The organism is Pontibacter lucknowensis, assembly GCF_900156415.1.
Taxonomy (GTDB): Bacteria; Bacteroidota; Bacteroidia; order Cytophagales; family Hymenobacteraceae; genus Pontibacter; species Pontibacter lucknowensis.
In genome coordinates, this window is record NZ_FTNM01000003.1 from 113,777 (window position 1) to 171,447 (window position 57,671).

52 protein-coding genes (2 of these 52 running past the window's edge) are annotated in these 57,671 nt (G+C 47.6%); 34 read left to right on the plus strand and 18 right to left on the minus strand.

Annotation, left to right across the window (positions count from 1 at the left end; genetic code table 11):
• The 23 genes from murB to BW972_RS11440 form a co-directional block, all read left to right on the plus strand.
• On the plus strand, window positions 1–353 hold the end of the coding sequence (gene murB, locus BW972_RS11330) for a UDP-N-acetylmuramate dehydrogenase (protein ID WP_076422216.1). Its footprint begins 505 nt before the window's first position; the window shows 353 of its 858 coding nt (coding positions 506–858); its start codon lies off the left edge, out of view; the stop codon is at window positions 351–353.
• A gap of 7 nt (window positions 354–360) precedes the next feature.
• Entirely contained in the window at window positions 361–1,242 is an 882-nt protein-coding gene (locus tag BW972_RS11335; RefSeq protein ID WP_076422217.1) for a glycosyltransferase family 2 protein, read from the plus strand.
• 101 nt (window positions 1,243–1,343) lie between these two features.
• The gene (locus BW972_RS11340; protein WP_076422218.1) at window positions 1,344–2,222 is read left to right on the plus strand and encodes a glycosyltransferase family 2 protein; all 879 of its coding nucleotides are present in this window, start codon (window positions 1,344–1,346) and stop codon (window positions 2,220–2,222) included.
• A 59-nt stretch (window positions 2,223–2,281) separates the two neighbouring features.
• Window positions 2,282–3,178: a glycosyltransferase family 2 protein gene (locus tag BW972_RS11345; RefSeq protein WP_076422219.1), complete on the plus strand. Its 897-nt coding sequence runs from the start codon at window positions 2,282–2,284 to the stop codon at window positions 3,176–3,178.
• Window positions 3,179–3,250: 72 nt separating this feature from the next.
• Window positions 3,251–4,069 carry a glycosyltransferase family 2 protein gene (locus BW972_RS11350; RefSeq protein WP_076422220.1) on the plus strand — a complete coding sequence of 273 codons (819 nt, stop codon included), beginning with the start codon at window positions 3,251–3,253 and terminating at the stop codon, window positions 4,067–4,069.
• Complete coding sequence (locus BW972_RS11355) at window positions 4,066–4,983, plus strand: glycosyltransferase (protein WP_076422221.1); 918 nt, start codon at window positions 4,066–4,068, stop codon at window positions 4,981–4,983. The genes BW972_RS11350 and BW972_RS11355 overlap by 4 nt, the downstream gene beginning before the upstream one ends.
• Window positions 4,984–4,987: 4 nt before the next feature.
• Window positions 4,988–6,529: an aldolase catalytic domain-containing protein gene (locus BW972_RS11360; protein WP_076422222.1), complete on the plus strand. Its 1,542-nt coding sequence runs from the start codon at window positions 4,988–4,990 to the stop codon at window positions 6,527–6,529.
• Window positions 6,526–7,224 carry an acylneuraminate cytidylyltransferase family protein gene (locus BW972_RS11365; RefSeq protein ID WP_076422223.1) on the plus strand — a complete coding sequence of 233 codons (699 nt, stop codon included), beginning with the start codon at window positions 6,526–6,528 and terminating at the stop codon, window positions 7,222–7,224. The genes BW972_RS11360 and BW972_RS11365 overlap by 4 nt, the downstream gene beginning before the upstream one ends.
• Entirely contained in the window at window positions 7,211–7,837 is a 627-nt protein-coding gene (locus BW972_RS11370; protein ID WP_234986359.1) for an HAD family hydrolase, read from the plus strand. Before BW972_RS11365 ends, BW972_RS11370 begins: the two co-directional genes overlap by 14 nt.
• Window positions 7,838–7,859: 22 nt before the next feature.
• Window positions 7,860–8,606, plus strand: coding sequence for a glycosyltransferase family 29 protein (locus BW972_RS11375; RefSeq protein ID WP_076422225.1), 747 nt, complete (start codon window positions 7,860–7,862; stop codon window positions 8,604–8,606).
• A gap of 6 nt (window positions 8,607–8,612) precedes the next feature.
• Complete coding sequence (locus tag BW972_RS11380) at window positions 8,613–9,767, plus strand: glycosyltransferase family 4 protein (protein WP_076422226.1); 1,155 nt, start codon at window positions 8,613–8,615, stop codon at window positions 9,765–9,767.
• A gap of 8 nt (window positions 9,768–9,775) precedes the next feature.
• On the plus strand, window positions 9,776–10,975 hold the full coding sequence (locus BW972_RS11385) for a glycosyltransferase family 4 protein (protein ID WP_076422227.1): 1,200 nt from the start codon (window positions 9,776–9,778) through the stop codon (window positions 10,973–10,975).
• Entirely contained in the window at window positions 10,956–12,044 is a 1,089-nt protein-coding gene (locus BW972_RS11390) for a glycosyltransferase (protein WP_159439857.1), read from the plus strand. Before BW972_RS11385 ends, BW972_RS11390 begins: the two co-directional genes overlap by 20 nt.
• Window positions 12,045–12,127: 83 nt before the next feature.
• Window positions 12,128–13,327 carry a glycosyltransferase gene (locus tag BW972_RS11395; protein WP_234986360.1) on the plus strand — a complete coding sequence of 400 codons (1,200 nt, stop codon included), beginning with the start codon at window positions 12,128–12,130 and terminating at the stop codon, window positions 13,325–13,327.
• Between the two features lie 131 nt (window positions 13,328–13,458).
• Window positions 13,459–14,421: a GNAT family N-acetyltransferase gene (locus BW972_RS11400; protein WP_076422229.1), complete on the plus strand. Its 963-nt coding sequence runs from the start codon at window positions 13,459–13,461 to the stop codon at window positions 14,419–14,421.
• 8 nt (window positions 14,422–14,429) lie between these two features.
• Window positions 14,430–15,653: a hypothetical protein gene (locus BW972_RS11405; RefSeq protein ID WP_076422230.1), complete on the plus strand. Its 1,224-nt coding sequence runs from the start codon at window positions 14,430–14,432 to the stop codon at window positions 15,651–15,653.
• A 90-nt stretch (window positions 15,654–15,743) separates the two neighbouring features.
• Window positions 15,744–16,724 (plus strand): polysaccharide deacetylase family protein, encoded by a 981-nt coding sequence (locus tag BW972_RS11410; protein WP_076422231.1) that lies wholly within the window; start codon window positions 15,744–15,746, stop codon window positions 16,722–16,724.
• A gap of 136 nt (window positions 16,725–16,860) precedes the next feature.
• Window positions 16,861–18,021 carry a glycosyltransferase family 4 protein gene (locus BW972_RS11415; RefSeq protein ID WP_076422232.1) on the plus strand — a complete coding sequence of 387 codons (1,161 nt, stop codon included), beginning with the start codon at window positions 16,861–16,863 and terminating at the stop codon, window positions 18,019–18,021.
• 35 nt (window positions 18,022–18,056) lie between these two features.
• Window positions 18,057–19,409 carry a UDP-glucose dehydrogenase family protein gene (locus BW972_RS11420; protein WP_076422233.1) on the plus strand — a complete coding sequence of 451 codons (1,353 nt, stop codon included), beginning with the start codon at window positions 18,057–18,059 and terminating at the stop codon, window positions 19,407–19,409.
• 6 nt (window positions 19,410–19,415) lie between these two features.
• The gene (locus tag BW972_RS11425) at window positions 19,416–20,027 is read left to right on the plus strand and encodes a sugar transferase (RefSeq protein WP_076422234.1); all 612 of its coding nucleotides are present in this window, start codon (window positions 19,416–19,418) and stop codon (window positions 20,025–20,027) included.
• Window positions 20,028–20,302: 275 nt separating this feature from the next.
• On the plus strand, window positions 20,303–20,908 hold the full coding sequence (locus BW972_RS11430; protein WP_076422235.1) for an acetyltransferase: 606 nt from the start codon (window positions 20,303–20,305) through the stop codon (window positions 20,906–20,908).
• On the plus strand, window positions 20,905–22,038 hold the full coding sequence (locus tag BW972_RS11435; RefSeq protein WP_076422236.1) for a DegT/DnrJ/EryC1/StrS family aminotransferase: 1,134 nt from the start codon (window positions 20,905–20,907) through the stop codon (window positions 22,036–22,038). Before BW972_RS11430 ends, BW972_RS11435 begins: the two co-directional genes overlap by 4 nt.
• A gap of 352 nt (window positions 22,039–22,390) precedes the next feature.
• A complete protein-coding gene (locus BW972_RS11440; protein WP_076422237.1) occupies window positions 22,391–24,322 on the plus strand; it encodes a polysaccharide biosynthesis protein in 1,932 nt (643 codons plus the stop codon).
• A gap of 114 nt (window positions 24,323–24,436) precedes the next feature.
• Here the strand turns inward: BW972_RS11440 and BW972_RS11445 are convergent, their stop codons facing one another.
• From BW972_RS11445 to BW972_RS11460, 4 genes are all read right to left on the minus strand, one after another.
• Window positions 24,437–24,802 (minus strand): endonuclease domain-containing protein, encoded by a 366-nt coding sequence (locus BW972_RS11445; RefSeq protein ID WP_076422238.1) that lies wholly within the window; start codon window positions 24,800–24,802, stop codon window positions 24,437–24,439.
• 220 nt (window positions 24,803–25,022) lie between these two features.
• On the minus strand, window positions 25,023–26,294 hold the full coding sequence (gene fahA / locus BW972_RS11450) for a fumarylacetoacetase (RefSeq protein ID WP_200805480.1): 1,272 nt from the start codon (window positions 26,292–26,294) through the stop codon (window positions 25,023–25,025).
• A gap of 359 nt (window positions 26,295–26,653) precedes the next feature.
• Window positions 26,654–26,920 carry a NifU family protein gene (locus tag BW972_RS11455; RefSeq protein WP_076422239.1) on the minus strand — a complete coding sequence of 89 codons (267 nt, stop codon included), beginning with the start codon at window positions 26,918–26,920 and terminating at the stop codon, window positions 26,654–26,656.
• Between the two features lie 5 nt (window positions 26,921–26,925).
• A complete protein-coding gene (locus tag BW972_RS11460; RefSeq protein WP_076422240.1) occupies window positions 26,926–28,029 on the minus strand; it encodes an Mrp/NBP35 family ATP-binding protein in 1,104 nt (367 codons plus the stop codon).
• Between the two features lie 253 nt (window positions 28,030–28,282).
• Here BW972_RS11460 and dnaG point away from each other — a divergent pair, with 253 nt between their 5' ends.
• The 3 genes from dnaG (at window position 28,283) to BW972_RS11475 (ending at window position 32,480) form a co-directional block, all read left to right on the plus strand.
• Complete coding sequence (gene dnaG, locus BW972_RS11465; protein WP_076422241.1) at window positions 28,283–30,211, plus strand: DNA primase; 1,929 nt, start codon at window positions 28,283–28,285, stop codon at window positions 30,209–30,211.
• Window positions 30,212–30,351: 140 nt separating this feature from the next.
• Complete coding sequence (locus tag BW972_RS11470) at window positions 30,352–31,593, plus strand: bifunctional 3,4-dihydroxy-2-butanone-4-phosphate synthase/GTP cyclohydrolase II (RefSeq protein WP_076422242.1); 1,242 nt, start codon at window positions 30,352–30,354, stop codon at window positions 31,591–31,593.
• Window positions 31,594–31,802: 209 nt separating this feature from the next.
• Window positions 31,803–32,480, plus strand: coding sequence for a hypothetical protein (locus BW972_RS11475; protein WP_076422243.1), 678 nt, complete (start codon window positions 31,803–31,805; stop codon window positions 32,478–32,480).
• Between the two features lie 9 nt (window positions 32,481–32,489).
• Here the strand turns inward: BW972_RS11475 and BW972_RS11480 are convergent, their stop codons facing one another.
• The 3 genes from BW972_RS11480 to BW972_RS11490 form a co-directional block, all read right to left on the minus strand.
• Complete coding sequence (locus BW972_RS11480) at window positions 32,490–33,260, minus strand: ABC transporter permease (protein ID WP_076422244.1); 771 nt, start codon at window positions 33,258–33,260, stop codon at window positions 32,490–32,492.
• 7 nt (window positions 33,261–33,267) lie between these two features.
• A complete protein-coding gene (locus tag BW972_RS11485) occupies window positions 33,268–34,158 on the minus strand; it encodes an ABC transporter ATP-binding protein (protein WP_076422245.1) in 891 nt (296 codons plus the stop codon).
• A gap of 208 nt (window positions 34,159–34,366) precedes the next feature.
• Complete coding sequence (locus tag BW972_RS11490) at window positions 34,367–35,143, minus strand: DUF2490 domain-containing protein (protein WP_143732044.1); 777 nt, start codon at window positions 35,141–35,143, stop codon at window positions 34,367–34,369.
• A 62-nt stretch (window positions 35,144–35,205) separates the two neighbouring features.
• On the opposite strand from BW972_RS11490, the gene BW972_RS11495 reads away from it, so the two are divergent.
• Window positions 35,206–35,799, plus strand: a complete 594-nt coding sequence (locus BW972_RS11495) for a DUF3267 domain-containing protein (protein ID WP_076422246.1) — start codon at window positions 35,206–35,208, stop codon at window positions 35,797–35,799.
• Window positions 35,800–35,860: 61 nt separating this feature from the next.
• On the plus strand, window positions 35,861–37,060 hold the full coding sequence (locus BW972_RS11500) for a dipeptidase (RefSeq protein WP_007656763.1): 1,200 nt from the start codon (window positions 35,861–35,863) through the stop codon (window positions 37,058–37,060).
• Between the two features lie 252 nt (window positions 37,061–37,312).
• Here the strand turns inward: BW972_RS11500 and BW972_RS11505 are convergent, their stop codons facing one another.
• The 4 genes from BW972_RS11505 to BW972_RS11520 form a co-directional block, all read right to left on the minus strand.
• Window positions 37,313–38,791 carry a PQQ-dependent sugar dehydrogenase gene (locus BW972_RS11505; protein WP_076422247.1) on the minus strand — a complete coding sequence of 493 codons (1,479 nt, stop codon included), beginning with the start codon at window positions 38,789–38,791 and terminating at the stop codon, window positions 37,313–37,315.
• A 122-nt stretch (window positions 38,792–38,913) separates the two neighbouring features.
• Window positions 38,914–40,665: a M14 family zinc carboxypeptidase gene (locus BW972_RS11510; protein ID WP_076422248.1), complete on the minus strand. Its 1,752-nt coding sequence runs from the start codon at window positions 40,663–40,665 to the stop codon at window positions 38,914–38,916.
• A gap of 61 nt (window positions 40,666–40,726) precedes the next feature.
• Window positions 40,727–41,173 (minus strand): DoxX family protein, encoded by a 447-nt coding sequence (locus BW972_RS11515; RefSeq protein ID WP_076422249.1) that lies wholly within the window; start codon window positions 41,171–41,173, stop codon window positions 40,727–40,729.
• Window positions 41,174–41,213: 40 nt separating this feature from the next.
• On the minus strand, window positions 41,214–41,846 hold the full coding sequence (locus BW972_RS11520) for a mechanosensitive ion channel protein MscS (protein WP_076422250.1): 633 nt from the start codon (window positions 41,844–41,846) through the stop codon (window positions 41,214–41,216).
• A gap of 120 nt (window positions 41,847–41,966) precedes the next feature.
• Here BW972_RS11520 and surE point away from each other — a divergent pair, with 120 nt between their 5' ends.
• Complete coding sequence (surE, locus tag BW972_RS11525; protein ID WP_007656749.1) at window positions 41,967–42,740, plus strand: 5'/3'-nucleotidase SurE; 774 nt, start codon at window positions 41,967–41,969, stop codon at window positions 42,738–42,740.
• Between the two features lie 68 nt (window positions 42,741–42,808).
• Here surE and BW972_RS11530 read toward each other — a convergent pair whose 3' ends face one another.
• From BW972_RS11530 to BW972_RS11555, 6 genes are all read right to left on the minus strand, one after another.
• Complete coding sequence (locus BW972_RS11530; RefSeq protein ID WP_076422251.1) at window positions 42,809–44,071, minus strand: TonB family protein; 1,263 nt, start codon at window positions 44,069–44,071, stop codon at window positions 42,809–42,811.
• Window positions 44,072–44,173: 102 nt separating this feature from the next.
• Window positions 44,174–45,613, minus strand: coding sequence for a M56 family metallopeptidase (locus tag BW972_RS11535; RefSeq protein WP_076422252.1), 1,440 nt, complete (start codon window positions 45,611–45,613; stop codon window positions 44,174–44,176).
• Window positions 45,597–45,989 carry a BlaI/MecI/CopY family transcriptional regulator gene (locus BW972_RS11540; RefSeq protein WP_007656743.1) on the minus strand — a complete coding sequence of 131 codons (393 nt, stop codon included), beginning with the start codon at window positions 45,987–45,989 and terminating at the stop codon, window positions 45,597–45,599. Before BW972_RS11540 ends, BW972_RS11535 begins: the two co-directional genes overlap by 17 nt.
• 142 nt (window positions 45,990–46,131) lie before the next feature.
• Window positions 46,132–47,499: a RagB/SusD family nutrient uptake outer membrane protein gene (locus BW972_RS11545; protein WP_076422253.1), complete on the minus strand. Its 1,368-nt coding sequence runs from the start codon at window positions 47,497–47,499 to the stop codon at window positions 46,132–46,134.
• 20 nt (window positions 47,500–47,519) lie between these two features.
• On the minus strand, window positions 47,520–50,597 hold the full coding sequence (locus BW972_RS11550) for a SusC/RagA family TonB-linked outer membrane protein (RefSeq protein ID WP_076422254.1): 3,078 nt from the start codon (window positions 50,595–50,597) through the stop codon (window positions 47,520–47,522).
• 248 nt (window positions 50,598–50,845) lie between these two features.
• Entirely contained in the window at window positions 50,846–51,439 is a 594-nt protein-coding gene (locus tag BW972_RS11555; protein ID WP_076422255.1) for a histidine phosphatase family protein, read from the minus strand.
• Window positions 51,440–51,845: 406 nt separating this feature from the next.
• Here BW972_RS11555 and BW972_RS11560 point away from each other — a divergent pair, with 406 nt between their 5' ends.
• The 3 genes from BW972_RS11560 to BW972_RS11570 all read left to right on the plus strand — a co-directional run bounded on the left by BW972_RS11560 (window position 51,846) and on the right by BW972_RS11570 (window position 54,764).
• The gene (locus BW972_RS11560) at window positions 51,846–52,955 is read left to right on the plus strand and encodes a glycosyltransferase (RefSeq protein WP_234986361.1); all 1,110 of its coding nucleotides are present in this window, start codon (window positions 51,846–51,848) and stop codon (window positions 52,953–52,955) included.
• 40 nt (window positions 52,956–52,995) lie between these two features.
• Window positions 52,996–54,093, plus strand: a complete 1,098-nt coding sequence (locus BW972_RS11565) for a CgeB family protein (protein ID WP_076422256.1) — start codon at window positions 52,996–52,998, stop codon at window positions 54,091–54,093.
• 107 nt (window positions 54,094–54,200) lie between these two features.
• Window positions 54,201–54,764: an NUDIX hydrolase gene (locus BW972_RS11570; protein ID WP_234986362.1), complete on the plus strand. Its 564-nt coding sequence runs from the start codon at window positions 54,201–54,203 to the stop codon at window positions 54,762–54,764.
• A gap of 3 nt (window positions 54,765–54,767) precedes the next feature.
• Here BW972_RS11570 and hisC read toward each other — a convergent pair whose 3' ends face one another.
• A complete protein-coding gene (hisC, locus tag BW972_RS11575) occupies window positions 54,768–56,921 on the minus strand; it encodes a histidinol-phosphate transaminase (protein WP_234986363.1) in 2,154 nt (717 codons plus the stop codon).
• A 207-nt stretch (window positions 56,922–57,128) separates the two neighbouring features.
• Here hisC and BW972_RS11580 point away from each other — a divergent pair, with 207 nt between their 5' ends.
• Both BW972_RS11580 and BW972_RS11585 read left to right on the plus strand, forming a co-directional pair.
• Window positions 57,129–57,581, plus strand: a complete 453-nt coding sequence (locus BW972_RS11580; protein WP_040574369.1) for a MarR family winged helix-turn-helix transcriptional regulator — start codon at window positions 57,129–57,131, stop codon at window positions 57,579–57,581.
• 76 nt (window positions 57,582–57,657) lie between these two features.
• Window positions 57,658–57,671, plus strand: the start of a protein-coding gene (locus tag BW972_RS11585) for a TerB family tellurite resistance protein (protein ID WP_076422259.1). Its footprint extends 799 nt past the window's final position; only the first 14 of its 813 coding nucleotides appear in the window; the start codon lies at window positions 57,658–57,660; its stop codon lies off the right edge, out of view.

A 57,671-nucleotide genomic window follows, 5' to 3' on the forward strand; every position in this document is an offset into this window, starting at 1 on the left:
AACTGATAATTTTGGAGGCACAACTTAAACTGGCACCTGGAAACAAAGCATCGATAAAGGAGAAAATGACACAAATTTATGATGCACGACAGGCAAAGCAACCAAAGGAGTATCCTAATGCTGGGAGTGTATTCAAACGCCCCAAAGGAAAATTTGTTGGTCCAATGATTGAAGAACTGGGACTAAAAGGGTTTACGATAGGTGGTGCAAAAATTTCTGAGAAACATGCAGGTTTTATTGTTAATACAGGTAATGCTACTGGTAATGACATACTGTCAATCATTGAGTATGTGAAAAATAAAGTCAAAGCTGAGTTTAGTGTTGATTTAGAAGTAGAACAAAGAGTTATTTAGTCTATCAATGGAAAATAAGCCTTTAGTATCTATTGTTACAGGTTATTATAATAGGAAAGAAAATTTAATTTCTTCCATAGAAAGCATATTGAATCAGGATTACGAGCATTTTGAATATATAATCTTTGATGATTTCTCTGATGATGGTACCTACGAAATGCTGGCTGAATTTAAAGATCCTAGACTTAAATTAATCAGACATTCAGAAAATCTTGGTTTTACTAAGGGCATTATACAAGCTATTAGCAAATGTAACGGTGAGTACATTGCTATTCATGGTGCGGGAGATGTGTCATTGCCACGACGAATAACCCTTCAAGTCGAAATGCTTCAAAATAATCCCAGGTTAGGAATCGTAGGATGTTTAGTTGAAGATATTCATCAAGGTAAAAGTAAGATACACAGCCCTGTTATAAATGGTAAAAGTAATTTTTTTACTCAGGGTGAAGTTATGTATTTGAAATCTCTTTATTATAAAGTGGGTGGTTACAACTCTTTTTTCAAGTACGGGCAATTTACTCATCTAAAGACAGAATTTTGTAAAATAGCTGATACAGGATATGTAGATGAAGTACTATACAAAAGAATTCATTATAAAAACGGAGTTACAAATAATAATGATAAGCGCTTTGAACAAAAGTTTTATATAGTCAGTGGTATTTACCTGTCAACAAATGACAATTCTTTATATAAACTTAACATTAATGATTTATTGCTTAAAACATACTTAAACGTCAATGTTAAAGGTAAACGAGTAAACTCTACTATATTCTTTAAATACTATTCGGGAAGTCGTTTAATTAAGTATTTACTGAAATTGCATTTCAATCAAAAGATTTCAGATTTATTTTTAAAGCGATTTCTACGTTTGTTCAAAAGGATCAGTTAGCGTTGTAAAAATAAATAACAGAGGACAGTTGCTAAATTGGGCGGATTAAGTGATATCTGAATTCAATTACTCTGATTATAATTTGATTAAGTAGATCTATTATGAGTTTAGTAAGCATTATAATTCCTGTATATAATAGAATTGACTTACTTGAAGAGACTTTAACTTCAATTGAAAGCCAAACATACTTACAGTGGGAGTGTATACTTGTAGATGATCACTCTACTGATGGGAGTTTTGAATTCTTAGAAAATTATACCCAAAATGATAAGAGGTACAAGTTATATAAGAGACCAAAGGATCTAGTTAAAGGTGCTCCTTCATGTCGAAATTTTGGCTTTAGTAAATCTAGTGGTCAATATATTCAATGGTTTGATTCAGATGATATTATGCACCCTGAAATGTTAGAGAAAAAAGTCAGTGCATTAACAAAATATAACTATGACTTCGTAATATGTCTGTTAAATGAATTTGAAGGTAATGAATATAGAGAAGTAAGGTACAAAACCCATTCAAATACCCCAGCTTTATCATATATAAAAGCTGGCATCTACTTTTTTACACCTGGGCCACTTTTTAATAGAATTTTTCTAGAATCTAAATTAAATCAATTATTTAATCTAAAACTTAAGAAACATCAGGAATGGGAATTTTACTTCAGAGTTTTAGTTAATTCAACAAATTATGCTACTATAAATGATGTTTTAATTCATAGAAGAATTCATGAAAACTCATTAGCTAAAACAATAAAGGTTGAAAAAAAAGCTGATTATTATTTGCATTCGAGGATATGTGCTATTAAGTATTTGATAAGTAAAAAAATTAAAATTTCTAATTCTTACGCATATTTGATTAGAGATGCTAAGTCAAATATAATAAAGTCTTTTAAAAGTTCAAATTTCAACGCGCTTAATCTATCCCTTATATATCTTAGCCTAATAAACTTTAACTATATAACGTCTAGAAAAAAAATCATTTAAATCATTAAAAGTACCATAAGCGAAATGAGCTTAATTGCTACTGCTAAAATATTTAAATAATGGTTATCGAAACTACTATTATCATACCGCATTATCAGAGAGCTAAGCTATTAATAGATACTATCGAAAGTATTAAGCTTCAGAATTATAATAAATGGGAGTGTATAATAGTGGATGATGGATCAGATGAAGCTAATGTAAAAGCAATTATCGGTTATATTAGTGGTGATTCCAGATTCACATTTGTTTCTAGACCAGATGAAGAAATTAAAGGCGCTAATTCTTGTAGGCGTTATGGTCTTACCTTAGCAAAAGGTGATTTCATAAAATGGTTTGACTCTGACGATATTATGGAGCAGGATTTTCTATCAACCCAGGTTAAGTTTATTAAAGACGGGTTTGATGGTATCCTTTGTAATTGTAAAGTTTACAATGATAATTTGACAGTGTTAAAAAGTGAATCGTGGAGAGAGTTGAATTATTCAAACAATATTTTAGGAGATTATCTATCAGAAAAGTTAGCGTGGCAAACAGGCTCTGGTTTATGGAGAAAATCTATTTTTAAAAGCTACGAACCATTTAGTTATGACTTAAATAATGCACAAGAGTGGCTATTCCATTTCGATATTCTCACATTAGGAATCAAAGTAGGAGTTATAGATAAGGCATTATATAAGATAAGAAGCCATAAAAGCTCTATATCCTATAATAGAAATCTAAAATATAATTATCATAGACTTTTATCTAGATTGATTGCGTTAGAGAAGTTTTCAGAGGCTGATATTTCAGGTAAGAAATTCTTAACTCTACCAATAGTTAAAGATTTAAAACGAAATAGAGGGAAATACTTGTTTTTCGGGGCTTTAAAAACACTGCAAACCTTGATTACATATAGTTTGAGGTCCATATTAATTAAGAAAAAATTAAGGCAATCTGACTTTTCTTTAATACGATAATGATAATACTGTGAATTTCGCAGAATTTATAAAGCGATTTAATTACTTAACCTATACATATTATATAGTCATATGGAGTTCATAGTCTCAGTGATTATACCTGTATACAACGCTGAGAAGTACGTGCAAAAGGCTGTTGAATCTGCTGTCACTTTAAGTGAAGTAGGTGAAGTGATTCTTATAGAGGATCACTCTCCTGATAACGCATTACAAGTATGCCAGGATTTAGCCAATAAACATGCAAATGTAAGATTATATAGACACCCAAATGGAGAAAACAAGGGGGCAGCTGCAAGCAGGAATTTAGGTATTCAAAAAGCTAAATACGATTATATTGCATTTTTAGACGCAGATGATTTTTACTTACCAAATCGTTTTAAAGCTGACAAAGAAATCTTTAGGGATTTATCTATTGATGGTGTCTACAGTGCAGCATTAAATGTACGAATCGATGATCCTCATTTTAAGCATGTACATACTATTAAACGTAAAATTAGACCTGACAAGCTTCTTCATTACTTAATAAGAGGCACTTATGGACACTTTTGTACAAATGGTATTACTTTAAAAAAAAGTCTATTATTGAAAACCGGCGGGTTCAATGAAACTTTAAGGTTACATCAGGACACTGAACTATGGGTTAGGTGTGCTTCTAAGGGAACATTAGTAGCCGGAAGTATTAATGAGCCTACATCAATTATTGTGAGTCATGGACAGAATAGAGTTACTTCTAGCTCTAAAAAGTCAAGACTAAAATACTTACTCTCTTTGATTAACAGATTTTCAATAGTGGAAATTGGTCTAATAAATTATGCATTATTATTAAGAAAAGCAGCGAAGAATACAGAGACAGTAAAAGATTATTTAAAAATCATCACTCGTTTAAAATGATGAATTCAAAATTTGCTGCTTTTATCATGACTTATGAAAGACCAGCTGTACTGAGTAATACTATAGCGAAATTATTGAATCAAACTTATGCACCATGTAAAATTCTTATAGTTGATAACAGTTTAACTTCGACTACAAGAAGATTAGTAGCAAAACTTAATAATAGTAGAATAGAATATATAAATGTAGGATATAATTCAGGACCAGCAGGTGCAGCTAGTATTGGCCTGCAAATACTTACTGAACAAGGGTATGACTGGATTTATTGGGGAGATGATGATGATCCTCCAAAGAAGGATGATACATTTGAGCTTATGTTTACAAGCATTGATAGTTTACAAAAGAAAACCCCAGATATAAGACTTGGTATTTTTGGACAGATAGGAGGTTATTTTAACGGTTACACAGCTAGAATGAGAAACCTCTATAATAAGGAACTTGGAGGAATACAAGAAGTGGATCAGATACCCGGCAATAAAACTATGATTATAAATAGTAAGGTTGTAAAAGCAGGTGTATTACCAAATGCAAAGTTGTTCTTTGGCTTTGAAGAACTTGATTTTTGTCTGAGAGTAAAAAAAGCTGGTTATGTGATCATGTTAGATGGTGATGCTTGGTTAAAATCGCGAATAGAGTTGGGGAAAGTGAATGCTAACTATAAGTGGAAAGGCTCTCATAGCGGTAGAGTGGACCTTATTTGGAGACAATACTATAGTGGCAGGAACATGTTAGATATTCTTTTTAAGAATAAATATTACATTGGACTTTTGTTTTTTTTAATTAAACTGATGGCAAAGTCGGTTTATGGCTTTAAGTTTGGATCTACTTATGGTTTGAAAAACTTCAAAGTACAGTGGTTAGCTATTAGAGACTTTTTAGTAGGAAAATTTCATAAAGTGGATTTGGAGTTATAAAAATATGATTAAGATTCTTGACTGCACCCTCCGAGATGGAGGCTATTATACAAACTGGGATTTCAGTAAGGAGCTTGTTAGCACATACCTGGAGTCCATGAATATGCTCCCGGTAGATTATCTGGAGATAGGGTACCGTAACAACCCAATGAAAGACTACCTGGGAGAGTATTTCTATTGCCCTTCATACCTTCTGGAGCAAGTAAAGGAGGCTTCAGATAAAAAGCTGGTGATCATTCTGGATGAGAAGAATGTGCTGCCCGTGCATGTTGATAATCTGCTGAAGCCTTGCGTTGGTATAATCGACATGGTGCGTATTGCCTTGGACCCGCAGCAGTTTGGACGGGCCCTCAAGCTGGCTGAAAGAATCAAGGCAATGGGTTTTGAGGTGGGCTTCAACACCATGTACATGTCTAGGTGGCGCGAATTTCCAGCTTTCTTAGAGGATCTCAGATTTGTAGATCAGGTAGCAGACTATTTTTACATGGTGGATTCATTCGGAGGGGTATACCCGCAGGACGTAATTGAGACCATAAATCTAATTCGGGAGAAGACAAACATCAAGCTGGGCTTTCATGGGCACAACAATCTGGAACTGGGCCTTATCAATACGCTGACAGCGATAGAGCACGGCGTGGAGATCGTCGATGCGACGATCACCGGCATGGGCAGAGGTGCAGGCAATTTAAAAACAGAATTGTTGTTGACTGCCATGAATGCTAAAGACGGACTCGAGGTGGATTTCAATGCGCTGAGCAAAACGGTGGATGGGTTTTCCCAGTTGCAGCAGTCCTATGGGTGGGGCACTAACCTTCCTTATATGGTGTCGGGGGCCAATTCGCTTCCGCAGAAAAATGTAATGGAGTGGGTAACGCAACGTTTTTACTCCTTCAACAGCATTATCAGAGCGTTGAACAACCAAAAGCAGAAAGTAAAAGACAATTACAAGCTGCCAGTATTCAAACCTTCCAAAAAATATGACAATGTTGTCATAATAGGAGGGGGAGCGAACGCAGTGAATCATGCCCAGGGCTTAAGAGAATTCATAGCTGGTTTGGGGAATGTTTGTATTATTCATGCCAGCTCGAAGAATGCAAACACTTATGAGGATTTGGAAATTGACCAGGTTTTTTGCCTTGTTGGTAACGAAGGGCACCGATTAGAGAAAGTGTTCCATAGTTTTAAAAATTTCAGTGGTAGTTGTGTCCTGCCTCCTTATCCTAGGGAGATGGGTACCTACATTCCTGAAGCAGTGGTAGAGAATAGCTTTGAACTGGAGCGCATCGAGTTTAGTAACAGACTCAATGATACACATACTGCACTTGCCTTGCAGGCGGCTCTGGAGCTAGGGGATGAGAACGTATTTATAGCGGGTTATGATGGCTACATACAGGCAAGTATTTCACAAAAAGAAAAGAGCCTGACAGATGAGAATGAGTTTCTATTCAGCTCATTTGCGCAGCATACCGGCAAACCTTTAGTTTCTCTGACTCCTACGAATTACAAATCTGTTGCAGTTAAGTCAGTATACTCGCTGCTCGCATGAAAAGGGATATCTGTTTCTTTCTGCCCACCAGAAAAGGCAGCCAGCGGGTCAAGTCAAAGAATACGCGCAGGTTCTCCAATATAGAGGGAGGAATACTGGAGCTGAAGCTTAGGCAACTGCTTTCCTGTAAGTCGTTGACTTATGTTATCCTGTCCACCAACGACGAACTATCGGTGGAAATAGCGCAAAGTATTGACCCATCCGGGGATAGGATACGGGTAATCTTAAGACCAGAGGAGTTGTGCCTAGACACAACTCCTCTGTCGGCACTTATTAGCTATGTGCCCGGGATTGTACTTGAGAGCCACATCATCTGGGGTCATACAACTACTCCATTTGTAGACGCTGACGAATATGACAAGGCAATTGGAGAGTACTTCGGAAAGCTAGAGGAAGGATATGACTCCTTGGTTTCAGTAAGTGCATTGCAGAACTTCATACTAGACGGTGAAGGACAAGGCGTCAATTTTGACACCAGTCGTAACCACTGGCCGCGCACTCAGGACCTACCCATGCTCTATGAAATTAACCACGCCATGTTCATCACCTCCAGAGAGGTATATCTTAACCAAAAGAACCGGGTCGGAGCAAAGCCTTATTTTTTTCTACAGGACAAAATTAGGTCTTTTGACATTGACTGGGAAGATGATTTTATAATTGCTGAGGCTATTTATGATAAGCTTGTCAAAGTATAAGGCAGTACTCTGGGATTTCGATGGTGTCATCATGGACTCCATGGCTATCAGAGACAAGGGATTTGAAGTTACACTGGCTAACTTTCCAAAGGAGCAAGTTGAGCAACTGCTAGATTATCATAGGTTAAACGGAGGCTTGTCGCGCTATGTAAAATTTCGCTACTTCTATGAAGAAATTCTGAAAGAGCCAATTACGGATGATATGGTAAAGGCTTATGCCGCACGATTCTCGGAAGTAATGATGGAGTTATTAATAGACGAGAAACTTTTGATTGAAGACTCTTTAGACTTCATCAGAAAGTATCACAGGCACGTGCCCATGCACATCGTATCAGGGTCCGATGGTAAAGAGCTGAATGTAATTTGCGAGCAGTTAAATATCGCAGAATATTTTGTGTCAATACAGGGTTCTCCAACACCCAAGAAGACTTTAGTTGAGAATCTGTTGGTGGAAAATAACTATCTCCCGGAACATGTTGTCCTGGTAGGCGACTCAATCAATGATCAGGAAGCAGCAGAAGCTAACCAGTTAGATTTTCTTGCCTATAATAATAGTAAACTGTTGAGTAGGGGCTGGGCTTATATAGATACTTTTGCAAGAGTTTCTATATGATTACTTGGAAAGCGTTTAAAGTATGATAATAACCTGGAATAAAGTTGTAGCTGCAGCAAAAGGGTTACTTCTCCTAAAGAGCAACCTATCTGTATTTGATACCTCAATATTATCGAATAAACGCGTTGCTATTGTTGGTCCTGCAAGTTCTGCTTTTGAAGCGGATAATGGAGAATATATTGATGGTTTTGATTTCGTTGTACGCGTTAATAAGTCAGGGCTGATTGTTGATACGCATCAATTCGACAATAAAATAGGCAGCAGAACTGATATTTTGTTTCACAGTTTTTTCGAAAATGAATTAACCGGAGGGGGAAAGTTAGATACAGATCTTTTTGACAGACAACAAGTAAAGTATCTTATCAATCCCAGGAGTACGTTTGGAAGTATTAGGAATTCATTCAATTTCTATAAGAAGTATTTAAAAAACTATAAAACCTATACCCTTCCAGTTAACTTCTATCAAAAGATATGCGCTTTCACGCCAGGTTATGCCCCAACAATAGGTTTCACGGCTTTGGCTACACTTATGCAGGCTCGATTTAAAGAACTATACATAACAGGGTTCACTTTTTACAGAACCCCTTTTGGTGAAGGGTATCGGGATGAGTTGAAAACGCCGGAAAAAATAATTCAGAGTATAAAAGATGCAGGTAGGCACGATATAGAACTTGAATTTAAAGGATTTAAAAAGCTTCTTGAATTGAATAAAAATAAGAATATAGTAGTTGACATACAGCTAAAGCACATTCTGCAAAACACCCAATAAATATTCATGCAAGATATCACCATTGCTTATACTGTGCCTTCTTATAATGAGAAGCGATCGATTATCAATAAGATTGAGGAAGCAAATTACACCTATGCTCCGGTAAGTAGGTACCTGGCTCGCTATTCGAACAAATATAATAAGCTTGAAAAATTAAACGCTCTATTTTATCCGAGAGTAGACATTTTCCATTACTTCAACCATGTCAGCTTCGGTGATAAGCCATGGGTTACTACTTTTGAGACACTAGTGCCGCGCTATAACCAGTGTTTGAATGGGCATCACGGAGAAGCCCCCACTTACAGGCATTTACAGAATGATATAGATGTTCTAAGAGCATTAGGAGCACTTGCTGGTGAAGCATGCAAAAAAGTCATAGCACTATCAGAATGTAATTATAAGATTCAAGAATTCTTTCTAAGCCATTTCGATAGCAAATTTTCGGAAAGAATTTTACCAAAGATGGTCATTCTGCCTCCTCCACAAAAGCTATATGTAACTAATTGGGCAGAGAAAGGTGTAAGTTTGGATGAACCCATTACATTCACTTTCGTAGGCAGAGATATAGCACGTAAAGGTGGACTTAATATATTAGAGGCTTTTACTAAACTAAAAGCTAAGTATGCCATTCATTTGAATATTATCAGTTCTTTAAGCCCCTCTAAATATGCGGCAACTGATTCAGCGGAAACCTTGAATAGTGCAAGAAGTATAATTGAATCTAATTCTTCTTGGATAACGCACTATGAAAATCTTCCTAATGAGAAAGTATTAGAGATAATGAAGAAAACTCATGTTGGTTTGCTACCAACATGGGCTGATACCTATGGGTATTCAGTGCTTGAGTTTCAGGCTCATGGCTGTCCTGTTGTAACTACTGACATAAGAGCACTGCCAGAAATTAATAATAACGAAAAGGGGTGGCTGATTCAAGTTCCTAAAAATAAATTGGGGGAAGCAATTTATACGTCTGTAGAATATAGTGAGCGCTTAAATGCTGCCATTAATGAAGGATTGACTCGTGTTTTGGATGAGATTTTTACATCTTTGGAGACAATTAAAATTAAATCTGAAAAATGCATCGAAGATTTAAAAACGAACCATTGTGAGGAAAAATTCGCTCATAGTCTGCGCGGTATATATCAGGATGCTTTAAAATAATACCTTTAGTGAGTCTCAAATTACTATATTACTCTACTGCTTATAGCGCCTCTCACGGGGGAAGTAACCATTCAAAGGCATTTGTAAAATTTGCTGGAGAGCACTCTGATGTATCTGAAATTCGTGTCTATCCTCAGGCTACTCCTTTCTCAAAGACAAATATTTCCAAGTCTAAGGTTTCTTTATCTGAAAGAGTTGCGGGTCTTAGGGTTTTGTTACCTCTTAGACTGTATAAACGGAATCGTCAGAATATAGAGGGCTTGTATGAATTATTGGCAACATTTCAGCCTGATGTACTGGTTGTGAGATTGGATAATAATTTTCTTCAGCTTAATGATATCAGGAGAAGATTTCCTAAACTAATTTTAGTGACAGAAGTTAACTCATCTCCTTTTGACGAGTCATTCAAGCAGATTTACTTAAAGAGTTATTTTCAGAAGAAAGAAAGAGAAGCATTGAGCAAATGTGATCTGAATTTTTTCGTTTCTTCTTTTTTAAGGGATCAAATAATGGGGGACCAAGTTTCAGTTAATAGGGATCTTGTTAACCACAATGGATATGATGAGACACTTTTTAATGCTGATGCAGATCAAACTGTTAAAGAGACTGTTCTCCAGATTCCTGCGAATAGCAGCGTTATTGGTTATGTAGGCACACTGGATTTTCATAAAAAAATGCCCCTTTTTATAGACGCTATTGCTTCCGTAAAAAAAACTTTTGGGAATATAGTTGCTGTAATCGTTGGCGGAGGACCTGCGTTAGAAGATTTAAAGGCGTATGTTGCGGCCAAAGATTTGAGCGATTGCTTTTATTTCACGGGCCATGTTGCTCACAACGAGGTGCATCATTATCTAAAGGCCTTTGATATAGCAGTACATCATGCAGCAAATGACTACATGAGCCCTTTGAAAGTATTTGAGTACTTGGGTGTTAAATTGCCTGTTATTGCCCCGGATATACCAGCAGTTCGTGAAATTTTCGTCGATGGGAAGTATCTCTTGCTTACAGCACCAAACTCAAAGGATATTGAACATAAGTTAACTCTACTTCTCGAAAACCCGGAATTTGCCGCTGAAATTGCCGCAGAAGGTTATGCGTATGTTAACCAAAATTTCACTTGGAGAAATAACGTTGACAATATTATACAGGCGGTACTAAAAATTAAACGAATTGAGAGTCATACAACTAGTGCAGAAGCCTCAGCTTAGAGGGGCCGAGATATTTGCTTCCCAACTTTCGAACCACTTACAGAAATCAGGTGTAGATGTACACCTGATTTCTGTATTTACTGGTGCTTCTGAATTGCCTTTTCATGGTAAAACAAGTCATTTAAACAGACCAATAGGTAAAAGACTTTGGGATCTAAAGGGGTGGAAGACTTTTGCCAAGATAGTAGAAAGCGAACGTCCAGATATAATACAAGCTAACGCTGGAGACACGCTGAAATTTGCCATCCTTAGCAAACTGATTTATAAATGGGATACTCCTGTTGTATTTAGGAACGCTAACAAGATGGGTGATTTCATAGATACAAAACCTAAATTTTTATTGAATAGTCTTTTTGTGAATCGTGTAGAGGCTGTCGTTTCAGTTAGCCAGCTTTGTGAGCAGGATTTTGTAAATACTTTTAACTTCCATGCATCTAAGATAAAGACAATTCCTATTGGTGTGGAAGATCAAAAAGTACCTTCATTGCCACCGGATGATCTCCGGGCGATTTTTGAGCAATATAAAGTGCTGGTGAATATTGGTAGTTTGGTGCCGGAGAAGAACCACGCAGCACTTCTTAACATCTTTGAAGCCATTGCCCAAAAGGATCCAGCTGTCTTCCTGATTATAATAGGAGATGGCCCATTGCGAACAGAATTGGAAAATGAAGTTTCCAGGCTATCTTGTAAAAATAGAATATTGTTTGCAGGCTATCGAAATGATGTGTTACAAACTCTGAAACACTCTACCGCTTTCCTGATGCCAAGTTTAATTGAAGGTTTACCAGGTGTTATCTTAGAAGCTATGTACTGTGAAACCCCGGTTATAGCGAATAATGTGGGAGGGATCAGCGAAGTAGTAAATAGTCAAACAGGCTGGTTAATCGATAAAGGTAATACCTCTGCTTTTATTAACGCGGTTATGGAGGTATTGGATGGTGGAGAAAAAGTCAGCTATAAAATTGTCAATGCGCATCAGTTAGTTATCAGCGAGTACATGAATTCTAAAATAGCAATGCGGTTTAAAGAAGCCTATGAACATATAATTGCTGGGAAAAGTCTTTCATAATATTTATCTCAACCCTAATATTCCTTTTGTATAAGGCCATTGCTCAAGGGGAAAACTTGTGAGAATTTTAACTAGAATACTTCGTGCCGAATAACAAAATTAAAGTCCTTCACTTAATCAAGTCGCTTGGTAGAGGCGGTGCCGAAATGCTCCTGCCAGAAACGCTTAAAGTGCATGATCGGGAGCAGTTCGATTTCCATTTTGCTTATTTCCTCCCTTGGAAAGACCAGATGGTGCCAGCCATTGAGGCGCTGGGAGCAAGGGCTGTTTGCTTTGAGGCTAATAATAACCTACAAATGTTTCAACGGGTAGGGGAGATCTGTCGCTTTGTGCAGGAACACCAAATCGAGGTGATCCATAGCCACCTGCCCTGGGCAGGAATAATTGCCAGATTGGTGGGGAAGAAAACGGGCTTACCTGTTGTTTACACGGAGCATAACAAATGGGAGCGCTATAACAAGATTACCTATTGGTTGAACAAGCTCAGTTTTGGCTGGCAAGACGCAGCCGTGGCGGTATCGGATGACGTACAACAGTCAATCCGAATAAACACCAATATTAATTTTGGTCAGCTTGATATAGCAGCACTTCCGCAGTCTGATAAATTTAATGGGTCAGCAAAAACACCATACTTGCTCAATATTCTGAACGGGGTAAATACAGCGCATTTTGTACGTGATCAAGCAGCGGGCCTGCAGGTGCGTCAGGAATTAGGTATACCTGCTGGTGTGCCTGTGGTAGGCACTGTGTCAGTATTCCGCTTCCAAAAACGCCTAGATCTTTGGATGGAGATTGCAGCAGAAATACTTCGGCAAATACCTGATGCCCATTTCATTCTGGTAGGTGATGGCCCGTTGAAAGAAGAACTGCTAGCAAAAAGAAAAACAGTGGGTCTTGAAGAACGCCTACACATGCCGGGCCTTAAAACAAATGTACAACCCTACTTCAGCGCCATGGACATTTATATGATGTCTTCTGTCTTCGAAGGACTACCAATCGCCTTATTAGAAGCAATGAGTTGCTCCTGTGCCGTGATCAGCACTAAAGCAGGTGGTGTAGGCGAAGTGATAGAGGACGGTAAAAGCGGTTTGCTTTGCGAAGTGAATGACTATATGAAACTGGCTGATTACGGCGTGCAGCTACTGCAAAACCAGGAGCAGCGTAAAGCCCTCGCAGCAGGAGCCCGCCAGCGGGTGCAGTCCGACTTCAGCATAAATAAAATGGCAAAGCAGCTGGAAGAGTTATATTTGTTTTTGAAAGAGGAAAGGGAGAACTCAAAATAACACACCCTACTCCCAGGGAGGGGATTCTGGGAACGATTGTCATCCCCCTGCCCCCTTCAAAGGGAGACTCACTTGAACACGAATTCCCCTCTTGAGAGGGGCAGGGGTGTGTTTACTATTGAAAAATAACCATGCAAATAAGAAAAGGAATAGAAACGGATATACCAGCCATTGTAGAGCTTCTAAAATCTTCTTTAGGAGAAGAGATGATTCAGAAATCTGAATCTCTATGGAACTGGAAGCATGTGGAAAACCCACATGGTGCATCGCCGGTACTCGTGGCTGAGGCTGATGGGCAGATAGTGGGTGTAAGGGCTTTTCTACGTTGGCAATGGAAGTACCAAGGGCAGGTGCTACAGGCTATCAGGGCTGTGGATACCGCCACTCACCCAGATTATCAAGGAAAAGGCATTTTTAAAAAGCTTACCTTACAAGGTTTAGCTGATGCTAAAGAAGCAGGGATCCACTTAGTATATAATACACCCAATAAAAGCAGTAAACCTGGTTATCTGAAAATGGGCTGGGTTGAGATGGGCCGGATGGCATTGAAGTTGAAAGTGAACCCGCTTGCATATAAAAAACAAGTAGAGCCCAAAGCGCCGGTACAGGATTGGGGAAAGCTGCAGGAGTTATTACATAACCTTAGCAATCCCTTAAGGAATGAAAAACAGGTACATACTTTAGTTAGTCCAGAGTATATAACATGGCGCTACCAATACAATCCATTGTTCAATTACTTTTTCCTCTCCGATTTTACTTCTTACGCACTTTTTTATAGAATAAAGCCCCACAGCTTTGGCAATGAAATGCGGATAGTAGATGTATTGACCGATAAAGCTACTTTTACCAAGTACTCGCAACAGCACCTTCAGGATGCTTTTAAACAATTAAATAAGCGTTGCTTCCTAACTTCTGCCTCTGGACGGCACTTTGAACTTGTGCGTGGTGTTTATCCGGGTATGGGTTTCCTCCCGACTTTGGGAAAAGGCCCAATTGTTACCTTGAAGAATGTGTCACTTGCGGGTAATCAGTTTGAAGAATTGCAGCAGCAGCAGCAATGGGGTTACTCCCTAGGAGACATGGAATTATTTTGACTACACAGATGATAGGTGCTTTAGTTTTAATTTTTATACTACTCATAATTAATCAGGCTATCCTCAAGAACTATCAAAGAAAATTTTCTTTCTTTTCAGTTCCTTTGATGAATAAACTATTCTTCTATCATACATTCTTCTGGTTAATATATTATGTATATAGTTTAGATAATAGGAGTGATTCCGCACTTTACTATAGGAAGACCTCGCTATATGCAGAAGATTGGGTAACGCTTTTTCAATCAGGAACAAAATTCTTAGAATTTTCTGCATATCCCTTTACGAATACATTAGGCTTTTCCTATGAAATGACAATGCTGGCTTTTGCCTGGTTTGGATACATTGGGTTTGTTCACTTTTATATTTTTTTCGGGGAAAATATTAAGAGTAAGTTACAAATCTGGGGATACGATGTACTGGTTATTCTTTTATTCCTACCCAATATGCATTTTTGGACCTCATCCTTAGGAAAAGGATCGCTAATTTTTATGGGTTTAGGGCTTTTTGCTTATGGTATGCGCTTCCCTCAGAAACGAATGTTTGGGCTGGTGCTAGGGTCCTTCATTGTATACATGATCAGGCCACATATGTTCATGTTTTTAGGTGTTGGGGCTGTAATTGGTTACTTCACGGGCCGCGATAAAGTCCCAGTGTATCAAAAAATACTGGTTTATATTGCTTTTGTGGGTGCTATTATTCTGATGTATGATAAGATACTAGCTATGGCCAATATAAATGAAGAGGATGTACTAGGCAGTTTTCAGGATTTTTCACAAGTGCAGGCAGGCCGCCTAAGTAGTAGTGCTGGATCAGCTGTGAACATTACTAGTTATCCTTTACCTCTTAAACTCTTCACCTTCTGGTTCCGTCCCCTCTTTGTAGATGCACCTGGAGCACTTGGCCTATTCGTCTCTTTTGAAAACCTACTGTACGTAATTCTTGCCTGGAAGCTGGTTGACAAAGACTTTATTCCATTCCTGAAGAAATCAACCTCTTTGGTGAAGATGAGCTTAGTGATTTTTGTTTCATCTTCTATAGCACTATCCTTTGTGATGTCAAACCTAGGGATTGCGATGCGGCAGAAGAGCATGGTAATGTATTTCCTGTTTTTTGTCATCATCTCCTTCCTGGAATATAAGAAACAAAAAAAGATTACATTATTTCAGTTGAAGAAGAAAAAGATGGAGGAGCAGGAGCGGTTAAGTGGGTATCCTACTCCGGCCATATCATAAAAGCTATAACCCGCCCCTGCCCCTCCGAGGAGGAGATTCCAACCACCCCTAACCCTTCCTTAGCTAAGGCGGGGAATTTTAGTAAAAGTTATGAATAACAATATACCCGTCTTCACAATCTCCCTGGACTTTGAACTGTACTGGGGGATTTTTGATAAAGTACCTTTAACAGATCGGAGGCAGTATTTTAAAAATACCCGCCAAGTAATACCGGAAATGCTCTCGCTTTTCGAAAAACATCAGGTGCAGGTGACTTGGGCTACGGTGGGGATGCTCTTTGCTAATGACTGGAATGATTGGACTAACGCTATACCTTCACTCCGTCCTACGTATCATAATGACCAACTCTCTGCTTACAGGCTGAAGGAGGAGTTTGGTCGTGATGGCAGCCTGAAAAATTTCTTTTTTGCTCCTGAACTGGTTGCGCACATTCACAACACTCCCTACCAAGAGATTGCTACCCATACTTTTGCGCATTATTACTGCCAGGAAGCCGGACAAACGGTGGAGCAGTTTAGGCAAGACTTGCAGGCCGCGCAAGGTATAGCGGCTCGGAAAGGTATGACATTGGAATCACTTGTCTTCCCTCGTAACCAGTTCAATGAGCATTACCTACGGGTCTGTCGTGAAGAGGGTATTAAAACAGTCCGCTCTAACCCCAGCGACTGGTTCTGGGAACAGACTGTAGAAGATAAACTTTCGAAGCGGATCTTCCGAACAGGTGATGCTTACCTGCCGCTGGGAAAACGTACCTCCTTCCCGCTTTCTTCGCTTAGACTTGAGGCAGATCTGCCCCTGGCTATACCTGCCAGCAGATTCCTGCGGCCAGTAGATGGTAAAAGAGACATCATGAACAATCTCCGATTGAAACGTATCTTAAACGAAATGACAGAGGCCGCTAAAAGAAAGGAATGCTACCACCTTTGGTGGCATCCGCATAATTTCGGCAGCTATCCTGAACGCAGTATGGCTGACCTGAAGATCATCATTGATCATTACAGAAGTCTAGAGAAGGAATACCGCATGCAAAGCCTGAGTATGCGGAGTATTTATCAGTATATGACTGCTTAAGCACTATGTTGTCATATCGACGATAGGAGAAACCTGGATTTACTTATGGCTATGGCATTCTTTTAGATTTCTAATTGCATTCGAAATGACAAATTGAGATTTGTTACCTTTGCACCCGAAAACAAATTATACCCCAATGCCCCCAGTACTCATCCGCATCACCACAGTACCTCTCTCCCTGCAGAAGCTGATCACCGGACAGTTGCCCTATATGCGATCCAAAGGTTTTCAGCCGTTGATGGTGTCGGCTGCTGGGCCGGAGTCTGAGGAGGTGATGCAGGAACAGGCCTCGCCTTTGATTCAGATTGGGATGACCCGCAAGATTACTCCGGTGCAGGACCTGAAAGCACTTTGGCAATTTTACCGCCTCTGCAAAAAGCATAAGCCAGCGATTGTGCACTCACATACGCCTAAAGCCGGCATCATTGGCATGCTGGGGGCTAAACTGGCTGGTGTACCTGTGCGCCTGCATACTGTCGCTGGTCTGCCGCTGATGGAAACAAACGGAAAGACCCGCCAGGTGCTGGAGGCTGTAGAGAAACTTACCTATGCTTGTGCAACCAAGGTATATCCCAATTCGACGGTACTCAAAGACTTTATCCTGCAAAGCAGATTCTGCGGACCCGATAAAGTAAAAGTTATCGGAAATGGGAGCAGCAATGGCATCAATACAGCCTTCTTCAGCAGGGAACAGTTAGACGCCGTTAAACTGGAGGAGTTGAAAGCGCAGCTGAGCATCAAGCCTGATGACTTTGTATTTGTGTTCATTGGTCGCCTGGTAAAAGATAAAGGTATACAGGAGCTTGTCACCGCCTTTAAGAAACTTCAGGCACAACATTCGCAGGTGAAGCTCCTACTGGTTGGACCCTTTGAGCAGGATCTGGATCCCATTGATAATAGTATACTTAAAGAGATTGAGCATAACCAGGGTATTCTCTCTGTCGGGTTTCAAAATGATGTACGGCCATACCTGGCTATCAGTCAGGCACTAGCATTCCCTTCTTACCGAGAGGGTTTTCCCAATGTGCCCATGCAGGCGGGGTGTTTTGATTTACCGAGTATTGTGACAGATATCAATGGCTGCAACGAGATCATACAACATGGTGAAAATGGTTTAATCGTGCCGCCCAAGTCGATGGAGAAACTCTATATCGCCATGCAGACTTTTATAAACAATAAAGAAAGCTTTACCTATATGCAGTCCCAAGCACGGCGTATGATTGTGGAGCGCTACGAGCAGACCCACTTCTGGGAGCTATTGATACAGGAATACCAAGACCATTTAAAACAAAAATAAGTACTAAGTTTGTACTTCATTAATAATATTTACCTATGAGAATAGCTGTAGTTGGCACCGGTTACGTGGGGCTTGTGACGGGCACCTGCTTTGCCGAGGTGGGCATTGACGTGACCTGCATCGACATCGACTCCAAGAAGATAGACAACCTCAAGCAGGGTATCCTGCCCATATACGAGCCGGGCCTCGAGGAGATGGTGCTGCGCAACGCCCAGAAGGAGCGCCTCTCCTTCTCCACCAGCCTTGCGGCGAGCGTGCAGGGCTGCCAGGTGGCCTTTATCGCCGTGGGCACGCCTCCGGGCGAGGACGGCTCGGCCGACCTGAAGTACGTGCTGGCCGTGGCCCGCGAGATCGGCCGCTCCATGAACGACTACCTGGTGGTGGTGACCAAGAGCACTGTGCCGGTGGGCACGGCCGCCAAGGTGCGCCAGGCCATCGCCGAGGAGCTCGAGGCGCGCGGCGCCGACATCGCCTTCGACGTGGCCTCCAACCCGGAGTTTTTGAAGGAGGGTGCCGCCATCGACGACTTCCTCAAGCCGGACCGCATCGTGGTGGGCGTGGACTCCGACAGGGCCGAGCAGGTGATGGGCAAGCTCTACAAGCCCTTCCTGATGAACGGTCACCCCTTGATCTTCATGGACATCCCCTCCGCTGAGATGACCAAGTACGCGGCCAACGCCATGCTGGCCACCAAGATCTCGTTCATGAACGACATCGCCAACCTGTGCGAGATCATGGGCGCCGACGTGAACATGGTGCGCAAGGGCATCGGCTCTGACGCCCGTATCGGCAACAAGTTCATCTACCCGGGCATCGGCTACGGGGGAAGCTGCTTCCCCAAGGACGTGAAGGCCCTGATCAAGACGGCCTCCGAGAACGGATACTCCATGGAGGTGCTAAAGTCCGTGGAGACGGTCAACGAAAAGCAGAAGTCGGTGCTCTTCAACAAGGTGATGAACTACTTCTCGGGCGACCTGGAAGGCAAGACCTTCGCTGTGTGGGGCCTCTCCTTCAAGCCCAAGACCGACGACATGCGCGAGGCGCCCTCGCTGGTGATCATCGAGAAGCTGCTCGAGCAGGGGGCCAAGGTAAAAGCCTATGACCCAGTGGCCATGAAGGAGGCCAGGCACTCTTTGGGCGACCGCATCGAGTATGGCAAGGACGAGTACGAGACCCTGATCGACGCCGACGCGCTGCTGCTGGTGACCGAGTGGCCAGAGTTCCGCTCGCCTAACTTCGCCGTGGTGAGCAAGCTGATGAAGGAGAAGGTCGTCTTCGACGGCAGAAACATCTACGACTGCAGGGAGATGGAGGAGAAGGGCTTCACCTACTTCGGCATCGGCGTCAAGCAGGCCAAGGTGTCGCAGGAAACGAAGGAGAGTATTTAACACAACATGAAGGTATACAGCCGTTTCTTTAAACGACCGATCGATCTTGTGCTGAGCCTAATGGCTTTTGTTGTGCTACTGCCGGTTTTTCTGGTCGTCACGCTGCTGCTGGCAATCGCCAACGACGGCAAGCCTTTCTTCCTGCAGCCCCGTCCGGGCAAGAATGGACGCATCTTCCGGGTGATCAAGTACAAGACTATGAATGATCGCCGGGACGCACAAGGTGAGCTTCTGCCCGATGCCGAGCGCCTGACCCCAATTGGAGCTTTTGTCCGCAAGACTTCCCTTGATGAAATACCCCAGCTGCTGAATGTGATCAAAGGAGAAATGTCCCTGATCGGCCCCCGCCCTTTGTTGGTGGAGTACCTGCCGCTCTACAACGAAACGCAGCGCCGTCGCCATGAAGTGCGCCCCGGCATCACCGGCTGGGCACAGGTAAACGGCCGTAATGCCATCAGTTGGGAAGAGAAGTTCCGTTATGATGTGTGGTATGTGGATAACATCTCTTTTATGCTGGATGTGAAGATCATCTTCATGACCATCGGGAAAGTGTTTAAGTCGGAGGGGATCAGTGCAGAGGGAGTGGCTACGATGGAGCGGTTTAGGGGAAGTAACTAAGGGAAAGATTAACCGCCCCCTCCGCGGAGGGGAATTGTGCACGATTGTCATCCCCCAGCCCCCTTCTTTGTCGAGGGCCCCTTCCCCCAAGGGAGACTTCTCTGCACGAGTATTCCCCTCTTAGGAGGGGCAGGGGTGGGTTAATCGTGCACGAAAATCCTGTAAATCTTTAAATCCTGTAAATCCTGATTCAGACAGATTTCTCACTAGCATCCAAAATGACAAATTGAGAATTCTTACATTTGCACTTTCACCACTAACAATACCAACCTACCATGTACCTATACGGCGCGAGCGGACATGCGAAAGTGATCATTGATATCCTGCGGGATATGGGTATGCCTATCATGGGAGCCTTTGATAAGAACCCAGCGATAACAGAAGTCGGTGGTATACCTGTACTTGGTGCTGAAATAGAGGAGAAACTGAAAGAACCCGTAATCATCAGCATTGGCGATAATGCCATTCGCCGTAGGGTCGCTGAAAAGCTGGATGTGGCATTTGGCAAAGCCGTTCACCCCACCGCGATCATTTCCCCATCGGCTACTATCGCTGAAGGCACTGTCGTCATGCAGGGAGCGATTATACAGGCCGATGCTACGATTGGGAAACATGCCATCATTAACACAGGTGCCAGCATCGACCACGATTGCAAGATAGGGGACTATGCCCATATCTCACCTGGTGCGGTGCTGAGCGGGAATGTGCTGGTGGGTGAGGGGACGCATATTGGTGCCGGTGCCGTTGTGATCCCCAACCTGAAAATAGGTAAGTGGTGCAAAATAGGCGCGGGTGCTGTGGTGATACGAGATCTGCCGGATGGCGTAACCGCTGTTGGTAATCCCGCCCGAATCATAAAAGAACATCAGACAAACATATGAATACAAAGATCTGGCTCTCTTCCCCGCACATGGGAACAAACGAGTTTAAAAATGTTAAAGAAGCCTTTGACACCAACTGGATCGCGCCACTTGGTCCGCATGTAGATGGCTTTGAGCGTGACCTGGCAGAATTTTTGGGTGAAGGCGTGCACGTGGCGGCCCTTAGTTCTGGTACGGCAGCGCTGCACCTTGCGCTGATCATGCTGGGTGTGCAGGCGGGTGACGAGGTGATCTGCCAGAGCATGACCTTCTCGGCTTCAGCCAACCCGATCGCTTACCAGGGAGCGACGCCGGTATTTGTAGACAGCGAAGACCGCACCTGGAACATGTCGCCTGATCTGCTGGAAACTGCCATCGAAGACCGCATTCGCCTGGGCAAAAAACCGAAGGCGATTATCGTGGTGCACCTCTACGGCATGCCGGCTGAGATGGACCGTATCATGGCGATTGCTGACAGCTACGCTATACCTGTGATGGAGGATGCTGCCGAGGCCCTGGGTTCTACTTACAAAGGACGCAAACTGGGTACCTTCGGGGCAATGAGTATTCTGTCCTTCAACGGCAACAAAATCATCACGACTTCTGGCGGTGGTGCGCTGGTTTCAAATAACGAAGCACATATTAAGCAGGCCCGTTTCCTGGCTACGCAGGCTCGTGATGCGGCTCCGCACTATCAGCACTCGCACATCGGGTATAACTACCGCATGAGCAACGTGTGTGCCGCTATTGGTCGCGGACAAATGGACGTGTTGTTGGATCGCGTGCAGCAGCGCCGAGCCAACTTTACTTTCTATCAAACAGGACTGGCTGCTATACCTGCTATTCAGTTTGCGGAGGAGCCGAATGGAGAATTCTACTCTAACCGCTGGCTTAGCACCGTGCTGGTGGATGATAGCCAGGGCGTGAGTCGGGAAGATATCCGACTGGCGCTGGAGCGGGAGAATATTGAGACGCGCCCGCTCTGGAAGCCGATGCAGCTGCAGCCTGTGTTTGCTGATGCGCCTTATTACGGCGACGGCACCAGCGAGCGTCTGTTTGACAAGGGGCTCTGCCTGCCTTCCGGATCCAACATGACCGACGAAGAAAGGGAGCGGGTGCTTCAGGCCATCAAAGCCTGCTTTGCTAAATAGCCGCGACATTTAGAAAATAAAACAAAATCCACCTGCACCCCGATAACATTCGAAAAGCACAGGTGGATTTTTTTCGTATATGCTATTAGCTGTGCTACTTGAGGAACAGCAAGTTAAAAGCTGAACTTTTCAGATTTTTTGTGTAATTTTGGACGGCATCTATGTCTTTTTTATTGTGAAAGATATAAGTATGTTGGTGAAGTGTCGTTATGAACTAGTTAATGTGTAAACCGTTGAGTGAGTCCTAACGTAAGCTGGAAATTTGACTGGACAAAACAGGTATTAATTTAAATTAAAACGAAGACCAGCCTAACGCCGTAATCTAAGCTCTTCTCTACCCTGAGACTACCGTATGAAAACATTTTTACAGAACAAGGCTTTACCGAAATGGATCATTCTGATCATCGATCAAATCATCTCCACCTGGTCTTTCGCTTTGTCCTTCTTCATCATCCGCCAGTTTGATTTCGAAACGATCCTGCGCGGTCACTTCTTTGTGTACAGTGGTATCTACCTGGTGGTCTCCGTGATGGTGTTTTACGCCATGCGCATCCATACCGGCCTGATCCGCTACTCCAGCACTGACGATATTTACCGCATCTTTACCGCTGTGCTGATGGCCAGTCTGGTGTATGGCGCCATCGTAGGTTTGTGGGTCTCTCCAGCCTTTCACATCGATTCTGTGAACATCTATGTGGTGCTCCTGGTCAACTTCTTTATCAGTTCTTCGGTGCTGATCATGATGCGTCTGGGCGCCAAAGCCTTGTTTTACTACATCAAGCGCGGCAGTAGCGGCGACAAAGAAACAGTGCTGATCTATGGTGCTGATAGCTTTGCCATCCTGGTGAAGCAGGCACTCGAGGTGAGCAATGCCGGCCGCCTGACCATCGCCGGTTTTGTGGACGACAATCCGAACAAGATCGACAAACACATCCAGCAGAAGCGGGTATACCACATCAACGATATCGAAAAACTACAGAGCAAACTGCACATTGATAAACTGGTGATCCTGAGCGAAGACCTGAAATCAGAGGCCCGCAAGAACGCGATCGAAACCTGTGTGGAGCTCGGTATTAAAGTAGTGACTGTGCCACCAACCGAGCAGTGGATGTCTGGTCAGCTGCGCATGAACCAAATACAAGATCTGCGCATCGAGGACCTACTGCAGCGTCCGCCAATCGTAATAGAGAATGACAAAATATCAGCTGACCTTGCCGGCAAGCGTATCCTGATCACAGGCGGTGCCGGTTCTATTGGTTCAGAAATTGTGCGCCAGGTGCTTTCTTACAAACCAGAAATGGTGATCATTTGCGACCAGGCCGAGTCGCCGCTTCATGACCTGCAGCTGGAAATGGAAGAGCACTACCCGGAGGCAAACCTGAAAATCTGCATTGCGGATATTCAGAACTTCAACCGCATGTATGCCCTCTTCAAGGAATATAATCCGCAGATGGTATACCATGCCGCTGCCTATAAGCATGTGCCGATGATGGAGAGCAACCCATCAGAGGCCATTCTGACAAACGTATTGGGCACTAAAAACCTGGCAGATCTCTCCATGACCTTTGATGTGGAGAAGTTTGTGATGATTTCGACAGACAAAGCTGTAAACCCAACCAATGTGATGGGTGCTTCGAAGCGCATCGCAGAGATTTACATCCAGTCGCTCAATAACATCAGTGCACAGCCTAAGCTACAGGATAATGTACAAGGTACAGCCCTGCAACAAACTCGCTTCATTACAACCCGCTTTGGCAACGTGCTGGGCTCCAATGGCTCGGTGATACCACGCTTCCGCTCCCAGATCGAAAAAGGCGGTCCGATCACTGTGACTCATCCCGATATCACCCGCTACTTCATGACCATACCGGAAGCGGTGCAGCTGGTGCTTGAAGCGGGTACGATGGGCAGAGGCGGCGAGATCTTCATCTTCGACATGGGCCAGCCCGTGAAGATCGTAGACCTGGCCCGCAAGATGATCAAGCTGGCTGGTCTGACAGCCAACGACATCGAAATCGTCTTCTCAGGCCTTCGACCGGGCGAAAAGCTCTACGAAGAACTCCTGAACCAGGAAGAGCTCACCATACCGACTCACCACGAAAAGATCAAAGTATCGAAAGTGCGCGAGTACACCTACAATAAGGTGCTTGCCAGCATCAACGAACTCCTCAACCTCAACAAGGAAGGCGACGAACTGGATACTGTCAAGCAAATGAAAAAGATCGTCCCCGAGTTCAAGAGCAAAAACTCCAGGTTCGAGGAGCTGGACTCAATGGTACAGTAAAACGTCTAGATCGGTAAAACAGGAGAAGGCCCGGATTCAATCCGGGCCTTCTCCTGTTTGGTGGTTTTAGGCTTCAGTGAGAAAGTCCCCCTTTGAAGGGGGCAGGGGGATGACCTACTTCTGTTGATCCTCAATAAAGGCCTCAATAACACGCTGAACATTAGGCAAATTCTTCAACACCTCTTCATCATGAAAGCGAAGTACAGAGTAACCTAGCTCATTTAATACCATATCTCGCTCTTCATCCTCCTTCGCTTTAAAGTTATGAGAATAGCCGTCAACCTCAATGATCAGCTTTAATTCTTTGCACATAAAGTCAGCAATATATTTTCCTACTGGTCGCTGTCTTAAAAAGGTATATCCGGTTTTGCCTTTGCTCAACACTTCACACCACAGCCTAACCTCTGCCTTTGTTGATTCCTTGCGGAGTGCTTTGGCAAGTGGCTTCAGCTGGTGGTTGTAGTGGTTATTGTGTGGCATGGTCTACGTCTCTAAAAATGTGTCATCCCCCTGCCCCCTTCAAAGGGGGACTTGTACTCAGCAACGCATAAATCAATTTTGAGTTCCCCGCCTTAGACAAGGAGGGGTTAGGGGTGGTTGGACCCGGTACAGACTGGTATTGAGAATACTCGTTCAAATCAAAAAAGCCCTTAGGTATACGTTATGTTACCTAAGGGCTTCCTGCTGATATAAACAGAACCTACAACGCCGGCAATACCTTCGCCTTCACTTCCCCAAATCCAACTCTAATCCCATTCCGCTCCGCGAAGCCACGCATGATCACGGTATCATAATCGTTGATAAACTTGCGCTCTGAACCGTCGGAGAGCTCGATAGGCTGGGTGCCGCGCCAGGTGAGTTCGAGCATGGAGCCGTAGGAGGTCTTGTCGGGGCCGCTGATGGTGCCGGAGGCGTACATGTCGCCTACCTGTATGTTGCAGCCGTTGCTGCTCTGGTGGGCCAGCTGCTGGTTCATGTTCCAGTACATGTGCTTGAAGTTGGAGCGGCAGATGCTGTTTTCCTGTCCATCCTCTGGCTGTAGCAATACCTCCAGGTTAATGTCGTAGTTATGATCGCCATGGAAATCGAGGTATGGCAGCGGCTTTGGATCCTGTACAGGGCCTTTCACACGGAATGGCTCCAGGGCATCCAGCGTCACAACCCAGGGTGAGATAGAAGAGGCAAAGCTCTTAGCCAGGAAGGGCCCCAAAGGGACATACTCCCAGGTTTGCATGTCGCGGGCGGACCAGTCGTTAAACAACACCAGGCCGAAGATGTAGTCGTCTGCTTCGTCCGGGCTGATCATGTCACCAAGCCTTGTCTCGCGGCCGGTGATAAAAGCTACTTCCAGCTCAAAATCGAGCAGGCGGGATGGACCGAAGGTAGGGGCAGCGGCATCAGGTGCTTTGGTTTGCCCGTTGGGGCGGCGGATGTCTGTACCTGATACGATGATAGAAGAGGCGCGACCATGGTAACCGATCGGGATGTGTTTCCAGTTGGGCAGCAGCGCATTTTTCGGGTCCCGGAACATGGTGCCTACGTTGGTGGCGTGCTCGATGCTGGAATAAAAGTCGGTGTAGTTACCCACTTTTACGGGCATCAGCATACGCACATCACTTTGCTTGATCAGGCATTCCTGCATCAGTCTGCTGTTACCACTGATTTCGTCATTGTCGTTGCGGAGAAGCTCCGACACACGGTTGCGCACAGCCCGCCACATCGGTTTTCCCAGCGCGATAAAGTCGTTCAGGTATGGACGGTGGAATACGGTTGGGTCAACATCAAGGAGCTCGAACAGATTATGCTGGGCGACAGCACAAAGATCGAGCACGTAGTCGCCGATGGCTACACCTACACGCGGGTCTTTTGTAGCTGACTCGAATATACCGAATGGAAGGTTCTGTATCGGGAAGTCGCTCTCAGGAGATATTTCGATCCAGGAATGCAAGGCGGGGTCGTTCGCTTTTATCATAGTGCAAGAAAATCTGGGTTGTTAGACAAATATAGGGATTTTGAGGGGTATGGGAAAGGTGGTAATAAGATATGCTGTAGGTTTAGAGAAAATGTAATTTATACCTACCCTGTTTGAACACACTCGCTCGCGTCCCGCGAGTGTGAGCTATACTGCGGACTCCGGCCACTTTTTAATGTACTTTCACACAAGTGGCGGGACGCCACCAGATAACTCACACTCGCGGGACGCGAGCGAGGGCACAGGATTCTTAGTTTAATGTACCACTTCGCAGCACCATACAAAAAAAGCAGGTACTGATTTCTCAGCACCTGCTTTAAGTAAATACTCTTTATTAGAAAATTTTATCTCTACATAGCCTAAGCCAGCGGCGTCACATTCACAGCCTCTACAGCTCTGATTTCTGGTACAGCTTTGAGTACCGACTGCTCTACACCTGCTTTAAGTGTCATGGTAGACATCGGGCAGGTGCCACAGGCGCCAAGTAGCTCCAGTTTCAGGGTCATATCATCGGTTACTTCAAGCACCTTCACGTTGCCGCCGTCAGCTTCCAGGTAGGGCCTGATCTGGTCGAGGGCACTTTCGATGCGAAGTAAAAAATCGTTGTCAACGTTAATGGTTGCCATCTGTCTTAGCTTTTAATTTCTACTGGTTGTGTTTTGGCCAAAGTCGCATTTCGAACAGATACCTGCTGGGCAACAGCCTGGGCCAACTCTCTGAAAACACCGGAAGCCGGAGAATCGTTCTGCAAGGCCACCGGAGTTCCTTCATCGCCGCACTCGCGTATGCCTTGCACCAGTGGTACCTGGCCTAATACCGGCACATCAAATTTCCTGGCCAGGTTCTGTCCGCCCTCCTGTCCGAAGATGTAGTACTTGTTCTCCGGAAGTTCAGCAGGCGTAAAGTAGGCCATGTTCTCGACTACACCCAGCACCGGCACATTGATCTGCGGCTGGCGGAACATCTGCAAGCCTTTCTGCGCGTCAGCAATGGCTACTTTTTGAGGCGTCGTTACAATCACAGCACCCGTTACCGGCAGCACCTGCACCATGGTCAGATGGATGTCGGAAGTGCCCGGAGGAAGGTCGAGTAGCAGGTAGTCCAGTTCACCCCATTCTACTTCGCTGATAAATTGTTTCAGGGCAGAGCTCGCCATAGGGCCTCTCCAGATCACGGCATGATCAGGAGGCGTCAGGAAACCGATCGACATCAGCTTCACGCCATATTTCTCAACCGGAATGATGTAGTTTTTGCCATGGTCGCCTTGCACCATGCTCGGGCGCTGGTCTTCTACACCAAACATAGTAGGTATAGACGGACCAAAAATGTCGGCATCGATCAAACCAACCTTTGCGCCTGACTGCGCCAGGGCAATGGCCAGGTTGCTCGTCACAGTAGACTTGCCAACACCGCCTTTACCGGAGGCAATGGCGATGATGTTTTTTACGCCGGTAAGTACCTCGCTACTGCCTGCACGGCCGGAAGTGACGCGGGAAGTCATGTTCACGGTCACTTCTGCCTCCTTGTCTACCATGGTATGGATAGCGCGGATGCAGGCATTGCGGATCAGGTCTTTAAGTGGGCAGGCTGGTGTAGTGAGGATCACGGTAAAGCTCACGTTCTTTCCATCCACCTGCACATCCTCGATCATGTTGAGTGTCACCAGGTCCTTGCCCAGGTCCGGTTCCTCGACATAGCTGAGGGCTTTTAGTATATCTTCTTTTGTAATTGCCATAGTATTAACAGCTTTTGTAAAGCCTTACAAAGATACAAACAAAAAAACTTTAAACATGATTTAGGGATGCTTATTGCGCTCGTTAACAGCACTGCTTATACCGCAAGTTTAGCGCAAGTGCAACTTGCGGGTTATAAAGGGGGCGGAGAGGTAGAACGCTCTATCTCCTGCTTAATCCTGAAAATCTTTTAATCCTGAAAATCCTGATTCTGACAATAAACTTTATCTTTGTCATCCCATATTCCTTTACCCCATGTCCCTGATCCCAAAAGAAGTAGTTGACCAGATCCTTGCCCAGGCCGATATAGCGGAAGTGGTGGGGGATTTTGTCTCGCTCAAGAAGAAGGGGCAGAATCTGTGGGCCTGTTGTCCTTTCCATCACGAGAAGTCACCGTCTTTCTCAGTTTCACCTGCTAAAGGCATTTACAAGTGCTTTGGCTGCGGCAAGGCGGGCAACTCAGTGCAGTTTATCATGGATGTGGAAGGCACCAGCTTTCCGGAGGCGCTCAAGTACCTGGCCAAAAAGTATGGCATTGAAGTGCCGGAAGACCAGCCGAACCCCGAGTACGCCAAAGAACAGAGTGAGCGGGATAGCCTGTACATCGTTTCTGATTTTGCCAGCAAACATTACCAGCAGCTGTTGCACAGCCATGATGAAGGCTCCATTGGGCAGTCTTACCTGAAGGAGCGGGGGTTGAGCGGTAACACTATTCGGAAGTTCGAGCTGGGGTATAGCCTTGATGCCTGGTCTGACCTGACCGATGCTGCCCTAAAGGCAGGGTATAAGCAAAAGTACCTGGAGGCAACGGGACTGACCATCGCAAAAGAGGACGGCAAAAAGTACGATCGTTTCCGGGGACGTGTCATGTTCCCGATCCATAATATATCGGGGCGTGTCATCGGTTTTGGTGCCCGTACGCTCAAAAGCAACGACAAGAAGAGCCCGAAGTACCTCAATTCCCCTGAGTCGGAGATTTACCACAAGAGCAACGTGCTCTATGGCATGTACCAGGCCCGGCAGGCGATTCGCATGCAGGACATGTGTTACATGGTGGAGGGCTACCTCGATGTGCTGTCGCTGCACCAGGGCGGCATTGAGAACGTGGTGGCCTCTTCGGGTACTTCACTCACCGAGGGACAGATCAAGCTCATTGCCCGCTATACCCAGAACATCACGGTACTGTACGACGGCGACGCCGCAGGTATAAAAGCTTCACTGCGCGGCATTGACCTGATCCTGGAGAATGGCCTGAATGTGAACGTGGTCACTTTTCCGGCTGGTGAAGACCCGGATTCCTATATCCACAAGGTAGGAGACGAGAAGTTCAAAGCCTATGTGGCGGAGCATGCGCAGGATTTCATCTCGTTCAAGACCAGTCTGTATGCCGAAGAGTCCAAAGGCAATCCGGTGAAAAAGGCAGAGGCGATACGCGAGATCGTGACTTCTATTTCCAAGATCCCGGACCCCATCAAGCGGACGGTGTTCTTCCGTAGTTGCAGCCTGATCTTCGATATTGATGAGCAATTGCTGATATCGGAGTACAACAAGATGCACCTGCAGGAGCGCCAGCAAAAGCAGCAGCGCACAGGTAGTCCGGAAGATCTGGCAGAGGCGGAAGCCTACGAGGCAGAGCAGATGGAGGCTGAAAAGCCAGCCACGGAAGCCGATAGCCTGAAACGCTACGAACGGGAAATTGTGCGGATGCTGCTGAACTACCCTGACAAAGTGCTGGTGGATGGACAGAACACCTGCCAGTATATGCTGGAGCAGCTGGAGGATGTAGAATTCAGGACGCCGCTGTACGCCCGCCTGATCGAGGTGGTAAAAGAGAAGTTGCAACAAAGTGTTATACCTTCGGCAGAGGACTTTATCAACTATCCAGACCAGGAAATACGAACCGAAGCAACCAACCTGCTATCGGACCCCTACGAGCTTTCCCACAACTGGGAAACACACCAGATTTACGTTCCTCACGAGTCAGATCTGCTGCCCTACGGCGCAGAGCGGGCCGTGCTACGCCTGAAGTGGCGCAACGTGCAACTGCTTATGAAAACTGAAATGGAAAAGCTCCGCCTCGTTACCGACCCAACCGAGCAGGACCGCGTACTCCAGGTCATCTTCCAGCTCAAATCCTTCGAGAAGCAAATTGGAGATCTTTTGGGGATTGTGGTTAATAAGTAGAAAGGAATACTTAGTAGAGAGATTGTGTTATGAAATAAGAAGGCAATGCGGTATAAACTTTTTACCTTTGCAGCGCATTTCATAGTATAGACAATCACCTTGCTGATAACCACAGGTATAGCAGGTATATGGAGTAACACATGGAAACTAATTCACTTGAGCCAATTAAGCTCGATTTAATAGAAGATGCGATTGAGGACATCCGCCAGGGTAAGATCATTATTGTGGTGGATGACGACGACCGTGAAAACGAAGGTGACTTTATCTGCGCGGCAGAAATGGTGACACCGGAGATCATCAACTTCATGGCGACACACGGCCGTGGTCTGGTCTGTGCGCCTCTTACAGAGGAGCGCTGCGATGAACTGGGGCTGGAATTGATGGTGGGCCGAAACACGGCTTTGCATGCCACACCGTTTACAGTATCCGTTGACCTGATCGGGCACGGCTGTACCACCGGTATATCCGCCTCTGACCGTGCCAAAACCATTCAGGCCCTGGTCGACCCCAACACAGATCCAAATGCGCTTGGCAAACCAGGACACATTTTCCCGCTTAAAGCGAAGAAAGAAGGTGTGCTGCGTCGTCCGGGCCACACAGAGGCTGCCGTTGACCTGGCCCGCCTGGCTGGACTTGCACCAGCTGGCGTGCTGATAGAGATCATGAACGAAGACGGCACCATGGCCCGCCTGCCGGATCTGGTGAAAGTAGCGGAGCGTTTCAACCTGAAGCTTATCTCAATTAAAGACCTGGTAGAGTACCGCCTGAAGAAGGAAAGCCTGATCGACCGCGAGATTGCAGTGGAACTGCCTACCGATTTCGGTAACTTTGACCTGTATGCCTTCACACAGCGCAGCAACGGTGCCAAGCACCTGGCCCTGGTGAAAGGAGACTGGAAAGATGACGAGCCTGTACTGGTGCGCGTACACTCTTCCTGCGTGACGGGTGATATCTTCGGATCATGCCGTTGCGACTGCGGTCCGCAGCTGCACGAAGCCATGCGCATGGTAGAGCGCGAAGGCAAAGGCGTAATCGTGTACATGAACCAGGAAGGTCGTGGCATCGGGCTGATCAACAAACTGAAGGCCTACAAACTGCAGGAGCAGGGCCGTGATACCGTGGAGGCTAACCTGGAGCTTGGCTTCGGCATGGACGACCGCGACTATGGCGTAGGTGCCCAGATTTTACGTGACTTGGGTGTAACAAAAATGCGCCTGATCACAAACAACCCGAAGAAGCGCGTTGGCCTGATCGGTTATGGACTGGAGGTAGTGGAAAATGTGCCGATAGAAATCGCGCCGAATCCGCATAACCAGAGCTACCTGACCACCAAGCGCGACAAATTGGGGCACGAGATCCTGAAAAATACGGTTGTGCGCTAAGCAGCCTTAAATAACTGAACAGAGAGCCCGTACCGCCAGGTACGGGCTTTTTTTGTACAAGCCGCTGGAGCGTAGGTTAATAATTATTTCGTGAAAGGTCTATCCCGCTTCTGTTTTCTTACGTTATGAATTGTATGTAATCTTTTGTGAAACAATAGGTTAGGTAGGTGGTTTTATAATAGGTTGTTCACAATTTTAACGTTTTGCTAATGAAAAGACTGAGTACCAAATATTTGTTTTTTGCATTATTAGTGGCATTTGCCTGCGAAAGTAGATGGGGTTGGGCACAAATGCGGGAAGGATTTGACACAGAGCGATGGCTGTATGGAAAAGTTGTACTGACCAGCGGAGACAGTTTGCAGGGGGCAGTGATTTATCATCCGGCAAAAGATGTTGTGCAAATAGCATCAGAAGACGGCACTATCAATTCTCTTTCAGCTGTCAATGTCAGCCATTTTATGATCAGCGGTGTTTATGATGGCAAGCCACAGATCTTTCGCTCACTGCCCTGGAACAGAGGGAGCTTTCAGAGTGATTTTAGGGTACCGGTATTCTTCGAGCAGATAAATCAGGGGGAACTCATGCTCATGAAAAGATATGTGGGCGTGACAGCTGCGAAAGGTGAACAGCATCAGCAACAGGCAACAGCATCGCTGCAAACACATTATTTCCCGCACTTTGCCACAGCCGGAGACGAACTACAGGAAATTCTGTATGTGATGCTGCCGGACGGGGAGATAGTACAACTGCGCAAGCACAAAAAAGACCTGCTTAAGCTTTGCGGTACGCAAGCAGGAAAAGTGAAGCAGTATGTAAAAGCTAATAAGCTTGACTACAATAATTCCAAAGACTTACTCAGTATCGTAGACTATTATAATTCACTCTAGAACAAAGACTTAGAGGTCACGTAGCCGCACCAGCAGTACAGACGCCAAAACAAGCACTGCGATATAAAATAGTGCAGGCAGCACAGCCCAGGCCGGACTAAGTGCCATCATGGGGCTGGTGAGGCCATCTATAATCTCCTGCCCCGGCGTAGGAGTAAGGCTTCCAAACACCTTCATAGGCATAAAACGATCGATATGGTCATCGATCTGGTAATGTATGATGGGCTCCACTATTTTAGACCAGGCCAGAAAGGCGATGATGGCCAGCCCGCTCTTACGGATCAGAAAGGCAAAGAACATGGCCAGACACATATATCCCACAGCCTGCACAAAGAAGTAGGAGAGATGATCGATCTTACCAAGTATGGCTCCCATACTGGTGTCGGAGCTGTAAATTAATCCGAAAAACAGGCCCATCACCAGAAGAAACACAGTGGCCAATGCTGCCAGACCCAGCGAGACGTAAAATTTAGCCAGAACGGCCTCTGTGCGGGAACGCCCGTCTATGACCTGTTGCCTGAGCGTACGATAGCTGTACTCATCCGTGATCAGCACGATCACCAATATACCCAGGAGCAAATTGAAAAAGTAGGCGACATAAGTGAAGCGCATCCAAAGGTTAGGGAAATCATACAGCGATTTGCCCAGCGACTGCCCGCCTACCATCATGTTGCTGCTGAAGTAAATCAGCAGTACCTGCAGTAGCACATAGATGGCCATAATTACCCAGAAAGTAAGGTATTGGAGTATCTTCCTGAGCTCAGTTCTGATCAGATTCATGCGGGGCTTATTTTTGGGTGATTTCAAGAAACTGCGCCTCCAGGCTTTTGCGGCGCACCAGGAGCTGGGATAGCACGATGCCCTGTGCGAACATATCGCGGTTGAGGTCGGTGCTGGTATAGCCTTCAGAGAGTGTGAGGCTGACATAATTCTTTTCCTGCGCAAATTTCACAATGTAGGGCAGGCGCTCTAATAGCTGCAGTACCGGGGCCAACTCATCGGCGCTGATCAGCAGCTGATCCTGCGTGGAGAGGATGTCCCCCACCGGACCATTGGCCTTGAGCTTGCCTGCCTGTAGCACGGCTACGTGTGTGCATACCTTCTCTACTTCATCCAGCAAATGACTGGCCAGCAGGATGGTTTTGCCTTGTGCAGCAATCCGGGTGATCAGGTCACGCACCTCGGCTATACCCTGTGGATCAAGGCCATTGGTCGGCTCATCGAGCACCAGCACCTCCGGATCGTTGAGCATGGCGGCGGCCAGTGCCAGACGCTGTTTCATACCCAGCGAGAAGCCTTTGAAGGTAGTGTGGCTCCGTGTGCCAAGACCTACCATATCGAGCATCTTGTTGATATGCCGGTGGTCTGCCTGCTTGGTGTCGGCCGCTACTTCCAGGTTGGCGCGTGCTGTGAGGTAGGGGTAGAAATTGGGCGTTTCGAGCAGAGCGCCGACCCTACGCTTCGTTTCGCTGCTTATAGAATCCCCAAACCACTGAAAACTACCGCCGCTCGGCCGGATTACGTCCAGCACCATACCAAGCGTAGTGGTTTTGCCGCTTCCGTTCGGGCCAAGCAAGCCGTAAATGCTGCCTGCCTTCACCTGCAGAGTCAGCCGGTCCACGGCCTGCAGGCTTCCGTATTTCTTTGAGAGTTCGTTCAGGTATAGGACTGTTGCCATAGCGGTGAGTCGTTTAGACAAATATAGCGTTTTTCTGATATCGGCTGAGAAAAGAAAAGCGCTCCTGCTCAGGTATAGCAGGAGCGCTTTTCATACTGGGAAAATAGATTTAATACCTCCTGCCTTGCTATTAAGTACCTTAATTTAAGAGATGGCAGGCCTCTGCTATCTACTACCAGGATCCTTACAGGATGACAAAAGAGGAGGGCTAATTATTCTTGCTGAAGTCGAGGTTGTAAAACAGGCTTACCTGTAAGGTATGGTTATGTTCAAACACAGTGCCATTGGCCTTCTGCACGATCTGGTTGAGGTAGCCCAACTCCAGCGTCGCGGCATTGCTGAACTTATACCCCAGGGCAGCATAGGCCCGGTTCTGGTCGAAAATATTTCGCTGGATGTTGTTGCCGAAGCCTACAAAGATTTCGTTATAGGCTGCCAAAAACGGCTCACCCGCTTCGATGCTGGTGCCGATGAGCGGCAGTGTGGCCTTGAGCATGTAGCGTGCCCGGTTGAGGTAGGTGGTGGTTTCGGCTCCGGCTGGTTTGATCCAGCGTTGCTCCAAACGGTAGCGGTGCATCAGACCTACACGCGACACGCTGTTTTTGAGCTGCAACTGCTGGTAAATGCGGTGCTCCGGAAAGGTGCCTGCCGCCGGGAAGTCGCCGTAAGGGTGCGTTTCGATATAGCCGTAGCCCAGCGTAAACATGGCCGATGGCGTCAGATCGTAGTTTATACCTGTGCGAATAAGCAGTTGCTGCGGGTCTTTGAGTATATTGTGGCGACGCCATTGCACTTCGGTATGCAGTCCCCACTTGTCGTTGAGTTTGTGGTCGCCGAAGTACATGTACCAGCCGTTGCTATTGAAATCTTTTACACGCTCACTTTGCGCCTGTGCCGGAGCGCTCAACCATAGGAGCAGGCTCAGGGCCGGTAAAATTCTGAAAAGTATACCTTTGATATCCATGCTGACAAAGTTCGATCCCAAAAGGCTGAAATTCAACTTGAATATTCGCCTATTTTTCACTACTTATAAGTGATTATTAGCTTATGCAAGTAGATAAAGAAAATTACAAGACCACCGAGCTGAGCATGACCGCTGCCGAAGCCAATGTGCGGGCACTGGTTTTCATTGTGCCAATTCTGGTAATCTACGTGGGAGCTTATCTGCTCAACTGGCCCGAGCAGTTCTCTACCCAAAACCTGCGACAGCTTGTGCAAACGAACCGGGACCTGCTGATGATCTCCCCGATGCTTATGCTGCTGGTTTTCATAGTTGGAGCAGTAGTGCACGAGTTGCTGCATGGGCTCACCTGGGCTGTGTTCTGCAAAAACGGTTTAAAGTCAATCAAATACGGCGTGTACTGGAAAATGCTGACACCCTACTGCCATTGCAAAGAAGTACTGCCGCTGAGGCAGTACGCCATAGGCGGGATGATGCCGGGACTGGTGATGGGGCTGTTGCCCGCTTTGGCAGGTATAGCCATGGGGCATTTCGTGCTTTTCCTTTTTGGTTTGTTCTTCAGCATGGCCGCTGCCGGTGACTTGCTCATTCTTTGGATGCTGCGTCATCAGCATGGCTCCGACCTCGTGCAGGACCATCCGGATAAGATCGGCTGTTTTGTGCTTAGCTCGAAGGTATAGGAAAGTCGCGCCTTTTGGCTATATTTAAGGTATGGCTCTTTGAGACTTTAAGCACCTAACTATGAATTATAAAAAACTATTAGGCGGAGGCCTCACCCTGGCAACCCTGCTCGGCGGCAATCTGCAGGTATCAGCTCAGGATTACAAGCAACTGCACGAACAGGCTATTGTGGTAGACACGCATAACGACGTGTTGATCTCGGTACTGGAAGGGTTGCGGCTGGAGGATGACCTCCGTGGCAAAACACACTCTGACCTGGCACGCTTCAAGGAGGGTGGGGTCGATGTACAGGTGTTTTCAGTCTGGAGTGATGGTACCTATGGAAAAGGCAAAGGCTTTAAGTTCGCTAATCTTCAGATCGATTCTCTCTATGCCATCGTAAACCGAAACCCTGACAAGATGATGATTGCCCGCACGCCTGCCGATATAGAGCAGGCCGTTGCACAAAACAAAATGGCTACCATGATCGGGGTGGAGGGTGGACACATGATGGAGAGCAATCTGAAGTACCTGGAGGCACTGCACAAGCGCGGTACCATCTACATGACCCTGACCTGGAACAACTCCACTCCCTGGGCTACTTCTGCCATGGACGAGGAAGGTGGTGAGCTGCCTAAGAACCGCAAACCCGGACTTACCAAATTTGGCAAGCAGGTGGTGCGCAAAATGAACGAGCTGGGGATGCTGGTTGACCTGAGCCACGTAGGTGAGCGTACATTCTGGGATGCCATGGCCACAACCACTAAGCCAGTACTGATCTCACACAGCTGCGTACATCACTTCAACCCGCATTTCCGCAATCTCAAGGACGATCAGATAAAAGCAATCGCCAAAAACGGCGGCGTGATCCATCTTAATTTCTTCTCCGGCTTCCTGGATCCGGAGTATGACAAGCGCATGAGTGCTTTTCGGGCCAGACACAAGGCCGAAGTAGACTCGCTGCGCAAGGAAGGGAAGAACTCTATTGAGGTATTTGACTGGGCGATGGAAAACTATCCGGAAGAAGCCTCAGAACTGCGTCCACCCCTGTCTATCCTGCTCGACCACCTTGACCACATCGTGAAGCTGGTTGGCGTAGACTACGTAGGCCTCGGCTCTGACTTTGATGGTGTCACTTCTACACCCAAGCAGCTCGACAGTGTAGCCGATATGCCGGTGATTACCCGTGAGCTGCTTGCCAGAGGATATAGCGAAGAGGATATTAAAAAGATACTAGGCGAAAACTTCCTGCGCGTGCTGCGTGCAAATGTGAATTCATAAGCAGGTATAGGTAAAATGTAAAGGTCAGGCCCAATCACAGAGCCTGACCTTTACATTTATACCCTCGCTCGCGTCCCGCGAGTGTGAGTTATCCTGTGGCGTCCCGCCACTTGTGGCAGGGCCACAGATCAAAGCGGCCAGAGACCGCCCGATAGCTCACACTCGCGGGACGCGAGCGAGGGTAGTGCCTTTACCTGTACCTGGGCCAGAGGCCCCACCATAGTAGACACGGCGTCATACTACTAAATCCTATTACTCAGGCACAACCCTGTAAATCGTGCCCGGGCTCTCCACTGCGACATAGATATACCCATCCGGTCCCATCTTCACATCACGCACGCGGCCGATGTTTTTGAGGAGCTTCTCTTCACTTATTATCTTGTCCCCATCCATTTTGAGCTTGCTCAGGAACTGGAAACGCAGTGACCCTGTCAGCAGGTCGCCTTCCCAGCCTTTGTAGCGGTTGCCCGTCACGAAAGCCATACCGGATGGGGCGATTGATGGCACCCAGTACCAGAGCGGCTGTTCCATTCCTTCTTTTTTGGTCAGTTCAGTCAGCACGGTGCCGTTGTAGTTGATGCCGTAGGAAATCACAGGCCAGCCATAGTTCTTGCCTCGTTCAGCAATGTTCACTTCGTCGCCACCTCTTGGGCCGTGCTCGTTGGTCCAGATGGCGCCGGTACGTGGGTGTATTGTCATGCCCTGTATGTTGCGGTTGCCGATGGTCCAGATAGAGGCGATGGCTCCTTTTTCGTTTGCGAAAGGGTTGTCGCCAGGTATAGCGCCATCGTCTTTGATGCGGTGCACCTTGCCTGGGGAACGCTCAATGGTCTGCGCATTCTCGTGGTGCTGGCCACGGTCGCCTACCGACACATACAGCATGCCGTCACGACCAAACTCCAGGCGGGAGCCGTAGTGGTGGCGGGTACGGGTCCAGGGCTGCGCTTCAAAGATCACTTTCTGATCAGTGATTTTATTGCCCTCCAGTTTAGCACGCATCACGGCAGTAGTCGAGAGCGTTTGCTCTCCTTCTTTCTTGAAGGCAGAGTAGGAGAGATAGATCAGGTTGTTATTGGCAAAGTCAGGATGCAGCTCTACATCCAGCAAACCACCTTGTCCCTGTGCCAGCACCTCAGGTGCGCCGGAAATTTGCTGCAGCTCTCGACTTCCCTTTGGCAAACGGTAGAAGGCGCCGTTGCGGTCTGTGATCAGCATGTCGCTGTTTGGCAAAAAGGCCATCCCCCACGGAATCTCCATACCTGTAGCCACGGTGTCGACGCGGTAGCGGAGGTCCTCGGAGGTATAGACAGTACTGGCGGTGGCTTCTTCGCTGAAATCGTACTGCTTCACGTTCTGTATACCTTCCTGAATGTAAGCGACCAGCGCGGTGACTTCCTGATCAGAGAAAGTCTGCTCAAAGGCGGGCATGCCCTCCTCGGGGTAGCCGTGCTTGATGGCGGCAAAAAGATTTTCAGCAGAACTGCCATGCTTCCATTTACGGTCAGTAAAGGCCTCCATCTGTTCACCGTGACAGCCGGAGCAGTAGCTGGCGTAATTGGTGCGGGCTTTCTCCAACTGAGCCTCGGACAATGCTACTTCCTGAACGGAATTTTGGGCGACAGTCTGTGTATCCGGATTGCTTGTGCTGGCGCTGCTGCCCGAGCTGGTGCAGCTATCCAGTGTGATAAGGGTTAGCCCCAGGAGTGGGAGCAGGTGATTTGTCTTTAACATAGTAGTTGTGTTTCAATCTTCGGGTGGCGCGGGGTTCGCAACCTTGTGTATACAAATATAGTGGGTGTAAAAGCAAAAGCCACCTTTATCGGGTGGCTTTCACGTTTTATGCTGATTCTGCTTTACAGCGGCAGTTTCACATCTTTCATCAACCTGCCCACCGGGTACATGTTATGTGTTGGCTCATAGTGCGGAGAATTTCTGTACACAAAATCCAGCTGGGCGCGGGCGTTTTTGGCAAACTCCGGATCCTGCTTTTTACGGGCTTCCAGTTGCTTGCGCAGGTCTGGGTTTTGCTTCAGGATATCAGCGGCCAGATCCTCAAACACATAGCTCGAGAAGTATTCTTTCTGCATCAGGATACTGTCGAAGAAGTTCCAGTTGAAGTAAGAGTCAACAGCCTGTGGCTCCAGTGCCTCCACCAGGAAGCGGTTGGCCTCCTGGTTCAGGTATACCACGTAGTCGCCTTTCAGGAACTGGCGAGGCATGGTGCGGGTCTCCACTTGCGTACCTGTGTGCAGGTAGTGACCTTCGTACGGACGGGGCGATGTTTTATAATCCGTGATGTAGTAGGTGTCGAGCGTGAGGGTGGTATCCCGCTTGAGCTGGCGCATTTCCACTTTGTTCAACTTCAAACGCTCGATTACTTCACGCCAGGCCTGCGGAATAATGTATGCCACTGGTTTCTCCACGGTCACAGAAGGGGTGAAGGTATTGTAATAGTTGATGTTGGTAGAGTAGGGGGCCTTGCGGTCGTAGTAAAGGCGCTCGAGTCCGCTTACTTCGCTTGGCTTATACCTGGCGGCATAGCCCAGGAAAGGAATCTGCTCTACCTTTGTGGTATCAAGCTGCCAGTCCAAGGCAAAAGTCTTCTGGGTCAGCGTCTCCTGCTTGGCTTTGGCTCTCAATTCGCCTATTTCTTTCGCATCTCGGCTCACAGTGCTGATCATGTGCTCCATCAGTTTGTAAGTAGACTGCACCCGCTGGTCAAATGGCTTGAGCATGTGTGTTTCGGGCACAAAACCGATGGTGTTGTATAGAGCGGTATAACCGGTTGCATAGCGCGGCGACTCCATGAAGCCTATGATGCCTTTCTCCGGTGTTTCACCAATGGTATTCATGTAAGGTACCATCGGGAACTTGTCTTTTTTCATGCCTTCATACAGCGTAGGCAGCATCTTACCTTGCAGGTAACCGGCTAGTGTCGGGTTCAGTTTGTTATGCTGCGTCGCGATCAGGGTCATCACATGCTGGTAATCGGCGCCGTTGGAGGTATGGTTGTCCATGAACACATCCGGGTCCCAGTCGCGGTAGATGAGGTGAAAGGCCTGCGCGTTTTTAGAATCCGTCTTGAGGTAGTCGCGGTTCAGGTCCAGGTTGCGGGCATTGCCCCTGAAACCGTAGCTCTCCGGTCCGTTCTGGTTGGTGCGGGTATGACTGTTGCGGTTGAGCGCTCCACCGATGTTATACACAGGTATAATGGCCATTACCACATTATCAAGCTGCTTGCGCTTGTTCTTATCCTGCAGGTAGTCGCGGGCCAGTAGCATGGTGGCATCTATACCTTCGGGCTCGCCCGGGTGGATGCCGTTCTGGATAAGCAATACGCGTTTGTCCTTCTGTTTAATGGAACGCGGGTCGAAGTCTTTGTCGGTGGAGATGATGACCAGGTGCAGCAGACGGCCCGAGTCGGTATAGCCGTAGGGCACCATTTTTACTTCGTCGTATGCGGCGTCGAGCTTGCGGTACCAGTCAATGGCCTCGTCGTAAGTGGCGGTCTGGTTCTTGTTGCCTTTCTCGTAAGGCGTTTTCAGGTCGGTTTTGTCAGGTGTTCCGGTAGCCAGCAGCGCGGCTAAGAGTAGGGTGGTTAGCATGTGTGGTGTTTACAATTGGTCTTGCAAAGCAATGTTAACCAATTCAGGGCAAAAATCCTGCTTATACCTGAAAAGTCTTCCGGTGTTTGTTTGTAGGGAAGAGCTGTTTGTCCAGGCTATACTTGCCTGGGCCGATGAAGTAGAGGGCAAAGAAAAGGATAGCCGCCTCCATTGCGTGTGAGTAACCGCCAAATCCGTCGCCGGCGCTCATGTGGCGTAGCGTGGCCACCAGCATGGTGATAACCAGCAGGATGGTCGTCGGGCGGAAGAAAAGGCCCAGCACCAGCAGCGCACCGCCCACTGTTTCAGCAAACGCAGCCATAAAACCCCAGAATTCAGGCATGAAGTCTATACCCAGCAACTGCATGTTCGCTCCTATTTTGGCCCAGCGCTCGGGCCCGCCGACCATTTTAGGCCAGCCGTGCAGGATGAACATAATGCCGATGCCGATGCGGAGCAGCAGCAGGCCGGTGTTTTTATAGCTATAGCGGGTGCGGAGTAATGACATGAGAGCAATAATACATAATCCGCTGAAGTATTACAAAAATCTAATATATTAAAATGCCGCGAACAAGGGTATTGGCAGGTACCTGATCAGGTTTCAGGTTATGCAGGTTGTTTTGGTCTAACTGGCTGGTATCCAATAAAAAAGACATGCCTGTGGATTCACTCGCTGCCACAAAGCCCGCCTCACCCAAACTGGTGTAGGCAATCGGATGGTGCTGTGTTACTTCGCTGTATTTTGATCCAATTCCCAAACCCTGAGCCGTTTTGTACTCTTCGCCCTGTACCTGGATGCGCCATACCTGGCAATCGGGGTCACAGGTTTGCTCTACCAGCAGCCCGCGTGGACTATCTGGACCGCTGAAGACATAAGCTGTAGACTGCTGGCCCTCGTTCTGCAGGGTGGTATCCCGTATCTGCAGACCTGCCGGCACCTGGTTGCGCATTTCCTCGATGGGCATACCTATCCGGATGTTGCCCACCTGTCCCTTACGAATGACAAAGTCGGCAGGCTGGGTTGCGGGGGAGGGGGTGCCTGATTCAACGGTTTGTGTCATCGGCCCGCCTTCGATTGCCGTATCGGTAGTGTTGGCCGCTTCATCGGTGTTGTCACGGTCGGCCAGGCAAGCTGCCATGCCCACCCCCAACAGGATGGCGTAAAGTATATTCTTAAGCATGAGGTGAGATTAGGAAATCATTATATTCATCTTAACCCTGTTGTGACTGCCGGGGTTGTCGTATATTAGCACGAAAACGTAATTCGTTTATTTTGTCATACATCAACTAAAAATAATAAAATGGCTTTACCATTAATACTGGTTTCGAACGACGACGGCATTACAGCGCCAGGTATACGGACGCTGGTGAAAGTGGCCAAGAAAATAGGAGAGGTAGTGGTTGTGGCACCTGACGGACCGCAATCAGGTATGGGGCACGCGATCACGATCGGCAATACGCTGCGCCTCGATCGCTCCATTGCCTTTGAAGACCTGGGTATAGAGGCCTACGAGTGCTCCGGTACCCCGGCCGACTGCGTGAAGCTGGCCAAGCATCATGTGTTGAAAGACCGTCGACCTGATCTGGTGGTGAGCGGCATCAACCACGGTTCCAACTCCAGCATCAGCGTGCTGTACTCGGGTACCATGTCAGCGGCTATTGAGGCGGCTATCGAGGGCCTTCCGGCTATCGGGTTCTCTCTTTGCGATTACGGGCACGAGGCTGACTTTTCGCATACCGAAGAGTTTGTGGAGCTGATTATCCGGCAGGCGCTGGAGCATGGTATACCTGAGAATACGGCCCTGAACGTAAACTTGCCAAAGAAGAGCAGTGAGCCGATCAAAGGTGTGAAGGTATGCCGGCAGGCCCATGCCAGGTGGCAGGAAGAGTTTGACGAGCGCCTTGACCCGCGCAACCGCCGCTACTTCTGGATGACGGGCAGCTTCGTGAATCACGACAAAGGAGAGGATACCGACGAGTGGGCGCTGGTAAACAACTACGTATCCGTAGTGCCATGCCAGTTCGATATGACGGCCTATCATGCCATGGCCACGCTCAATGAGTGGGATATTTAAGGTATAGAAAAACCCCTGGGCTGTGAAGATCAGCACCAGGGGCAACCTAACATTTTTGTTTTTATAGCTTATTTAAATTTTGTGACGATCACGTCTGCATTCTTTGCATTAGAGTCTGCAGGCTTGCTTGAGCCGTCATTTGTCACAAAGAGGATGGTAAGCTTTTGACTAACCGCTACAGGCTGGCCGTCTACTTTACCGGGATTCCACATACCTTGTGTTTTCTGAATTGTGCCAGAGATAGCATCATGCATTTCTTTTCCCATACCTACCGAGAACATGCTGATTACTTTGCCGTCTTCCTTTATGACTAGGTGCACCTCAACGGCTCCTTCAAAGTCAGTGTTGGCAGGGTAGCGCAGGTTTTTGGCCAGGTATCTTTCAAAGGATCCCTCTTTAAAAGTTGGCTTCACATCTACTTCCTCTATTTTATAAGAGGCCTTGGTATACTTGGTCATGCTCGGCACGCCCATCTTCTCGCTGCCGCGGCCCGATTCTGAACTCAGGAACTGTACGGGAAGCACGAGTTCAGAACCAATGGGCTGTCCGTTTTTGAGGGCTGGTTCCCACTGGCCGGAAGTAGCCTTCACTGCTGCCATGGCTGACTCTGACAGCTTAGCCAGCATAGTTTTGTTCTGGAGCTGGAAAGTGGATGCATCCATGTAGTCGAGCTCAGAGCCAGGGCCGACCATTTTCTTCAGCTTGGTGCCTTCCAGACGCACATTCGATACCTGTCCTTCTTTATCAACATAGAACTTCACCACTACACGGGCGTTCAGGTTTTCCTTTTTAGCTTCGGCGGGTAGTGCCAGGTGCGCCTGCATCGCCTGTTGCATCGCCTCTGTGCCGCCCTTAAAGGCAGGCATACGATTGGACACGTTGGCTGCTGCTGTTCGATCTGATTCTGTCAGGGAAAACCTGATAGGTAAGGTATAGCGCACTCGTACGACCTCCTCATTCTGCCGGCCCGGGGACCAGTGACCACTCATCAGCTTCACCACCCGCATGGCCTCCGCATCGGTTTCAGGGCTGAGCGATTTCACTGCTTTTATTTCATTGAGTGTACCATCGGTTTCCACTACGAAGGTAATCACAGTCAAGCCTTCCAGGCCATTGCTTTTGGCAACAGCTGGGTATTGGATGTTGGTGCCCAGGAATTTCATCATTTCAGCTTCACCACCCTTAAACTGCGGCATGTGCTGGACGTAGCTGTAGGGTTCGCCTGCAGGTTTCTTTTGCTGTGCTAGTGCATCTGTTTGCAACCCGATGCTGAGTGAGAGGGCCAGCAAGGGAGCGGCCAGTAAGATCTTGATTGAGTTTTTGTTTTTCATGAGATGTAAGTTTTATGGTTCTGTTTTAGGAAAGAAAAGGCAATAGTGACCCTGCCCCGGTTTTTAAACTGGGTTTAGCAGGTATAAAATAGGGTGAAACTATTATTTTATGGCGAAGCGCACGGGCAAGGTATAGCGGACAGGTACAGCTTTACCGTTCTGTTTGCCAGGATCCCACTGACCTTGCATGGCTTCTACTACCCGTATGGCCTCTTTGTCCAGGTCCTCGTGCAACGACTTTAGTAGCGTTATTTCGTTTAAGCCGCCAGTCTTATCTACCACAAAGCTCAACACTACCAGTCCCTCTACGCCTGCATCCTGTGCGCTCTTTGGGTAGCGAACTTGTCGTGCCATAAACTTCATCATCTCAGATTCGCCTCCTTTGAACCTGGGCATCTGCTCTACATAGGTATAGGGTTTATCAGTAGAACTGGCATTTTCAGTCGCAATGTTAGGTGTAGCAGTTGGTCCTGCTAGCTTGACCTCATTCTTCACTGTTTTGGCTGGTTCGGTGGTTGCTGCGTTGGCCGTCGCAGCTGCAGGTTCTATACCTTCGCGCTTCTGCTCGCCTATTGGAGTTGAGGCTTTTCGTGCTGGAGCCATTACGAGCAGCTCCGTCAGCGAAGCGGGTTCTTCCACGAGAGTTGTCACATCAGCGCTTACTTTGCTACTGGAGAATGCTACCAGCAGTATGAGTATTACGGGCAGGGAAAGCAGCAGGCGCGCTTTGCTTACAGGTTTTCCATGCAACTGCAGCATGCGCAGGCGGCGGAACACTTGCGGCTTCTGGAAATAACTTCCCACCGGTATTCCCGCCATGTAAAGCGCCTCCTTGGCCAATAACGAGCTGTATTCCTGTGGCTGGCAGTTAGCGAGTACCTCCGCATCCGCCTGAAACTCGTGCACATTACGCAGTTCTTCTTTCATAAGCCAGACCAGCGGATTGAACCACAGCAAAGCGGTCAGGATTTCATAGTAAAGTACATCGTAGGTATGGCGCAGACGTACATGGGCCATCTCGTGCGAAAGGATCTGCTGCTGCTCCTGTGCGGACAAATGCTTCATATCTCCCAGGAACACATAGTGCAGGAAAGCGAACGAGGGAAACTGTCCTTCAGTTTGGAGCACGGTTGCCTCAGCCCCTAATGATTGGAGCGGTTTGGCTGCAGACGCCAGCGTCCGGATGCGGATCACCTGCATGCCCAGCCTAAAGAGTAGTACAAGGCCAATTACACCGTACAGCATAAGCAGCCATTGGCCGGTTGTAAAGAGTGGTGCTGTAGCTGGTGCAGTCGAATTATAGCCTATAACCTGTATTTCCTGCAGTTGGATGGCAGGTATGACATCCGTGGAGGGAAGCACGGCCTGGAATGGCAGTGGTAATTCCAGCAGAGGAATAGTTAGCGCCAGTACAGGAGTCAGTAGCAGATATAGCCTATTAAAAAGCAGGCCAGGCTGGTTATGCAGCACCAGTCTGTAAAACAGGTATAGCACCAGCAATGCTATAGCAGACTGCAGCAGGTAATTAAGCATTGTTTCCATCTTGTTGGTCCTCTTCTTTAAGGTCGTCTTTTACATGGCGCATCAGCTGGTCAAGCTCTTTTACGTCCAGGTTATTGTCTTTGGCAAAGAACGAAACAAGCTTTTCGAAAGAGCCTCCGAAATAACCGCTCATGAAGTTCTTCAGAAAAAAGCTCTTATACTTGTCTTCAGCCACCAGCGGATAGTACTCGTGAGACTTACCAAAGGCATTGTATCCGACGAATCCCTTCTTCTCCAAAATGCGAACAACGGTCGATACCGTGTTATAGGCTGGTTTTGGTTCCGGCATCTCTTCCAGAATATCTTTCACGAATCCTTTTTTCATCTTCCAAAGGATCTGCATGATCTCTTCTTCGGCTTTGGTGAGTTCTTTCATGGGGCTTGTGGCTGTTGAATAAGATAAATATATAACTAATTACTTAGTTTACAAACTAAATGTTTAGTTATTTGAGAATATTTTAAATAAAAAATGGCTCCCTGTAGGGGGAGCCATTTTTAAAAGATATAAAGATCAGGGATTAGTAGCCCTCGTTTCTTACCAGGTTCGGGTTACGCTCAATCTGCTGAAGCGGAATTGGCCATAGGTTACGGAAAGCTTGTCCTTCACAGAAGCCAAGCACCTCGCATGTCAGGTTGTAACGACGCAGATCAATGTAGCGGAGGCCTTCGCCTACGAACTCCAGACGGCGCTGACGCAGAATCTCATCAAGTGCTGCCGTTACAGAAAGTGCACCCACATCAGGTAGACCGGCTCTGTTTCTGATAGTATTGATGTCCTCACGAGATTGCTCTGATACAGTATTGGACTGTCTTATGGCAGCTTCTGCTCTGATCAGGTACATCTCTGCCAGGCGGATCACAATTACGTTGTCGGCGTTATTCACGGCATCTTCGTACTTTAGGAGTCTGCGGCGGTTGGCGGAGCCTTCAATGCGAACAGTTGACTCAAAGCGGGTGTCACCGTTAGCAGCTGATGCTTGCAAAGCCTCATAAGTACCCTGACGCACGTAGAATTTCTGACCAGGTGTGTTCGGGTTAGTAGATGAGCCCAGGTTGTTTTGGTCGTTTGCCGTGAAGTCAATCTCAAAGATGGACTCTCTGTTGCCGCTGCCTTCTGTGGTGAAGACGCTGGCAAAGGTAGGCATCATTTCAAATGCATTGCTTGTGATAACCTGGTTGGCTTTGGCCTGTGCCTCACCATAGTTGCCAACCTGCAATTGCACACGGGCTAGCAAGGCAGTTGCCGCAAGTCCTGAAGCACGGCGAGGATCTGATCTTTCCTCAGTGTCCAGCATGTTCTCTGCATTGGTCAGGTCACTGATGATGGAGTTGTACACCTCCTGCTCAGATGCGCGCGGAAGGAACTGAATGTCTGGCAAACCAGTGGTCGCATTCAGCTCAAGTGGTACTCCACCAAACACCTTCACCAGATCAAAGTAAGCAAGCGCTCTTACAAAGTACATCTCACCCTGAACGGCATCACGCTGCTCAGCTGTGATAGTACCAGCTGAAAACAAATCATTAGCCTGAGAGATAACTGTGTTAGCACGGTTGATAACTGCATAGATGGTACTCCATGTGTTGTCAATCTGTAAGTTGGAAGCCGTAAAGTTCCGTCTGGTTGCCTCGAGGTCAGTGGTAAATGTACCGATGAACTCCATGTTGTCGGAGTATACCTCATTGTAGAAGGCGTAGCGGTAGCCATAATAGTCTTCGGACTGCATGGCGCTGTAAGCACCAAGGGCAGCCTTGTCCAATGAATTGAAATCAGTTACGGCAACACCAGCCTCTACCTGTGTGGTCGGGGCTACTTCCAGTCTTTCCTCACAGCCGGTCATCACACTCAAACCAAGTGCTGCGGCCAATATGTATGAATATTTTTTCATCTTGATAATCGGTTTAATGATTAAAATCCAACATTAACACCAAATGTGATGGTGCGGCTCTGAGGCACTGTGTAGAAGTCTACACCCAATGTTGTATTGCTGGTACCTGCAAAGTTCACTTCCGGGTCGAAACCTGGGTAATCTGTGAAAGTAAGCAGGTTTTGAGCCTGAGCATACACACGCAGTGATCTCATTCTCAGGCGCTCGCTAACAGAAGTAGGCAGTGTGTAGCCCAATACCATGTTCTTGAGGCGCATGTAAGAACCATCATATATAAAGCGTGATGTGTTGCTTCTGCCATTGTAGTTCTCATCCAGGTAAGTAGCACGCGGTACGTCTGTTACGTCACCTTCCTGGCGCCATCTGCCCAGTACATCTTCCACCATGTTGTCGTCATATACACCAAGGTGCATCTGGTACTGACGCGATGGCATCGCGATTTCGTTGCCGTAAGAGAACTGGAAGAACACATTCAGGTCGAAGCCTCTGTAGCGGAAGGTATTTGTCAGACCACCGATAAAGTCTGGCTGTGCATTGCCGATCACAGTGAAGTCATCGTCTGTGATAATGCCGTCTCCGTTGATATCACGGAAGTTCACGTCACCAGCCATTGTTCCATTGAACTCAGCCTTAGATTCTGGGACATCCTCTGTTCTGCTGTAAATGCCGTCAGAGATCAAACCGTAGAAAGTACCTATTGGCTGACCTTCGCGCAATACAAGTGAGTTGCCGCCGAAGCCGTAGAAGATGTCCTGTCCTTCATAAAGCGACGTTACCTTGTTGCGGTTACGGGCAATGTTAAAGTCTGTTGTCCAGTTAAAGCCATTGCCTGGGTTAGAGATGTTTACTGTGTTCAGGGCAATTTCAAAACCTTTGTTTTCAGTAGAACCTACGTTGAATTGCACACTAGAGAAACCACTCTGCGTTGGAATAGGACGGGCAAAAAGCAGGTCCTCTGTCTTCTTCACATAATAGTCAAACGCAAGGTTAACACGACCATTCAGGAAGCCAATGTCAGTACCTACGTTAAACTGTCTGGTTGTTTCCCACTTCAGGTCCGGGTTGGCCAGCTGAGACTGGGCAAGACCTGAAAGGTCAAGGTAGTTGCTACCGCCTGTGTAAAGCGGCAGGTATCTGAAGTCGCCGATCTCCTGGTTACCGGTTACACCGTAAGAAGCACGCAGCTTCAGTTCACTCATGTAGTCAAGACCTGACATGAAGTTTTCTTCAATCAGTCTCCAGCCTGCCGAAACAGACGGGAAGTAACCATAGCGGTTGTTCGCACCAAAACGGGAAGAGCCGTCAGCACGGAAGTTAACGCCCAACAGGTATCTGTCTCTGAAGGAGTAGTTCACACGACCAAAGAAAGAAACAAGAGAAGACTCGATTTCAGAGTTTGTACCGGCGTTCACACGAGCAGCACTCGATACGTAACGGAAACGCTCACTTGCGAAGCCTTCACCTGTTACACTGGCGCTGCGGATCTGGTTGTCCTCGTTGCTGGCACCGATCACAGAAGACAGGCTGTGTACCTCGTTGAAAGTTTTGTTATAAGCCAATGTTGCCTCCAACAAGCGTTTGGTAGCAGTGGTAGTGGCATTAATGGCCTGACCACCCTGTGCCTCAAAAGTAGAACCAGGGAAGTTAGCGGCGCTATAACGACGTTCCTCCACGTTCAGCACGTCTATACCACCCTTCACCTGCAGGTCGAGGCCCGGGATGATTGAGTATTTCGCAAACGCGTTACCAACAGCACGAAGGTTGCGTGTTTCGTTATCGTTCTCAAGACCTTCCGCTACCGGGTTAGTATAGTAGAAGTTAGGATAAGAGTAAGTTCTTGTCTCTACATCAGTGAAAACAGGCCAGAGCGGAGACGCAGCCAATGCGTTGGCAAACGGGCTGGTGATCGAGTTGTCGCTGATGATACGGTCACTGTCTGAGCGGCTTAGCTGGATGCTGGTGCCCAGTGAGAACTTGTCATTTGCCTGGTGATCCAGGTTCAATCGGGTAGAATATCGCTGATAGCGGCTACCAATTACAACACCTTTCTGATCGAAGTAATTACCAGACACATAGTAGCGCGTCTTCGGGTCGCCACCGCTTAAAGAAAGCTCATAGTTAGAGATACCGGCCGTGCGGGAAATCTCATCCACCCAGTCAGTGTCAGCTATTGGGAAATCAAGGCCTCCATAGTAGAAGTCAGCAAACTCCTCTGGAGTGTACTGGCCTTCCGGAATGAAACCGTCGTTCACGAAAGCTTCCATCATGATCTCAGCATACTGCTGCGTGTTCAGAAGCTTAGGCTTTTTCCAGTAGTTCTGTGTACCTGAATACATATTGAAGTTAACCTGTGTCTGACGGGCAGAACCACGCTTGGTCGTGATCAGTACTACACCGTTGGCAGCACGCGAACCGTAAATGGCTGCGGCAGAGGCATCTTTCAGAATGTCGATTGACTCGATATCGTTCGGGTTGATGTCCGTCACTGCGTTAGTAGACTGACCACCAAAGCCTAACTGAGAGAAGTCACCTGTTGTTAGCGGAACGCCATCCACTACGTAAAGCGGCTGGTTGCTGGCAGAGATAGAGGTAGCACCACGCACACGCACGGTGATACCGCCACCTGGTGTACCAGAGTTCTGAGAAATCTGCACACCGGCAGCACGTCCCTGCAGTGCCTGGTCAACACCTACAACTGGCAGGTTCTGGATGTCTTCCGACTTCACTTTGGCTGTAGCGCCTGTTACTTCACGACGCTCCTGCGTACCGTAACCCACTACCACTACTTCACTTAGCTGACGCTCATCAGCAGCAAGCTGTACGTCAACCGTGGAGCGACCATTTACTGGTACTTCCTGACGCTGCATACCGATAAAGCTGAACACCAGGGTTGCGTTTGGCTGTACCGATAAGGTGTACTCGCCGTTGATTCCGGTTGTAACACCATTTGTAGTGCCCCGCTCCAACACGGTAACACCTGGGAGCGCAGAGCCGTCATTGGCTGCTGTTACTCTACCGGATACAGTTTGAGTCTGAGCCCAGACACTGCCTACCAGTGTCAGGACTAAAAAGAAGCTCAAGAGTATACTCTTCTTCATAGTAGTTAAATTAGATAAAAAATTGATTTAGGAATTAACATTAGTCTTGCCAATTAGTTGAGAGAAATCAAAAAAACGGCTTAACTAATTTAGCAAATATAAAAATATAATAAACACATTCCTTTAAAATGTTGGACAGATTCGGGTTTGTTTGCAGGAAATATGTAAAGTCTTATAAATCAGAAGAATTCATGTTCGAACTTGGATTAAGATGGTGTTCTGTGACCAAAACCCTGCTTATGAATCGGTTAATTTTTCTCCAGCACCGTCACACTCAGAAAGCCGCTGCCCTCGTGAATGGCTGACTTCCAGCCCAGGTCCTGCAGGTACCAGCGTATAAAATTATTGAGCAGGCCATGCGCCACCAGGATCACATGCGGCTTGTGCTCAGCCTCCCGTGCCAGAAATGTGGCTGCTTCACGTGCCCGCTCTTTTGCCTGCCTGAACGTCTCTATTCCCTTACTGTTCATGCCCATCATCCAAAGCAGCCTGGCGCTCACCAGCCAAAGCCTGATCGGGAGCCGCAAAAGAGGGAGCGAAAATATACGACGCTCAAACTCCCGGAACTCATGTCGCACGATCAATTCTACCTTATCACCAAATATCTGCCGTGCAGTGAGCTGCGACCTCACCAGGGTGCTGCAGTATACCTGCCGGATCTCCTGGTAAGGAATGGCCTCGTGTTGCAGGACAAACTGCTCTACTTCCGCTGCATCATAGTCGCTGATATAATTGCGTGCGCCGGCTTTGTCAAAGTAACCCTTCTTCGAAACCAAAGGCCGTGCATGACGGATCAGGAAGATGCGCTTTCTGGTCTGAGTACTGATCGATGGTGCTGTCAAGACATGCCTGGTTGGTTTAAGCAGTGTATACGCACGAGGGAATTCCACGATGCCCGTGGCTCCAGGGTGCAACTCAACTTATAGCCATCATTTCAGGTGCAGAGATCGCAAGGTATAGGCATGATAAAAAAATGTAAAAAACCTGAAATCGCATTAACGGAATTTGCCTTGCTCGCGTAATAGAATGCACTGATAGCAACTGCTGGAACACATGACATGGACCACCCAGCGGAAGTACAATTTTTCATAAACATCTTCTGGCCAGCCTTTGGCCTTCATCTATACCTGGCTGGCTATTAATTATTAGGCATTCACCTGTCTCTAAGTGCCATGTTGCAACCTGGCTGAGATGAATATTGGGCCGAACCAAAAAATGATGTAAAACATATCTACACCAGAAAAGATAATGAAAACACCCCATTACCCATCGACGATCCTGATGACTGCCGATACGGTTGGCAGCGTATGGACCTATGCTCTGGAGCTAACAAGAGCCGTAGCATCCCAAGGCACAAATGTAGCACTGGCTACCATGGGTAGCCCCATGAACGAAGAGCAGCGCACAGAAGCAGAGAGCATCCCCAATCTCACAGTGTATGAAAGCGAGTATAAGCTTGAATGGATGGATGATCCCTGGAAGGATGTGGAGAAGGCGGGCCAGTGGCTTTTGGAGCTGCGCGACCAGGTGCAGCCGGATGTGATCCACCTTAACCACATGAGTTTCGGCAGCCTGGATTGGGGCAAGCCCGTGCTGGCGGTCATCCACTCCTGTGTGCTGTCGTGGTGGCGGGCCGTGAAGCAGGAGGAGGCTCCCAAAAGCTGGAACAAGTACAGCGAAATGGTGCGAAAAGGCCTGCAGGCAGCCGATGTGGTGGTAGCCCCGACCCAGGCCATGATGCACCAGGCCGAAGAACTCTATGGTCCGTTTAAGCAAAGCACCGTGGTGTATAACGGGCGAGGACAGCAGTATTTCCAGTTTGGGCGCAAGGAGCCTTTCGTTTTCAGCCTGGGCAGGGTATGGGACGAGGCCAAGAATATCTCTATGCTGGCACACATTGCCTCAGACCTGCAGTGGCCGGTTTATATAGCAGGTGAAGGCAAGCATCCGGATACAGGAGAGGCCATGGAACTGGAAAACGTATACTTCCTGGGGCAGCTCACAAACAAAGAGGTGTCTGATTGGCTATCCAGAGCGTCGATCTACGCATTGCCTGCCAAGTATGAACCCTTTGGACTTACCGTGCTGGAAGCGGCCATGTCAGGCTGCGCCCTGGTGGTGGGCAAAACTGAGAGCATGGCTGAGGTATGGGGCAATGCCGCCCGCTACGTTGACCCAAACAGTGCAGATGAATTGCGTGACGCGATTGAGAACCTGATAGATGATGAGTTCTGCCGCAATATAATGGCTTGCCGGGCTGTGAAGCGCTCGCATGGATACACCGCCGACCAGATGGCCCAGGATTACAGTTATCTGTACGGGCAGCTGATTCAGGCACCGGTTTCGGTTTCAAAATGAAAAACTAGCTTATCTTTACCAAAAATTGTCAAACAACGAGATGAACATCGTTATTCTTGGCCTTTCCATTACAACTTCATGGGGCAATGGCCACGCCACCACATACCGTAACCTGGTACGGGCCCTCAACGCCAATGCACACCATGTGTTGTTTCTGGAGAGAAAGCTGCCTCAGCGACAAGCCGCAGCTGATCTGGGTGCGCCAGACTTCTGCCAGTTGGGCACCTACGCTACATTAGAGCAACTGAAGCAGTACACAGAGCAGGTGCGTGAAGCCGATTTGGTGATCATGGGTTCGAGTCTGTCTGAAGGCATCGTGATCGGGAAGTGGATAATCGAGACGGCAAAGGGCATTAAGGCTTTTTACGATCTGGATGCACCTGCCACCCTCACAGAACTGGAAGGCCAGGGACCATCTTACCTGAGTGCGAGCCTGATCCCTGCCTTTGACCTATACCTATCCTGCACAGGAGGTCCTGCATTGGAGCTGTTTGAGCAAAAGTACGGCGCCAACATGGCCCGTCCGCTCTACTTCTCAGTTAACCCGGAGCTATACCATCACGAGTACCGCGAGATCAAATGGGATCTGGGCTACCTGGGTGCTTATTCAGAAGACAGACAGTCGGTCCTGCAAAAACTGATGGTGGATGCGGCCGCTCAGTGGCCAGAGGGACGTTTTGCGGTAGCTGGTACGAAATATCCCGAAGACATGGGCTGGCCCGGTAACATCAACATGCTGCATCACCTGACCCCGGTTGAGCACCGCGATTTCTTTAACAGCCAGCGCTTTGCGTTAAGCTTAGCCCGCTCTGGTGCCAGCAGGTTTGGCTATACCCCAAGCATGCGTCTCTTTGAGGCGGCTGCCTGCTGCACACCTGTCATTTCGGACTACTGGGAAGGTATAGAGTCGCTGTTTGAGCCTGAATCGGAAATACTGATTACCAAAAGCGCCTCTGAAACATTACGCTTCCTCCGTGAGATTTGTACCTCGGAGCGCAAAGCCATTGGTACAAGGGCCCGTCGCAAAGTGATGGCACACCACACAGCCGCCCACCGTGCCCATGAACTGGAAACGTATGTGGGAGAATTGATGTCCCTGAACACTTCGAATGAGCCAAAGCTGGAAACGATCGGCTGATACAGAACTGAATTTAATTAACAGGAAGCCATACCCGATTTGCTGGCAAGCGGGTATGGCTCTTTTTTGTGCAGGGAGCAGCCACGCCTGACTGCACTAACGATTACATGACAATGACAAAAAAAGGAATAGAACGCTGGAAGACACTGAAGTCGCAGGTGGTATTTGAACACAAATGGTATACCCTGCGCCGTGACCACGTGGAGCTGCCCAACGGACATGTGATGGACGACTACTTTGTGAGTGTAAGACCGGATGTGGTGCTGACCTTCCCGTTGACTGAAGATGGGCACGTGCTGTTTGTGCGGCAGTACAAGCATGCTGCTGCCGATATCTTTATTGAACTGCCCGGTGGCGTGATCGATGCGCATGAAACGAACCCCCTGGAAGCGGCTAAACGGGAGCTGTTGGAAGAAACCGGCTATACCACCGACGACCTGGAACCGGTGCTGCAGGTGATTGACAACCCAACCAAAGACACGAATAAAATTTACTATTACATCGCCCGCAATGTACGCGAAGTAGCTGCTCAGGACCTCGATGAGAGTGAGCACATCGAGGTCCTGAAAGTGCCGCTGCAGGAGGTGGAGCAAATGATAATGAGCGGCCAGATTAATGTGGCCGGCTCCATTGCACTCTGCCTGCTTGCTCTCCGGAAGCTGGGTGCTTAGAGCTTACTGATCTGCCTGCCAGGCAGTAGCTGCAATGATGTTGGTGCCTTTCCAGTGCAAGGTATAGCCTGCCGTGTGCGGGGCGGGGCTGAACTGTGAGTGCAGGTTCAGTTCCTGACGAATTTGGGCTGCTGTAACCTGAAGTGGAGCCGGTTTATACCCATTGCGTGTCAGGCGGTGCTGCCAGGCATCCAGCCGTTCGTGGCGCTCTACTCTGTCGCTCCCTTCAAAAGCTACCACATTGAGGATCTCCCTGCCAAAAAACTCCTGCTCGATCACTCGGCGCTCCGGCATATCGGCCGGTAACAGCGTGTCCAGCACATCAAACACGGTATGGTAGTGACGCAGCGACTCACGCAGGCGTGGCAGGAAGTCGAGGCGGTTATGCTCTGAGTCAGGTTCTGTCAGGGTGAGCAGCTGCGGACGCAATGCACGTATCTGCTGCAGTACGCGATCACGCTGGTCAGGTATAGCCACCAGTTCATCGGCGAGATGGTGCAGGGTGAGTGCCGCGTTCACGATCAGGGTATGGGAAGCGTCAATCTCAAGCGATTGCAAATCAAAATCTTCGAGGCGGGTAGCCACATAGGTATAGCTGAAGTCCAGGCCCAGCCGCTCGGCGTGTGCGCTTAGGCGGGAACCGGTAGCCTGCAGCTTATATTCCGGATCCGGGTTACTGTGGTCCGGTATATCGATGCCTGTCAGGTGTAAAGCAGGACGCTCTCCCGGCATGGCTGCCAGCTGTTCCATCAGGTGGAACCACTGCAAGCCACTGCCTATACCTAAGTCCAGCAGGTATACCGATGACTTACCAGCAATGGCAGAGAGGATGGAGTGATTGGCAAAGCGGTGCCCGAAAGTAACCAGCGGCGTAGCTGTCACCAGTACATTGAAGGCCGCAATCATATCCATTTCCCCAAAGTTAGAGGCATACAGGTTGCCTGACGCTTTCGTTGTGCTTTGCTGACAACGCAATGCCAGGGCCCGTGCAAATGCCTGCGCGATGCGGCCTTCTGCACCAGTCTGCTCAGCAGCTCTGTTCAATAAGTCGTGTGCATTAACCACGGCCTCTTCAGGCTGGTCCTGAACCTGATAGCCCAGGTCGAGTACCTGTGCCAGTAGCGGTTGTGTGGCGTATACGCGGGAAGGATGTAGTAATTCTTGTAGCATTTGCAGAAGGTATAACTGGTGTTCGTCAGGCCCGATAGTCAGGCGCAGGGTATGGTGGTCGGCGCGGCGCACCAGGATGTTGTTGGCAAGCAGGTAGCTGTGTATGTCATCGGCGCTGTAACCACCGGCATCCAGCAGCAGAAAATTGCCCTGTGATGGCCAGAACTGTACGCCTATCTTTTGCAGCGCCTGCTCCAGCTTGGTTTTGCCGGCCTGTGTGGCCTCCAGGGTCATGTGCAGGAAGTGCTCGTCGTCCAATGCAGCCAGTGCGGCAACCTGTGCCAGCTGGTTCACATTGTAGGGTTGTTTTACTTCGTGTATCTGCTCAATCAGGTGCCGCTGCGCGATCATGTACCCGATGCGGACGGAGGCTAGCCCGTAGGCCTTGGAAAAGGTGCGTAACACCACCAGGTTTGGGTAGCGGGAGAGCATTGACACGGCATCAGCACAGTCAGGAGCTGTGACATATTCTATGTAAGCCTCATCTACCACAACAGTAACATGTGCAGGGATGCGATCTAGTACCTCCTCCAGCTCAGCGGATGTGAGGTAAGTGCCGGTTGGGTTATTGGGGTTGCAGATGAAACAGAGCCGTGTAGAGGGGCGCAGCTGGCGCATAAAAGCCTGCATGTCAATCCGGAAAGCACTTGTAAGTGGAATTTCAGTGCAGGGGATGCGCAGTGCACGGGCTTCCTGGCAATACAGCGGGTAGGAGGGTGTGAAAGTCAGCACCTCTCCATCTTTGTCGTGACCGCAGAAGCGGCGCACGAGCAGCGAAATCAACTCTGCTGAGCCGCTGCCTACTGTGATCTCATCTGCCTGTACTCCCAGTTTCTTAGCCAGCGCGTGTCGCAGGTCGGCTGCATCGGGTGTTGGATAGCCATGTATGCTGGTGAGGGCCTGTTGCATGGCGGCCAGTACCTGCGGAGATGATCCAAACAGGTTTTCGTTTGTTGCAGCTTGATAAGGGAGGCGTTTCTGTTCCATAGCAGGTTGTAGCAGCATAAGTTTTAGCATTGCAATATAGCAATTCAAAAATGTATATTATATTTTAAATGATGGTTAAGCATAAAAAAATGATAACAAAGTGAAATTAAAAAAAATGCTTTATACGAGCAGATAACTAATTGTCTGAAAACGTTGTATATACAATTATTGCAAGCGTTATTGCACCCTATCTAAGATATTTTCGATATGAAGTTAGAACATGAATTAAAGATGCCAAACTTCAGGAGCCCTTATCAGAGAGCCTCTCTGAATCTGATGTTCACGGGTGAGTGGATGATGGCACGGGTTGACAGTCTGCTCAAGCCCTATGACATTTCTTCACAACAGTACAATGTCCTGCGCATCCTCCGGGGGCAGCAGGGCAAGCCCATCAACCTCTTTGCCATACAGGAGCGAATGCTGAACCGCATGAGCAATGCTACCCGCCTGGTTGAAAAACTGCGTCTGAAAGGGCTGGTTACCCGTGAGCTTTGCGAGCAGAACAGACGCAAGGTGGAGATTGCCATCACAGATAAAGGAATGGAACTGCTCGACAAGCTAGACCCACTGATGAAGCAGCTCGAGGAAGATACCTTTAAAAGCCTGTCGGCTGATGAAGCACAACACCTGAGCGACACACTGGACCGGGTGCGGGAATAATTCCGGTAACACGTCTGTATTGCTTAACTTCTGGCAGAGCCTGTCGTTTAAATGTCAGTATGACAAACAAATAGCTATGGAACAGGAACA

Bases quoted from the DNA above. Each gene is read 5' to 3' on its own strand.
- BW972_RS11515 (WP_076422249.1), bottom strand. From the start codon at position 41,173: ATGTCATTACTCCGCACCCGCTATAGCTATAAAAACACCGGCCTGCTG.
- BW972_RS11475 (WP_076422243.1), top strand. From the start codon at position 31,803: ATGAAAAGACTGAGTACCAAATATTTGTTTTTTGCATTATTAGTGGCA.
- BW972_RS11435 (WP_076422236.1), top strand. From the start codon at position 20,905: ATGAATACAAAGATCTGGCTCTCTTCCCCGCACATGGGAACAAACGAG.
- BW972_RS11425 (WP_076422234.1), top strand. From the start codon at position 19,416: ATGAAGGTATACAGCCGTTTCTTTAAACGACCGATCGATCTTGTGCTG.
- dnaG (WP_076422241.1), top strand. From the start codon at position 28,283: ATGTCCCTGATCCCAAAAGAAGTAGTTGACCAGATCCTTGCCCAGGCC.
- BW972_RS11580 (WP_040574369.1), top strand. From the start codon at position 57,129: ATGAAGTTAGAACATGAATTAAAGATGCCAAACTTCAGGAGCCCTTAT.
- BW972_RS11420 (WP_076422233.1), top strand. From the start codon at position 18,057: ATGAGAATAGCTGTAGTTGGCACCGGTTACGTGGGGCTTGTGACGGGC.
- BW972_RS11355 (WP_076422221.1), top strand. From the start codon at position 4,066: ATGATGAATTCAAAATTTGCTGCTTTTATCATGACTTATGAAAGACCA.
- BW972_RS11545 (WP_076422253.1), bottom strand. From the start codon at position 47,499: ATGAAAAAATATTCATACATATTGGCCGCAGCACTTGGTTTGAGTGTG.
- BW972_RS11380 (WP_076422226.1), top strand. From the start codon at position 8,613: ATGCAAGATATCACCATTGCTTATACTGTGCCTTCTTATAATGAGAAG.
- BW972_RS11560 (WP_234986361.1), top strand. From the start codon at position 51,846: ATGAAAACACCCCATTACCCATCGACGATCCTGATGACTGCCGATACG.
- BW972_RS11540 (WP_007656743.1), bottom strand. From the start codon at position 45,989: ATGAAAGAACTCACCAAAGCCGAAGAAGAGATCATGCAGATCCTTTGG.
- BW972_RS11430 (WP_076422235.1), top strand. From the start codon at position 20,303: ATGTACCTATACGGCGCGAGCGGACATGCGAAAGTGATCATTGATATC.
- BW972_RS11460 (WP_076422240.1), bottom strand. From the start codon at position 28,029: ATGGCAATTACAAAAGAAGATATACTAAAAGCCCTCAGCTATGTCGAG.
- BW972_RS11365 (WP_076422223.1), top strand. From the start codon at position 6,526: ATGAAAAGGGATATCTGTTTCTTTCTGCCCACCAGAAAAGGCAGCCAG.
- BW972_RS11405 (WP_076422230.1), top strand. From the start codon at position 14,430: ATGATAGGTGCTTTAGTTTTAATTTTTATACTACTCATAATTAATCAG.
- BW972_RS11340 (WP_076422218.1), top strand. From the start codon at position 1,344: ATGAGTTTAGTAAGCATTATAATTCCTGTATATAATAGAATTGACTTA.
- BW972_RS11505 (WP_076422247.1), bottom strand. From the start codon at position 38,791: ATGTTAAAGACAAATCACCTGCTCCCACTCCTGGGGCTAACCCTTATC.
- BW972_RS11440 (WP_076422237.1), top strand. From the start codon at position 22,391: ATGAAAACATTTTTACAGAACAAGGCTTTACCGAAATGGATCATTCTG.
- BW972_RS11480 (WP_076422244.1), bottom strand. From the start codon at position 33,260: ATGAATCTGATCAGAACTGAGCTCAGGAAGATACTCCAATACCTTACT.
- BW972_RS11415 (WP_076422232.1), top strand. From the start codon at position 16,861: ATGCCCCCAGTACTCATCCGCATCACCACAGTACCTCTCTCCCTGCAG.
- BW972_RS11345 (WP_076422219.1), top strand. From the start codon at position 2,282: ATGGTTATCGAAACTACTATTATCATACCGCATTATCAGAGAGCTAAG.
- BW972_RS11550 (WP_076422254.1), bottom strand. From the start codon at position 50,597: ATGAAGAAGAGTATACTCTTGAGCTTCTTTTTAGTCCTGACACTGGTA.
- BW972_RS11570 (WP_234986362.1), top strand. From the start codon at position 54,201: ATGACAATGACAAAAAAAGGAATAGAACGCTGGAAGACACTGAAGTCG.
- BW972_RS11375 (WP_076422225.1), top strand. From the start codon at position 7,860: ATGATAATAACCTGGAATAAAGTTGTAGCTGCAGCAAAAGGGTTACTT.
- BW972_RS11350 (WP_076422220.1), top strand. From the start codon at position 3,251: ATGGAGTTCATAGTCTCAGTGATTATACCTGTATACAACGCTGAGAAG.
- BW972_RS11500 (WP_007656763.1), top strand. From the start codon at position 35,861: ATGAATTATAAAAAACTATTAGGCGGAGGCCTCACCCTGGCAACCCTG.
- BW972_RS11535 (WP_076422252.1), bottom strand. From the start codon at position 45,613: ATGGAAACAATGCTTAATTACCTGCTGCAGTCTGCTATAGCATTGCTG.
- BW972_RS11470 (WP_076422242.1), top strand. From the start codon at position 30,352: ATGGAAACTAATTCACTTGAGCCAATTAAGCTCGATTTAATAGAAGAT.
- hisC (WP_234986363.1), bottom strand. From the start codon at position 56,921: ATGGAACAGAAACGCCTCCCTTATCAAGCTGCAACAAACGAAAACCTG.
- BW972_RS11410 (WP_076422231.1), top strand. From the start codon at position 15,744: ATGAATAACAATATACCCGTCTTCACAATCTCCCTGGACTTTGAACTG.
- BW972_RS11455 (WP_076422239.1), bottom strand. From the start codon at position 26,920: ATGGCAACCATTAACGTTGACAACGATTTTTTACTTCGCATCGAAAGT.
- BW972_RS11520 (WP_076422250.1), bottom strand. From the start codon at position 41,846: ATGCTTAAGAATATACTTTACGCCATCCTGTTGGGGGTGGGCATGGCA.
- BW972_RS11495 (WP_076422246.1), top strand. From the start codon at position 35,206: ATGCAAGTAGATAAAGAAAATTACAAGACCACCGAGCTGAGCATGACC.
- surE (WP_007656749.1), top strand. From the start codon at position 41,967: ATGGCTTTACCATTAATACTGGTTTCGAACGACGACGGCATTACAGCG.
- BW972_RS11335 (WP_076422217.1), top strand. From the start codon at position 361: ATGGAAAATAAGCCTTTAGTATCTATTGTTACAGGTTATTATAATAGG.
- BW972_RS11485 (WP_076422245.1), bottom strand. From the start codon at position 34,158: ATGGCAACAGTCCTATACCTGAACGAACTCTCAAAGAAATACGGAAGC.
- fahA (WP_200805480.1), bottom strand. From the start codon at position 26,294: ATGATAAAAGCGAACGACCCCGCCTTGCATTCCTGGATCGAAATATCT.
- BW972_RS11400 (WP_076422229.1), top strand. From the start codon at position 13,459: ATGCAAATAAGAAAAGGAATAGAAACGGATATACCAGCCATTGTAGAG.
- BW972_RS11510 (WP_076422248.1), bottom strand. From the start codon at position 40,665: ATGCTAACCACCCTACTCTTAGCCGCGCTGCTGGCTACCGGAACACCT.
- BW972_RS11445 (WP_076422238.1), bottom strand. From the start codon at position 24,802: ATGCCACACAATAACCACTACAACCACCAGCTGAAGCCACTTGCCAAA.
- BW972_RS11565 (WP_076422256.1), top strand. From the start codon at position 52,996: ATGAACATCGTTATTCTTGGCCTTTCCATTACAACTTCATGGGGCAAT.
- BW972_RS11530 (WP_076422251.1), bottom strand. From the start codon at position 44,071: ATGAAAAACAAAAACTCAATCAAGATCTTACTGGCCGCTCCCTTGCTG.
- BW972_RS11360 (WP_076422222.1), top strand. From the start codon at position 4,988: ATGATTAAGATTCTTGACTGCACCCTCCGAGATGGAGGCTATTATACA.